General features: G+C 64.3%; 55 protein-coding genes (2 of these 55 running past the window's edge). 32 read left to right on the top strand and 23 right to left on the bottom strand.

What is annotated here, in order from left to right; genetic code table 11:
- From BMI86_RS02715 to BMI86_RS02705, 3 genes are all read right to left on the bottom strand, one after another.
- Positions 1-1,090: the 5' portion of a glycosyltransferase gene (locus BMI86_RS02715; RefSeq protein ID WP_246831658.1), read on the bottom strand. 620 nt of this gene lie to the left of the window's left edge; the window shows 1,090 of its 1,710 coding nt (coding positions 1-1,090); its start codon is at positions 1,088-1,090; its stop codon lies beyond the left edge, outside the window.
- A gap of 101 nt (positions 1,091-1,191) precedes the next feature.
- Positions 1,192-2,244: a UDP-glucuronic acid decarboxylase family protein gene (locus tag BMI86_RS02710; protein WP_078539644.1), complete on the bottom strand. Its 1,053-nt coding sequence runs from the start codon at positions 2,242-2,244 to the stop codon at positions 1,192-1,194.
- Between the two features lie 315 nt (positions 2,245-2,559).
- Complete coding sequence (locus tag BMI86_RS02705) at positions 2,560-2,991, bottom strand: autoinducer binding domain-containing protein (protein ID WP_078539643.1); 432 nt, start codon at positions 2,989-2,991, stop codon at positions 2,560-2,562.
- A gap of 126 nt (positions 2,992-3,117) precedes the next feature.
- Here BMI86_RS02705 and BMI86_RS02700 point away from each other — a divergent pair, with 126 nt between their 5' ends.
- Together BMI86_RS02700 and BMI86_RS02695 are read left to right on the top strand one after the other, a co-directional pair.
- Complete coding sequence (locus BMI86_RS02700) at positions 3,118-3,693, top strand: LuxR C-terminal-related transcriptional regulator (protein WP_158522070.1); 576 nt, start codon at positions 3,118-3,120, stop codon at positions 3,691-3,693.
- Between the two features lie 73 nt (positions 3,694-3,766).
- Positions 3,767-4,432 carry an acyl-homoserine-lactone synthase gene (locus BMI86_RS02695; RefSeq protein WP_078539641.1) on the top strand — a complete coding sequence of 222 codons (666 nt, stop codon included), beginning with the start codon at positions 3,767-3,769 and terminating at the stop codon, positions 4,430-4,432.
- 102 nt (positions 4,433-4,534) lie between these two features.
- On the opposite strand, the gene BMI86_RS02690 is transcribed toward BMI86_RS02695, so the two are convergent.
- The 4 genes from BMI86_RS02690 to BMI86_RS02675 form a co-directional block, all read right to left on the bottom strand.
- The gene (locus BMI86_RS02690; protein ID WP_078539640.1) at positions 4,535-4,966 is read right to left on the bottom strand and encodes a universal stress protein; all 432 of its coding nucleotides are present in this window, start codon (positions 4,964-4,966) and stop codon (positions 4,535-4,537) included.
- Complete coding sequence (locus BMI86_RS02685) at positions 4,963-7,578, bottom strand: TRAP transporter permease (RefSeq protein WP_108722302.1); 2,616 nt, start codon at positions 7,576-7,578, stop codon at positions 4,963-4,965. The genes BMI86_RS02690 and BMI86_RS02685 overlap by 4 nt, the downstream gene beginning before the upstream one ends.
- A 108-nt stretch (positions 7,579-7,686) precedes the next feature.
- Positions 7,687-8,661, bottom strand: a complete 975-nt coding sequence (locus BMI86_RS02680; protein ID WP_078519556.1) for a TAXI family TRAP transporter solute-binding subunit — start codon at positions 8,659-8,661, stop codon at positions 7,687-7,689.
- A gap of 57 nt (positions 8,662-8,718) precedes the next feature.
- A complete protein-coding gene (locus BMI86_RS02675) occupies positions 8,719-9,525 on the bottom strand; it encodes a MurR/RpiR family transcriptional regulator (protein ID WP_246831613.1) in 807 nt (268 codons plus the stop codon).
- A 198-nt stretch (positions 9,526-9,723) separates the two neighbouring features.
- On the opposite strand from BMI86_RS02675, the gene BMI86_RS02670 reads away from it, so the two are divergent.
- Both BMI86_RS02670 and BMI86_RS02665 read left to right on the top strand, forming a co-directional pair.
- A complete protein-coding gene (locus tag BMI86_RS02670) occupies positions 9,724-11,046 on the top strand; it encodes an aspartate aminotransferase family protein (RefSeq protein WP_078539637.1) in 1,323 nt (440 codons plus the stop codon).
- The gene (locus BMI86_RS02665) at positions 11,043-11,795 is read left to right on the top strand and encodes a 3-keto-5-aminohexanoate cleavage protein (protein WP_078539636.1); all 753 of its coding nucleotides are present in this window, start codon (positions 11,043-11,045) and stop codon (positions 11,793-11,795) included. The genes BMI86_RS02670 and BMI86_RS02665 overlap by 4 nt, the downstream gene beginning before the upstream one ends.
- On the opposite strand, the gene BMI86_RS02660 is transcribed toward BMI86_RS02665, so the two are convergent.
- The 5 genes from BMI86_RS02660 to BMI86_RS02640 are packed head-to-tail and all read right to left on the bottom strand — an operon-like array spanning position 11,792 to position 16,510.
- A complete protein-coding gene (locus BMI86_RS02660) occupies positions 11,792-13,216 on the bottom strand; it encodes a dihydrolipoyl dehydrogenase (protein WP_078539635.1) in 1,425 nt (474 codons plus the stop codon). The genes BMI86_RS02665 and BMI86_RS02660 overlap by 4 nt on opposite strands.
- A gap of 34 nt (positions 13,217-13,250) precedes the next feature.
- A complete protein-coding gene (locus BMI86_RS02655; protein WP_078539634.1) occupies positions 13,251-13,994 on the bottom strand; it encodes a glycosyltransferase in 744 nt (247 codons plus the stop codon).
- A complete protein-coding gene (locus BMI86_RS02650) occupies positions 13,991-14,566 on the bottom strand; it encodes a VTT domain-containing protein (RefSeq protein WP_078539633.1) in 576 nt (191 codons plus the stop codon). The genes BMI86_RS02655 and BMI86_RS02650 overlap by 4 nt, the downstream gene beginning before the upstream one ends.
- A gap of 4 nt (positions 14,567-14,570) precedes the next feature.
- Positions 14,571-15,710, bottom strand: coding sequence for a ceramide glucosyltransferase (locus tag BMI86_RS02645; protein ID WP_143594665.1), 1,140 nt, complete (start codon positions 15,708-15,710; stop codon positions 14,571-14,573).
- On the bottom strand, positions 15,707-16,510 hold the full coding sequence (locus BMI86_RS02640; RefSeq protein ID WP_078539632.1) for a UDP-2,3-diacylglucosamine diphosphatase: 804 nt from the start codon (positions 16,508-16,510) through the stop codon (positions 15,707-15,709). Before BMI86_RS02640 ends, BMI86_RS02645 begins: the two co-directional genes overlap by 4 nt.
- 326 nt (positions 16,511-16,836) lie before the next feature.
- Here BMI86_RS02640 and uraH point away from each other — a divergent pair, with 326 nt between their 5' ends.
- On the top strand, positions 16,837-17,193 hold the full coding sequence (gene uraH / locus BMI86_RS02635) for a hydroxyisourate hydrolase (protein WP_078539631.1): 357 nt from the start codon (positions 16,837-16,839) through the stop codon (positions 17,191-17,193).
- Positions 17,194-17,315: 122 nt separating this feature from the next.
- Positions 17,316-18,614, top strand: a complete 1,299-nt coding sequence (locus tag BMI86_RS02630; RefSeq protein WP_078539630.1) for a urate hydroxylase PuuD — start codon at positions 17,316-17,318, stop codon at positions 18,612-18,614.
- A 47-nt stretch (positions 18,615-18,661) separates the two neighbouring features.
- Here the strand turns inward: BMI86_RS02630 and BMI86_RS02625 are convergent, their stop codons facing one another.
- The gene (locus tag BMI86_RS02625) at positions 18,662-21,268 is read right to left on the bottom strand and encodes a methyl-accepting chemotaxis protein (RefSeq protein ID WP_078539629.1); all 2,607 of its coding nucleotides are present in this window, start codon (positions 21,266-21,268) and stop codon (positions 18,662-18,664) included.
- A gap of 222 nt (positions 21,269-21,490) precedes the next feature.
- On the opposite strand from BMI86_RS02625, the gene BMI86_RS02620 reads away from it, so the two are divergent.
- From BMI86_RS02620 to BMI86_RS02600, 5 genes are all read left to right on the top strand, one after another.
- Positions 21,491-22,120 carry an ATP-dependent Clp protease proteolytic subunit gene (locus tag BMI86_RS02620; RefSeq protein WP_078519545.1) on the top strand — a complete coding sequence of 210 codons (630 nt, stop codon included), beginning with the start codon at positions 21,491-21,493 and terminating at the stop codon, positions 22,118-22,120.
- 118 nt (positions 22,121-22,238) lie between these two features.
- Positions 22,239-23,504: an ATP-dependent Clp protease ATP-binding subunit ClpX gene (clpX, locus tag BMI86_RS02615; RefSeq protein ID WP_078539628.1), complete on the top strand. Its 1,266-nt coding sequence runs from the start codon at positions 22,239-22,241 to the stop codon at positions 23,502-23,504.
- A gap of 298 nt (positions 23,505-23,802) precedes the next feature.
- Positions 23,803-24,177: an NADH:ubiquinone oxidoreductase subunit NDUFA12 gene (locus tag BMI86_RS02610; RefSeq protein ID WP_078519542.1), complete on the top strand. Its 375-nt coding sequence runs from the start codon at positions 23,803-23,805 to the stop codon at positions 24,175-24,177.
- A gap of 12 nt (positions 24,178-24,189) precedes the next feature.
- On the top strand, positions 24,190-24,660 hold the full coding sequence (gene mlaD, locus BMI86_RS02605) for an outer membrane lipid asymmetry maintenance protein MlaD (RefSeq protein ID WP_078539627.1): 471 nt from the start codon (positions 24,190-24,192) through the stop codon (positions 24,658-24,660).
- Positions 24,657-25,067: a DUF2155 domain-containing protein gene (locus tag BMI86_RS02600; protein ID WP_078519540.1), complete on the top strand. Its 411-nt coding sequence runs from the start codon at positions 24,657-24,659 to the stop codon at positions 25,065-25,067. Before mlaD ends, BMI86_RS02600 begins: the two co-directional genes overlap by 4 nt.
- Here the strand turns inward: BMI86_RS02600 and aat are convergent.
- Positions 25,031-25,669, bottom strand: coding sequence for a leucyl/phenylalanyl-tRNA--protein transferase (gene aat / locus BMI86_RS02595; protein WP_078539626.1), 639 nt, complete (start codon positions 25,667-25,669; stop codon positions 25,031-25,033). The two genes, BMI86_RS02600 and aat, sit on opposite strands and share 37 nt — an antisense overlap.
- Positions 25,670-25,740: 71 nt before the next feature.
- Here aat and BMI86_RS02590 point away from each other — a divergent pair, with 71 nt between their 5' ends.
- Positions 25,741-26,451 (top strand): class I SAM-dependent methyltransferase, encoded by a 711-nt coding sequence (locus BMI86_RS02590; RefSeq protein ID WP_078539625.1) that lies wholly within the window; start codon positions 25,741-25,743, stop codon positions 26,449-26,451.
- Positions 26,452-26,496: 45 nt separating this feature from the next.
- Here BMI86_RS02590 and accC read toward each other — a convergent pair whose 3' ends face one another.
- Both accC and accB read right to left on the bottom strand, forming a co-directional pair.
- On the bottom strand, positions 26,497-27,840 hold the full coding sequence (gene accC, locus BMI86_RS02585) for an acetyl-CoA carboxylase biotin carboxylase subunit (RefSeq protein WP_078539624.1): 1,344 nt from the start codon (positions 27,838-27,840) through the stop codon (positions 26,497-26,499).
- Between the two features lie 10 nt (positions 27,841-27,850).
- Entirely contained in the window at positions 27,851-28,351 is a 501-nt protein-coding gene (gene accB, locus BMI86_RS02580; protein ID WP_078540411.1) for an acetyl-CoA carboxylase biotin carboxyl carrier protein, read from the bottom strand.
- A gap of 294 nt (positions 28,352-28,645) precedes the next feature.
- Here accB and BMI86_RS02575 point away from each other — a divergent pair, with 294 nt between their 5' ends.
- Together BMI86_RS02575 and preA are read left to right on the top strand one after the other, a co-directional pair.
- Complete coding sequence (locus BMI86_RS02575) at positions 28,646-29,989, top strand: NAD(P)-dependent oxidoreductase (protein WP_078539623.1); 1,344 nt, start codon at positions 28,646-28,648, stop codon at positions 29,987-29,989.
- Between the two features lie 3 nt (positions 29,990-29,992).
- Entirely contained in the window at positions 29,993-31,294 is a 1,302-nt protein-coding gene (gene preA, locus BMI86_RS02570) for an NAD-dependent dihydropyrimidine dehydrogenase subunit PreA (protein ID WP_078539622.1), read from the top strand.
- 10 nt (positions 31,295-31,304) lie between these two features.
- Here the strand turns inward: preA and BMI86_RS02565 are convergent, their stop codons facing one another.
- Both BMI86_RS02565 and BMI86_RS02560 read right to left on the bottom strand, forming a co-directional pair.
- On the bottom strand, positions 31,305-31,946 hold the full coding sequence (locus BMI86_RS02565; RefSeq protein ID WP_143594664.1) for a hypothetical protein: 642 nt from the start codon (positions 31,944-31,946) through the stop codon (positions 31,305-31,307).
- A gap of 113 nt (positions 31,947-32,059) precedes the next feature.
- A complete protein-coding gene (locus BMI86_RS02560) occupies positions 32,060-32,710 on the bottom strand; it encodes a TetR family transcriptional regulator C-terminal domain-containing protein (RefSeq protein ID WP_210402683.1) in 651 nt (216 codons plus the stop codon).
- A 202-nt stretch (positions 32,711-32,912) separates the two neighbouring features.
- On the opposite strand from BMI86_RS02560, the gene BMI86_RS02555 reads away from it, so the two are divergent.
- Entirely contained in the window at positions 32,913-34,238 is a 1,326-nt protein-coding gene (locus BMI86_RS02555) for an aspartate aminotransferase family protein (RefSeq protein ID WP_078539620.1), read from the top strand.
- A gap of 257 nt (positions 34,239-34,495) precedes the next feature.
- Here the strand turns inward: BMI86_RS02555 and BMI86_RS02550 are convergent, their stop codons facing one another.
- Positions 34,496-35,077, bottom strand: a complete 582-nt coding sequence (locus tag BMI86_RS02550) for a VOC family protein (protein WP_078519532.1) — start codon at positions 35,075-35,077, stop codon at positions 34,496-34,498.
- A 173-nt stretch (positions 35,078-35,250) separates the two neighbouring features.
- Between BMI86_RS02550 and BMI86_RS02545 the strand changes: the two genes are divergently transcribed.
- The gene (locus BMI86_RS02545) at positions 35,251-36,102 is read left to right on the top strand and encodes a hypothetical protein (protein WP_078539619.1); all 852 of its coding nucleotides are present in this window, start codon (positions 35,251-35,253) and stop codon (positions 36,100-36,102) included.
- A 4-nt stretch (positions 36,103-36,106) separates the two neighbouring features.
- Here BMI86_RS02545 and BMI86_RS02540 read toward each other — a convergent pair whose 3' ends face one another.
- The gene (locus BMI86_RS02540) at positions 36,107-36,769 is read right to left on the bottom strand and encodes a TetR family transcriptional regulator C-terminal domain-containing protein (RefSeq protein WP_078539618.1); all 663 of its coding nucleotides are present in this window, start codon (positions 36,767-36,769) and stop codon (positions 36,107-36,109) included.
- A 127-nt stretch (positions 36,770-36,896) separates the two neighbouring features.
- On the opposite strand from BMI86_RS02540, the gene BMI86_RS02535 reads away from it, so the two are divergent.
- From BMI86_RS02535 to BMI86_RS02500, 8 genes are all read left to right on the top strand, one after another.
- Positions 36,897-38,147, top strand: a complete 1,251-nt coding sequence (locus BMI86_RS02535; protein ID WP_078519529.1) for a Zn-dependent hydrolase — start codon at positions 36,897-36,899, stop codon at positions 38,145-38,147.
- A gap of 101 nt (positions 38,148-38,248) precedes the next feature.
- Positions 38,249-39,700, top strand: coding sequence for a dihydropyrimidinase (hydA, locus tag BMI86_RS02530; RefSeq protein WP_078539617.1), 1,452 nt, complete (start codon positions 38,249-38,251; stop codon positions 39,698-39,700).
- A gap of 6 nt (positions 39,701-39,706) precedes the next feature.
- Entirely contained in the window at positions 39,707-40,129 is a 423-nt protein-coding gene (locus BMI86_RS02525; RefSeq protein ID WP_078539616.1) for a VOC family protein, read from the top strand.
- Complete coding sequence (locus BMI86_RS02520) at positions 40,126-40,914, top strand: ABC transporter ATP-binding protein (protein WP_078539615.1); 789 nt, start codon at positions 40,126-40,128, stop codon at positions 40,912-40,914. The genes BMI86_RS02525 and BMI86_RS02520 overlap by 4 nt, the downstream gene beginning before the upstream one ends.
- Before the next feature lie 102 nt (positions 40,915-41,016).
- Complete coding sequence (locus BMI86_RS02515; protein WP_078539614.1) at positions 41,017-41,880, top strand: ABC transporter permease; 864 nt, start codon at positions 41,017-41,019, stop codon at positions 41,878-41,880.
- Positions 41,877-42,725 carry an ABC transporter permease gene (locus tag BMI86_RS02510; RefSeq protein WP_078519524.1) on the top strand — a complete coding sequence of 283 codons (849 nt, stop codon included), beginning with the start codon at positions 41,877-41,879 and terminating at the stop codon, positions 42,723-42,725. Before BMI86_RS02515 ends, BMI86_RS02510 begins: the two co-directional genes overlap by 4 nt.
- A gap of 71 nt (positions 42,726-42,796) precedes the next feature.
- Positions 42,797-43,783, top strand: a complete 987-nt coding sequence (locus BMI86_RS02505) for an ABC transporter substrate-binding protein (RefSeq protein WP_078539613.1) — start codon at positions 42,797-42,799, stop codon at positions 43,781-43,783.
- Positions 43,784-43,891: 108 nt separating this feature from the next.
- Positions 43,892-44,356 (top strand): hypothetical protein, encoded by a 465-nt coding sequence (locus tag BMI86_RS02500; protein ID WP_143594663.1) that lies wholly within the window; start codon positions 43,892-43,894, stop codon positions 44,354-44,356.
- A 44-nt stretch (positions 44,357-44,400) separates the two neighbouring features.
- Here BMI86_RS02500 and BMI86_RS02495 read toward each other — a convergent pair whose 3' ends face one another.
- On the bottom strand, positions 44,401-45,549 hold the full coding sequence (locus BMI86_RS02495) for a mechanosensitive ion channel domain-containing protein (RefSeq protein ID WP_078539611.1): 1,149 nt from the start codon (positions 45,547-45,549) through the stop codon (positions 44,401-44,403).
- A gap of 171 nt (positions 45,550-45,720) precedes the next feature.
- Here BMI86_RS02495 and BMI86_RS21160 point away from each other — a divergent pair, with 171 nt between their 5' ends.
- The 6 genes from BMI86_RS21160 (at position 45,721) to BMI86_RS02470 (ending at position 52,148) form a co-directional block, all read left to right on the top strand.
- Positions 45,721-45,888 carry a hypothetical protein gene (locus BMI86_RS21160; RefSeq protein WP_168173769.1) on the top strand — a complete coding sequence of 56 codons (168 nt, stop codon included), beginning with the start codon at positions 45,721-45,723 and terminating at the stop codon, positions 45,886-45,888.
- A gap of 74 nt (positions 45,889-45,962) precedes the next feature.
- Complete coding sequence (locus BMI86_RS02490; RefSeq protein ID WP_078539610.1) at positions 45,963-47,321, top strand: helix-turn-helix transcriptional regulator; 1,359 nt, start codon at positions 45,963-45,965, stop codon at positions 47,319-47,321.
- A gap of 51 nt (positions 47,322-47,372) precedes the next feature.
- Entirely contained in the window at positions 47,373-47,768 is a 396-nt protein-coding gene (locus tag BMI86_RS02485) for a response regulator (protein WP_078539609.1), read from the top strand.
- Positions 47,768-48,106 (top strand): hypothetical protein, encoded by a 339-nt coding sequence (locus BMI86_RS02480; protein ID WP_246831612.1) that lies wholly within the window; start codon positions 47,768-47,770, stop codon positions 48,104-48,106. Before BMI86_RS02485 ends, BMI86_RS02480 begins: the two co-directional genes overlap by 1 nt.
- A gap of 1 nt (position 48,107) precedes the next feature.
- Entirely contained in the window at positions 48,108-50,834 is a 2,727-nt protein-coding gene (locus BMI86_RS02475) for an ATP-binding protein (RefSeq protein ID WP_078539608.1), read from the top strand.
- 81 nt (positions 50,835-50,915) lie between these two features.
- A complete protein-coding gene (locus BMI86_RS02470; protein WP_078539607.1) occupies positions 50,916-52,148 on the top strand; it encodes a FliM/FliN family flagellar motor C-terminal domain-containing protein in 1,233 nt (410 codons plus the stop codon).
- Positions 52,149-52,193: 45 nt separating this feature from the next.
- Here BMI86_RS02470 and BMI86_RS02465 read toward each other — a convergent pair whose 3' ends face one another.
- Together BMI86_RS02465 and BMI86_RS02460 are read right to left on the bottom strand one after the other, a co-directional pair.
- Entirely contained in the window at positions 52,194-52,694 is a 501-nt protein-coding gene (locus BMI86_RS02465) for a DUF6691 family protein (protein WP_078539606.1), read from the bottom strand.
- On the bottom strand, positions 52,694-53,119 hold the full coding sequence (locus BMI86_RS02460; RefSeq protein WP_078519514.1) for a YeeE/YedE thiosulfate transporter family protein: 426 nt from the start codon (positions 53,117-53,119) through the stop codon (positions 52,694-52,696). The genes BMI86_RS02465 and BMI86_RS02460 overlap by 1 nt, the downstream gene beginning before the upstream one ends.
- Before the next feature lie 194 nt (positions 53,120-53,313).
- Between BMI86_RS02460 and BMI86_RS02455 the strand changes: the two genes are divergently transcribed.
- Both BMI86_RS02455 and BMI86_RS02450 read left to right on the top strand, forming a co-directional pair.
- Positions 53,314-53,652, top strand: coding sequence for a TraR/DksA family transcriptional regulator (locus tag BMI86_RS02455; RefSeq protein WP_078539605.1), 339 nt, complete (start codon positions 53,314-53,316; stop codon positions 53,650-53,652).
- Between the two features lie 130 nt (positions 53,653-53,782).
- Positions 53,783-55,609, top strand: the 5' portion of a protein-coding gene (locus BMI86_RS02450) for an enoyl-CoA hydratase-related protein (RefSeq protein WP_078539604.1). It continues 195 nt past the right edge of the window; the window shows 1,827 of its 2,022 coding nt (coding positions 1-1,827); its start codon is at positions 53,783-53,785; its stop codon lies off the right edge, out of view.

The following is a 55,609-nucleotide window of genomic DNA, read 5'->3' as shown; positions in this document are numbered from 1 at the left end:
CGGGCAGCACATGTCCGATAAAGGCGGGATAGGTCACGTCTGCAAAGCGCATGTCGAAGCTGATGGCGATGAGCGGGGCGACATACATCATCGACATCGAGAGCGCGAAGAAGACATACCAGCTTTGGCAGAGCACGAAGAGGAACTTCAGCCGCCACGGCATCTTGCCGACATAGTCCGGCATGTAGCGGAGAAGGAGGCTCAGCAGCGAGCGCGACCACTGGAACTCCTGCGTGATCAGGTCGGTTACAGTCGCCGGGCCATCGCCGATCGCAATCGCATCTATCGCGTGAACGCCGCGCCAGCCCGCCGCGTTCATCAGGAGCGTGGTCGAGTGATCTTCCGCGAGTTCGGGACCTAGACCGCCAGCTTCCTTCAGCGCGGAGGTGCGCACAGCGTAATGAGAGCCGATGCACATCGGCGCGAATACTGCAGTGTAGCCCGCTTGAAAAACTCCGTGGAAGGCTGCTTCGAAATAGAGCCTCGTGCGCGCGGCCCAGCTTTCCTTGGCATTGGACGCACAGATCGACGGCGCACTGACATACCCCACCGCCTCATCGGCGAAGGGGCGCAACATTTCGCGCAGGTATCCCGGTTGCGGGACGTGATCGGCGTCCAGCTGGCTTACGATGTCATAATCGCGATAGCCCCAGTGGTCGTAGAAATAGGCGAGGTTGCCTTCCTTGCAGCGGGTCCGCCGCGGCCATTCCTGCCGGTGGTAGTCCGCGATGCCGTGGCGGCTGGAGATCTTCACCCCGTGAATCTTGCACCATGCGCGCGTCTCGGGCGAGGGCGCTTCGTCGGCGAGCCACGTGTCATGCGGATAGTCCTGCGCGAGCATCGCCTCCAATGTCCGACGAACGACCGAAAAGGGTTCGGATGGAGTTTTCGTTGTGATCATCGCGACGCGCCACCGACCCGGCTCCGGAAGGGGCGACGAGGGGCGGACCGCCTGCAGGAAGATCACGAAGAAGTAGATCTGCATTGCCAGAAGCCAGATCAGCACGCCCGTGAGTATCAGGTAAGGAACCGTCGCAAGGATATGCGACGGTGTCAGCCACCAGCTCCAGAAATAGACCGTCGCGAGCATCCACAGCGCAAACAGCACCCGATAGCGCAGTGCCTGCCTCGGTGTGAGGATGGGCGCGAGGTGTCCGGCCTCGATCGCAGCGCGTATGTCGGGGCGCTGGATCATTCGGCGGCCGTTGCGGTTATCGGGGCGGTTGCGGTTTCAACGCCCGCTATCTCCGCCCGGAAATAGGCGATGGTCGGCACGAGACCGCTGCGCAGCGCGATCTCCGGACGCCAGCCCAGCCGGGTCTCGGCGCGGGTGATGTCGGGACAGCGCTGCATCGGATCGTCGAGCGGCAGATCCGAGACGACGAGCGGCGCGCGGCTTTCGCACATGTCGCGCACGATATGGGCCAGCTCGGCGACGGTATATTCGCCCGGATTGCCCAGATTCACCGGATCGTGCCCAACCGTCTCGCTTTCCATCAGCGCGACCAGCCCGCTGATCAGATCATCGACATAGCACAGCGAGCGCGTCTGCGTGCCACCACCGTAGAGTTGGAGCGGCGCGCCACGGATCGCCCGCGTGACGAAATTCGAGATCACGCGTCCATCCTCGGGGTCCATACGGGGCCCGTAGGTGTTGAAAATCCGCGCGATGCGGGTGTCGATGCCGCGAATGGCCTGAAGGTCGTGGAACAGCGTCTCCGCCGCGCGTTTGCCTTCGTCGTAGCAGGCGCGGGGCCCGGTGGTGTTCACCCGGCCGCGATAGTCTTCGCGCTGGGGCGAGATGTCCGGGTCGCCATAGACCTCGGAGGTCGAGGCTTGCAGGATGCGTGCGCCGGTCCGCTCGGCCAGGCTGAGAAGGTTCATCGACCCCGCGACGCAGGTCTGGAACGTGTGCAGCGGATCCAGCTGATATTTCGGCGGCGAGGCCGCGCAGGCGAGATTGTAGATCCGGTCGATCTCGCCATGCATCTGCAGCGGCGCGATGACGTCATGCCTGAGGAAGGTGAAATCGGGATGTCCCATGAGATGGGCGATGTTCTTTGTCCGCCCGGTCAGCAGGTTGTCGATGCAGATCACCGAGTGACCGGCCTCGATCAGCCGGTCGCACAGATGCGACCCCAGAAACCCGGCCCCTCCGGCAACCAGACAGCGCAACTGCCCTTTATGCCGGCGCGGCGGCGCCCAAGAGATATCTTGCGTCTCGAAACGTGGCAGATGCGTCATGTTCTCCCCCCACAGAAGAACGGCAACGACTGCCCAGTCCGGTTTGAGGTCAACTTAATCGCTCTGGGCCGGACCAGGCCCGTCGATCCCGATTACAGATATTTCAAAAGCGTAGGGGGCGATTTTCGGGCCGATCAAGCGAAAGCAAAGCATTTCGACCGAAATTCGGAAGGCCGAAAAAAATCGACCTTCCGATAGATGAAGTTTGCACGCTAAGGTTGAGTGCGGCGCTGCCGGTTCGACTTGTCGTCTTCGCGCCTATCCCTTGATTCGACTTGGACAATCGAGCCGAGAGAAGGGCTAAAGCGCCTTTTCTCAGAGGTCCGACAGGCCCGCCGTCAGGTTGTGCAGGCGCCGGGTCTTCTCAAGCAGGTCTTGCGCTTCGTCCTCGGAGAAGGGGGCGCTGGATCGGGTGAACCCCGAAATCGAGCGCGAGCCGTTCTCCAGCACTGCGCAGGTCAGGCCATTATAAAGTCCGTGGGATTTCGCACCCTTCAGAACCCCCTTGGGGTCATCGAGATCGTCCCACCGCACGATACCCACATGCTGCAAGCCCCACAGGACGACAGGGTCGTCCATCATCATGCCCTTTTCGCTATATTCGTCGATCCACGGCTCGGGATATGTGCGATAAAGGATGTTCGGGCGGGTGAAGCGGATATGCAGGGCAAATGCGAAACCGGTGTCGCAGGTTTGCCCGAGGTCCTCTAGCAGGCTGGCGATTTCCTTGCGGTTTGCTGTTTCCATCACGGGAATTCGTCTTTAGGTTGTTGGTACAAGGCTGCAGCGACGCGTGCGACGGTAGGCTGCGACCGCAGTGAGTGCAAGTGAATTGACCATCAGAATATGGAACTGAGGGATTGCGAAAAGCGATTGAATGAAATCGCCCCGGCCGGGTTTTACCTCGCGCTCAGGGTTGGATATGCATTTCCCGAAGCCGAACTCAACCGTTTGAACAGCGACTGGGTCGACATGTACACCCAGCATGGACTGGTCGTGCAGGACCCTTCGATGCACTGGGTCTACCACAATGTCGGGTATGTGCGCTGGGTCGACCTGAAGGATGATCCCCGAGACGTCGTCGGCATGGCTCGACGGATGGGGCTGACCTACGCCGCCACGATCTCTTACAACACGCCAAGCGATGCCGGGCGCCGCAGCCACGCGGTCCTGTTCCGGTCGGATCGCGATTTCACCGATGCCGAACTTCATGAAGCTTTCGATATGCTCAAGGCCTTGCATGTCGACGCCTCGCAACGCTCGCTCACGGATGCCGAACTCGAGGCGATCCGCTTCCGCGCCGACGGGCTCTTGATCAAACAGATCGCCGCGGAACTCGCAATTTCCGAAAGCGGCGTTAAAGCGCGGCTGTCTTCTGCGAGCCGAAAACTGGGGGCGCGAAATGCGATTGAAATGCTCGCAATCGCGACTTCAAGGCGACTGATCTAGGTATATACAACCTAAAAGAGTGAATTTTTCACAAATACGTGGTTTCGATGGAGCTATCCAGAAGGAGGCTCCAATGCAAAACTGCACTTTCGAATTTTCGCAACTTCACCACTTCGGCACTGCTTTTTACGACTTCCTGCGCCTGCGCAAGGAGGTCTTCGTCGACACGCTCGGTTGGGACGTGCCGCATAACGACGAAGTAGAAATGGATCAATACGATACGCCTCTGGCGCATTACTCGCTCGTGCAGAAGGACGGGCAGGTGGTGGGCGGGGCACGGGTCATGTCCACCGCGGCGATCTGGGGCGGCAACACCTACATGCTGCGCGACGCGCATCTGGGGAAGCTGCCCCATATCCCGCCGGAAATCCTGCCGACCGAAATCGCGAGCGAGAGGGTCTGGGAATGCACGCGGCTCGTGATTTCCGACGCGCTCACCACGCAGGCGGAACGGTCGACCTGTCTGCGGCTCATCGTCGACGGGCTGGTGGAGCGCGCGAAGGAGCGCGGCGCAGAAGAGTTGATCTGCCTCTCCTCGCTCGCCCTGATGCGGGCTCTGCGCCAGCTTGGCTACGATGTGAGCCGGATGGGCCCGACCTATCGCAACGACGAGGATGGGCGCCAATACGCGGCGCTGCGGATGCCTGCGGAATATTCCACGCAGCGGCGTCGTGAAATGGCCGAAGCCTGTGTGATCGCAGCTCAGTCGGCCCCGCGCCAGTTGCATACTGCCGCCTGATCTAGGGCAGCCTGTTCCGGGGCCGCCTGATCCGGGCTCCGATAGAAAAAGGGCGCGCCCATCGTCCGGGCGCGCCCTTAGCTTTCGGCGTCGGTCGCGTGCTTAGCGCACGACGAAGACGCAGCAATTCGAGTGTCGCACGACCCGCGCGGCGTTCGGGCCGAGCAGGTAATCGCTGAGATCGGGGCGATGCGCCCCGAGCACGATCATGTCCGCGCCGTCCTTTTCGGCCAGCGACAGGATCTCGTGATAGGCGGTGCCGACGCCCACGATGTGGCGCACCTTCGCGTTCAGCTCGGGGCCGACCACCTCGGCGACGAAGTCATGCAGCAGCTCGCGCGCATGCTCCTTCGCCTTCGCGGTGTGATCGTCCGAGAAGAAGGCCCCGACCACCGCCGAGCCGTAATCGGGCACCACGGTGATCACGTCGAGCTGGGCGTCTTCCATCTTGGCCAGCCGCGCCGCCCATTCGAGCACTTTGCGCTCTGTCTTGGGGCGGTTCATGTCGATCGCGCAGAGAATGGTATTGGTCATGCCGGTTCTCCTTCAGCAAAGGCCGCGTCGTCGTCTTCCTTGCGCCGATTTTGCAGGAAAGCGATGAGCGCGAGAAGGGCGAAGGCGGGGATGAACATCAGCTCTTTGGGAAGCTGATCGTTCGGCACCTTCACGTTGGACAGGGTGACGGGATTGTCACCATAGAAGTCGAAGCCCTGCAGTTTGGTCTGCAGCTCCGTGCCGAACATCGGCTCGTCCGCGACCATCTTGCCGTCCGTCTCGGTGAAGCTCAGGCCGAGCTTGTCGAGCCGGTCCTGACCCGTCGCGCCCTCGGGCACCTTGACCAGCACCGTCATGTCCTTCGGATCGCCCGTCGTATAATCGGGCCCCGAGAAGACCAGCCGCAACTCGCGACCGACCGGCGCCTTGTCGAGACGCTGCGTGATATTGGCAGGCGGCACCTCGTTATAGGGCGGCTCGATCATGTTCATGAAATAGCCGGGACGGAACAGGGTGAACGCGATCAGAAGCAGCGCCACCGTCTCCCAGATCTTCGAACGGGTGATGAACCAGCCCATCGTGCCTGCGGTGAAGACGAGGATGCCGATCGTAGCCACGATGAAGACGAAGATCGCCTGATACCAGGTCACGTCGATCAGCAGCAGGTCGGTGTTGAAGATGAACACGAAGGGCAGGGCGACCGTGCGCAGCGAATAGAAGAAGGCGGTGAAGCCCGTCTTGATCGCATCGCCGCCAGAGACCGCCGCCGCCGCGAAACTCGCCAGCCCCACCGGTGGTGTCACATCCGCCATGATCCCGAAGTAGAACACGAACAGGTGCACCGCGATCAGCGGCACCACGAGGCCCGACTGCGCGCCCAGATGGACGACCACGCCCACCATCAGCGAGCTGACGACGATGTAGTTCGCGGTGGTCGGCAGGCCCATCCCGAGGATCAGCGACAGGATCGCCACGAAGATCAGCATCAGGATCAGGTTGCCACCCGAGAGGAACTCGACGAAATCGGCCATCACCTGACCGATCCCGGTCAGCGAGACGGTGCCCACGATGATCCCGGCGGTGGCCGTGGCCAGACCGATTCCGATCATGTTGCGCGCGCCGTCGATCATGCCGCCGATCAGGTCGAGAACGCCTTCACGGAAGCGGCTCATGGGCGCGCTTTCGCCGCGGAACATCGCCTTGAGCGGTTTCTGCGTGAGCAGGATGAAGAACAGCAGGAACGAGGCCCAGAAGGCCGACAGGCCCGGCGATTTGCGCTCGATCATCAGGAAATAGACCAGCACGACGATCGGCAGCAGGTAGTAGAGGCCCGCCTTGTAGATGTCCTTGATCTCGGGGAGCTTCACGATCTCCGAATTCGGATCGTCCGGCTCCAGGTCGGGGGCTTTCGCAGCGACCCAGACGAGCCCGAGATAGACCACGACGACGAGCAGGGCGAGAACCCAGGCCGCGCCCTCGGGCACCATCGAGGTGATGAGGCGCACCGGGAATTGGGTGGCGTAGCACAGGGCCGCGAAGCCCGCGAAGAAGGCGAACATGCCAAAGGCCGTACGCCAGACCGAGACCACGCGGTCGCCGATCGTCGGCATCCGGTTCTTCACCGCCTCCAGGTGCACGATGTAGAACAGTGCGATGTAGGAGATGATCGCCGGGATGAAGGCGTGTTTGATGACCTCCAGATAGGAGATGCCGACATATTCCACCATCAGGAAGGCGGCAGCGCCCATCACCGGGGGCATGATCTGGCCGTTGACCGAAGAGGCCACCTCGACCGAGCCCGCCTTTTCAGCCGAGAAGCCCACGCGCTTCATCAGCGGAATGGTGAAGGTGCCGGTGGTGACCACGTTTGCAATCGACGAGCCCGAGATCAGGCCGGTCGCGGCAGAGCCCACGACGGCGGCTTTTGCCGGGCCACCGCGCAGGTGACCGAGCGCGCCGAAAGCCATCTGGATGAAGTAATTGCCCGCGCCGGCTTTCTCGAGAAGCGCGCCGAACAGCACGAAGAGGAAGACGAACTTGGTCGAGACGCCAAGCGCGATGCCGAACACCCCCTCGGAGGTGATCCACATATGCGACATGGCCTTGCGCAGGCTCGCGCCGGCCCAGCGGATCTGTTCGGGGAAGAACTCCGAAGAGCCGAAGAAGACGTAGCACAGGAACACGATCGCCAGCAGGACCATGATGGGCCCGAGCGTGCGATAGGCTGCGATGAAGAGGAAGATGATGCCGAGGACGGAGATATAGGCGTCCTGCATATCCGCGAGCCCGCCATTGTCGACGATCTTCTGGTAGAAGAAATAGCCGTACATCGAGAGCAGCGCACCGCCGACCGCGAGGATCCAGTCATACCACGGCACATGGTCCTTGGGTGAGGATTTGAACAGCGGATAGGCCATCGCCGAGAGGAAGATGGCATAGGCCAGATGGATCTGGCGGGCGTTGTTGATCAGGTCGCCCGGCAGCACATACGGCCCGATGGGCGAGGCCAGAAGCACCTGAAAGATCGACCAGCTCAGCGCCACCACGGCGACCATGAGCCCGACCCATCCCTTGGGGCTGCGCGCCCCGCTGTCAGAAGCTTGGACGAGCTCCTGTAATTCCTGTTCGTTCAAGGCGCGATTTTCCGCCATCGTTCCCCCTAGCGGCCCACAGGGCCGTCCGCCTGTTCCGGCATGATCTTAAAGCTGAAACTAAAAAAGGCGGGCACGCAAGCGCGCCCGCCCAGTTATACGCAGGGCTTATTTGATCCAGCCCTGCTCCTTATAGTACTTCAGAGCGCCCGGATGGATCGGAGCCGAGATGCCTTTGGTGACCATCTCTTCCGGCGTCAGATGCGCGAAAGCCGGGTGCAGCTTCTTGAACTCGTCGAAGTTGTCGAAGACCGACTTCACCAGAGCGTAGACGACATCATCGGGCTCATCGGCCGAGGTCACTAGTGTCGCGCGCACACCGAAGGTCTGCGTGTCGTCGGGGTTGCCGCGATACATGCCGCCCGGAATGGTGGCTTTCGCGTAGTAGGGGTTGTCGGCGACCAGCTTGTCGACCGCGTCACCCGTGACGTTCACGAGGGTCGCGTCGCACGAGGTGGTGGCTTCCTGGATCGAACCCGAGGGGTGACCCACGGTGTAGACCATCGCGTCGATCTGGTTGTCGCAGAGAGCTTTCGACTGCTCGGCTGCCTTCAGCTCGGTTGCGAGCGCGAAGTCCGAGGTTTTCCAGCCCATCGCGTCCATCAGCACTTCCATCGTGCCGCGCTGACCCGAACCGGGGTTGCCGATGTTCACGCGCTTGCCCTTGAGGTCAGCGAAGTTCTTGATGCCGCTATCGGCACGCGCGACGACGGTGAAGGGCTCGGGGTGGATCGAGAACACCGCGCGCAGCTTCTCGAACGGACCCTGATCGGAGAACTTCGAGTCGCCCTTGTAGGCGTGGTACTGCCAGTCCGACTGGGCGATGCCGAAGTCCAGCTCGCCCGAACGGATGGTGTTGATGTTGTAGACCGAACCGCCGGTGGATTCGACCGAGCAACGCACGCCGGTTTCCTTGTGGCTCTTGTTCATCAGGCGGCAGATCGCGCCACCGGTCGGGTAGTAAACGCCGGTCACACCGCCGGTCCCGATGGTGATGAAGGTCTCGTCGGCTGCGTTCGCCGCGGGCGCGAACAGCGCACCGGCGACGGCCGCGATGGCCCCGAGTTTGAAGAACTTTTTCATTGAGTAACTCCCGTTGGTCGTTTTTGGGTCTCGGTTCAGAAATACGGCCCGCGTCGGTCAGCGCGCATAGACTTCGTCGAGAAGCCTGTTGCGCCGTTCGACCTCGGCGATCCGTTCGGTTGCGCGGGGTCCCGCGCGCTTCGCCACCAGCGCCAGAATTGCTTCGAGCAAGAACAGCGTGGCAACGTAACTCGTGTAGAAATGCGGGCTGTCGGTGGGCACGATGAAGGTCTCATCGGCCGCGTGCAGCGCCGGACAGCTGCGGCTGTCGGTAATCAGCGCGACATAGGCGCCCTGTTCATGGGCATGAATCGCGCTGCGGATGGTGGAGCGCGCGAAGGGCGGCTTGGTGATCACCAGAACCGCGTCGCGCTCATCGAGCCCGGCGAGCGTGGCGCCCAGCGACGAACCCGCCCGTGCGCCCAGCTCCCAGTTATCGCCGAGGAAATTCGCGATATAGGCGGTGTATTCCGCGATCCCCGTCGAGCCGAGCGCGCCCAGCAGCACAACCCGGCGTGCAGCGGCAAGCTTGTCGGCCACGGCCTCGAGCCGTCCCGGCTCGATCGCGGCGGTCAGGGCTGCGATATTGTCCTGCGTGGCTGCGGCATAGCGGTTGAGGAAGCTGCTCTGCGGATCGACGGCGTCCTTCTGCAGCCGATCGGCGCGGTCCGCGAAGGGGGACACACGGCGACCGATCTGGTCGCGCATGGTCTCGCGCAGCTCTTCGAAATTCTCGTATTCGAGCGCATGAGCGAGGCGGGTGAAGGTCGCGGGCGCAAGGTTCGATTCGCTCGCCAGCGTGCGCAGCGAACGGGTGGCGATGCTCACCGGGTTGTCTGCGATATAGTCTCCCGCCTCACGCAAGCGCGTGGAAAGGTTGCTATATTGCGCAGCCAATCGCTGTTCGAAACTGCCGGACAATGCTCCTCCCCAGGTTCCATCACCAGTTATCGCGTTGAGGTGACCGTTTCAATTGTTTCATATATTGTCAATGCGCAAAACATATGTTTCATGGGGTAATCAGCGATCCTCACGCATTCTTGTCCCGAAGGAGGGACCGATATGAGTCACGTATTCCCCCGCCACACGAAGTCCAATCCGCCCTTGGCGGTAAAGGGCGACGGTATCTACATCCTCGATGCCAACGGGAAGCGATATCTCGATGGGTCCGGGGGCGCGGCGGTGTCCTGCCTCGGTCACTCTGACGCCGACGTGACTGCCGCGATCAAGGCTCAGATCGACAATATCGCCTTCGCGCACACGAGTTTCTTCACCTCAGAACCCGCCGAACGGCTGGCCGATCGCCTCATCGCTCACGCACCGGGGAGCCTCGAGCGCGTCTATTTCACGTCCGGGGGATCGGAGGCTGTGGAGAGCGCGCTCAAGATGGCGCGGCAGTATTTCGTCGAGAAGGGCGAGCCGAGCCGGTCGCATTTCATCGCGCGCCGCCAGTCCTATCACGGCAACACGCTGGGCGCGCTGGCCGCTGGCGGCAATGCGTGGCGCCGGGAGAAGTTCAACCCGCTGCTGATCGACGTGAGCCACATCGCACCCGTGCATGAATACCGCTGGCGTGAGGAAGGCGAGACCGCCGAGGAATACGGTCTGCGCGTCGCAAACGAGCTGGAGGCCGAGATTCAGCGCCTCGGAGCCGAGAACGTCATCGGCTTCATCGCCGAGCCGGTCGTCGGCGCCACGATGGGCGCGGTGCCCCCGGTAAAGGGCTATTTCAAGCGTATCCGCGAAATCTGCGATCAATACGGCATCCTGCTGATCCTCGACGAGGTGATGTGCGGGATGGGCCGGACCGGCACGCTGTTCGCCTGCGAGCAGGACGGGATCGCGCCCGATATCGTCACCATCGCGAAGGGGCTCGGTGCGGGCTACCAGCCCATCGGGGCGGCGCTCTGCACCTCCGAGATTTACGACGCCTTCGTCAACGGCTCGGGCTTCTTCCAGCACGGCCACACCTATATCGGCCACCCGACCGCGACCGCCGCGGGCGATGCGGTGGTGAAAAAACTGACCGAGGGCGGCCTGGTCGCGCGGGCGGCGCAGCAGGGCGAAGTGCTCGACGCGGCGCTGCGCGAGGCATTCGGCCAGCATCCGCATATCGGCGACATCCGCGGGCGCGGCATGTTCCGCGGGCTGGAGATCGTGGCCGACCGTGCTACGAAAGAGCCGATGGACCCGGCCAAGGCCATCAACAAGAAGCTCAAGGCGGCGGCCTTCGAGGCCGGGCTCGTCTGCTACCCGATGGGCGGCACGATCGACGGCCAGCGCGGCGACCACATCCTGCTCGCGCCGCCCTTCATCATCACCGACGACCAGATCGGGGAATTGGTGGACAAGCTCGGCACCGCGATCCGCGAGGTTCTCGGGTGAGCCTGCCGCATATCATGGTCGCGCCGAACGGGGCGACCAAGACGAAGACCGACCACCCGGCGCTGCCGATCACCTTGGACGAGATTGCGCAGACCGCGCTGGCCTGCCGCGACGTCGGGGCAGGGGCGCTGCATCTGCACCTGCGCGACGATGCGGGCGGGCATCTTCTCGATAGTGGTGCCTATGCCGAGGCGCTGGCCCATCTGCGCCCGCTTCTGGGCGAGATGGGGATCCAAATCACCACAGAGGCTGCGGGGCGCTACGAACCGGGGCATCAGCGCTATGTCGCTTTGAACTCGGGCGCGCAGATGGTCTCGGTCTCGGCGCGCGAGATGCTGCGCGACCATGAATTGCTGGCGATGAAATTCTATGAGGAGGCCGCCGAGCGGGGGATCGCGGTGCAGCATATCCTCTACTCCCGCGAGGATGCCGAGGCGCTGGCGCGCATCCTGCCCGACCGCCTGCTGCGCGCTCCAGGGCTGCAACTGATCTTCGTGATGGGCCGCTATGTCGCGGGGCAGGTCTCGACGCCGGCTATGCTCGATCCGTTCCTCGACTGGATGCAGGCCGAGGCGATCACCCCCGACTGGGCGATTTGCGCCTTCGGCTCGGGCGAGACCGACTGCCTGCGCAATGCGCTCGCCAAGGGCGGCAAGGCGCGGGTCGGGTTCGAGAACTCGCTGGTGATGGCGGACGGGACCACCGCGCCCGACAATGCCGCGCGCGTGGCCGAGATCGCAGCCCTTTAGTCGAGTGCCGGATGCCCTTTCTCGGGGCAATCGGAGAGGTCCGACCGGTCTTCCTCGGGAAGCTGCTTGGAAATTTCGCGCAGGGCGCTGCGCAGACCTTCCTCCATCACGGGGTGATAGAAGGGCATCGCCAGCATGTCGAAAGCGCTCATGCCCGATTGGGTCGCGAGGCCGAAGAGATGCGCGAAATGCTCGCCCTCGGGCAGCGCCATCTCGCAGCCCAGCAGCTTGCCGGTTTCAGGCTCGGCATAGACGCGGATCATTCCATAGGCTTCCTCGGCCAGCCGGGCGCGCGATTGCGTCGCGAAATCCGCGCTTCCGATCAGGATGTCCTGCCCGTCGAGATCCTTGAAGCTCTGCCCCACGCGCACCGCATTGGGCGCGCTGAAGGCGATCGCCATCGAGGTCCGGCGGCGATAGCAGCGCGGGGTGTCGGCCACCGCGTTGCGCCCCGCGATATGCCCCTCGTCGGCGGCTTCGTGCAGGATCGGGCGGATCGCATTCGCGTCGCCCGCGAGGAACACCCGCAGATCGCCGATCTGGGTGGTGGAGGCGTCGACCTCGGGCATCCCGTGATCGTCGAGCGGCACGCCCAGCGTCTCCAGCCCGAGCCCCGCGATATTGGGGCGGCGGCCCATCGCGGCGAGCACGGCATCGGCCTCGAATTCCGCGCCGCCTGCGCCTTTCACGATCAGGCTGCCCGCATTGCCTTCGGAAATCTCCGCCGGGGCGCCCAGATGCAGCGGCAACTCCGCCGCGATCGCGTCGCGCAGGAGTGCCGCGACCTCGGGGTCGGTCATGCCAGCGACGCTTTCCAACGCATCGAAGCCCGCGACCTCGATCCCCATCCGGGCCATCGCCTGTGCCAGCTCCACCCCGATCGCGCCCATGCCGATCACCGCGATCCGCTTGGGCAGATCGTCGAGGGTGAACAGCGTGTCGGTGGTCAGGATGCGCTCGCCGAAGGTCTTCCACGGCCCCGGCAGCACCGGCGACGAGCCCGTCGCGAGGATGATCGCATCGGCGGTCACTTCGCCATGGCCCGCGATCTCGATCCGGTTCGGGCCGAGGAGCGTCGCACGGCCCGAGATCGCTTTGTCGCCAAGGGCTTTGGGCACCGCGCGCGGCGATTTCGTGAACCCGTCGCGCATCCGTTTCATCCGCGCCATCACGGCGGGCACATCGATGCGCAGCGCCTCGGCGCCGGAAATCCCGAAGGCCTCGAAATCGTGGCGGCGGTGGAAGGCGTTGGCGGCTTCGATCAGCGCCTTGGAGGGCATGCAGCCGCTTTCGGCGCAGGTCGTGCCCCAATGGCCGTCGTTGACGATCAGGAAGTCATCGGTCGCATGGCGCACTTCGCGCAGGGCAGACAGCCCGGCCGAGCCAGAGCCGATGATAACGACGCGCGCGTGCTGTGACATGAAACCTCCGCTGATCTGTCGTGAACCGAACCGTTCAGCGAGGTATACGTTCCAACCACTTGCGCGGTAAAGCCCGCGCCTCGCCGCGAACCCGCAGACTGCGCATCGCCACGATCTGGCCGAGCGCGCGATGCGGCGCGATTGTGCGGAAGATATCGCGGATCATGCGTGCGTCGGCGGCGACGCCCGCGCGCCAATTGCCCAGCTTCGCGGATTTCATCGGACTGTCGACGCCGGGCCAGGAGACGACGGCGATCCGGGCGCGCTCTGCGATCCACAGCCGGTTCATGAAGACTTCCAGCCCGAAGCGGGGCAGGGCGTTGAGGGCCTCCAGCCGTTCGCCCAGCATCTCGCGCGGGATCACCCGCTCGCCCGAGATGTAATCGAGCCCGATCACCCGCCAGATGCGCGGCGCGTTGCGGCGCAGGCTGATCGTGACATCGGCCTCCCCGCTCGCCACCGGCGCGATCAGCGCGCCCAGATCGGCATGGGTCAGCCCCAGCAGATCGCTGTCGAGCAGCAGCAGGTGGCTGCCCGCGGCCTCCGCGATCCCGGCGGCCACGGCTGCGGTTTTCCCGCCGTTCTGCGTCTGGCGCAGCACCCGCAGATGCGGATGGGCGTCGCGATACCCTTCGGCGATCTCGGCGGTGCCATCGCTCGAGCCGTCGTCGATCACGATCACCTCGGCGATCTGGCGATGGTCCAGCACACGCTCCAGCACCGCCGCGATCCGCGGGGCCTCGTTATAGGCGGGCAGAATGCAGGTGATCGTCGTCATGTGTGCGACCTCTTGCGGCGAAAGAACCAGATCGTGCCGCCAAGAATGATCACGACCAGCAGGATAAGCGAGCCTTTCGAAAGCCAGCTGTCGATCTTCCCGATATGCGAGCCGAGCCAATAGCCGAGCGCCACGAAGGCCAGCGATTTCGGGATTGTCGCGATCAGGTTGGTCAGCATGAAGACCCAGACATTCATCCGCGCGACCCCGGCCGCGACCAGCACTGGCGCGCCCGCCGAATGGGTCAGCTTGCCGAAGACCAGCGTCTTGATCCCTTTGTTCTGGAAGTGCCGCGCTGCACTCACGAGCCGCGCGCGGCTCAGGCCCAGCTTATCGCGCCACTTCTTGGGCATCCGGTTCAGCCCCCATCGGCCAAGCGCATAGAGCCCCAGATCGCCGACGAGATCGGCAAGGATCACGATGATCGCCACCGACCAGACCGAGAACATGTTCTGGCTGGCGAGCCACGCCGCGATCACCGTCACGATCGGCCCTTCGAGCACCGCAATCGGCGCCAGCACGGCGAGGCCGTGTTTCGCCATCAATACGGAGATCGTCTCAAGGCCGATCATCAGGTTACTCCGTGACAGGGGCGTCGCTGCGGGCGACGTCCCGGTGGGTCATGTCATTGCCGCGCCAGGTGAAATCGCGCCCGAACCATGTCATCAGCCACAGCGCGGGCAGCATCGCGTCGCGGATCGCAAAACCCGCAATGTCGCGCGCCGAGGCGGGCCAGCCCGCGATCCGGGCGAGCAGCACTTCCGCACCGTACCACAGCGCCACCAGAAGCGGCAGGGCGATCCACGGCATCGCGCCCAGAGCGGCGAGGACGAGCGCGGCGAGGAAGGGCAGGAACGGGCCTTGCGCGATTTCGGCAGCGAAAATCATCACGAACCCGTCGCGGCGCACCTTGGACCAGCGCAGCTGGCGCTCCCAGACCTCCCGGGCCGCGCGCGTCCCGATCGGTTGTGCAAAGAGGTGCCGCGTCAGCCGGACCTTCAGGCCCTGACGGCGCACCAGTTTGGTCGAGGCCACGTCCTCGGCCATGTTGCGCCCGAGCGCCGCGAAACCGCCGCCCGCCATCAGGATATCGCGCCGCCAGAACAGCGATTTGCCTTGCGCGAACCCCATCCCGATCATGTCGGCCGCCACCTGCCAGCGCGCCTGATTGGTGTTGAGGAAAGCGGCCTCCACCGCGCCCCACAGATTGCCCGGGCGCTCGGCCACCGGCGGGGCGGATACGAGCCCGGTGCCGGGCCGCCACTCCGCCACTAGCCGCTGCAGGTAGTCGCGCGGCAGCAGCAGATTGCTGTCGGCCATCGCGAGCCACTCAGCCTCGGTCGCCGACAACCCCTTGTGCAGATTGTTCAGCTTCGGATTGCCCGACACCGCGTCGAGCCCGGTCAGAAGCCGCGCGCGCACCTGCGGGTTCTCTTCGATCAGGCGACGCACCAGCGCGCAGGCCGGATCGCGCTCGGAGGGCGCGCAGAAGATCACCTCGTAATTCGGATAGTCGAGGTTGAAGGAAGACCCGAGCGTCTCCGCGTCGAAGGGATCGATCCCGCAGACCGGGCGCATCAGCGCGATGAAAGGCAGCTCGTCGGGCACCGGCTTCGGCGGGCGGGACTCGCGCCATGCGGTCATCGCAGCGCTGAGAAGATGCGCCGTGAGGGTGAGGCCCAGAAGGGCGGCAAGGGACAGCAGAACGATCGTCATGCGCGAACCTTTGCGACGGCGGGGCGGGTGCCGGTCTCTGTGACCGCTGCGGGCTCCGCGCCCCATTGAAGAAGTTGCAATGCGCCGGAACTATCCTCGGCCAAGGCGGTCAGGCTGTCCACCCAGTCGCCGCAATTGGCGTAGGTCATCCCGTCGACATCGCGCAACGCGGGCTTGTGCGAGTGGCCGCAGATGATCCCGTCGACCCCGGCCTCGGAGGCAAGCGCGATCAGACGATGCTCGTAACCCGAGCCGCGTGCGATCAGATGATTGATCCCCTCGATCGCGAGCTGGATCAAGGTGCGCTCGGTCTCGGAGACGTCGCGGCGGCGGCGCAGCCAGGCATCGATGCCGCGGAACAGCGCGTCCATCCGGCTCCCGAAACGGGTCATCGCGTGCCAGCGCAGGATGCGCGCATCGCATTGATCGCCATGCACGATGAGGTAGCGCTGCCCATCCGCGCCGACATGCAGCGCCGTCTCGGTCAGCTCGAAGCTGAGGAAATTCATCCCCGGCGAGCGCAAAGCCGCGTCGTGGTTGCCGGGCAGATAGACGATGCGAGTTCCGGCCTCGGCATGGGCTTCGAGGGTCTCGATGATCTCGGCGTGAATGTCGCCCCATTGCACGGGCCCGCCATGCCAGAGATCGAGGATGTCGCCGACGAGGTAGATCGCGTCGGCCTGAACGCTTTGAAGGAAGTCGAGGATCGGGCCAGGGCTGCACCCGCGCGAACCGAGGTGGAAATCCGACAGGAAAAGGCTGCGGTAGCGTTGTTTGTTGTGATGGCGCGATCGGCTCATGTCACATCTCCGGTGGATCTGCAGGGAGGGGCAGGCACCCGGCGCCTGCGCGGAGAAGCGGAGCGGAAACAGTCGGGAAAATCACAGGCTGTATGTTGTTGCCCATAGGGTCCTTCCGCTCGTTGCTGCGCTGCCCATCGCCTTTCGACGTGACATGGATGTGACGGCTACGTGAACCTGTAGTGTCACCTAGAGGCAGCTGTGCGGTGATCAACCATAAGCATGTGAAATACTAAGCAACTTCCGGTGAGCGCACGATATCTTGCGGTTTGTTTCACCCGAAAGCATAGTGATCGCGGTCTCGACGATTGGCGAAGGAGAACGCGATGGCAGGATATCTGACCACCCATGTGCTCGACACGGCACGAGGATGCCCGGCGGAAGGGCTCAAGATCACGCTCTTCGCGCTCGACGGGGTCGACCGTGAGGTGCTGGCCGAAATGGTGACGAATGCCGATGGGCGCACCGACTCGCCGATCCTGCCGGTGGAGCGGTTTCGCACCGGTCAGTTCGAACTGATCTTCTCCGCGGGCGACTATCTGCGGGCGAGCGGGCAGGGGGCGCCAGAGCCGCTTTTCCTCGATGAAATCCCGATCCGGTTCGGCATGAATGACGCCGAGGCGCATTACCATGTGCCGCTTCTGCTCTCGCCCTACGGCTACTCCACGTATCGCGGCAGCTGAGCGCGGGGCCTCCATCTGCTTGCGTTTTGAGCAACCGGACAAAATTCGGGCGGTTCCGCCGCGCCATCGCTTGCGCTCGGGCGTGGCTTGGGAAACTCTGAGCGCAAAACGAGGGATGACGGATGGATTACACGTTTTTTCTGGAATGGGTGCAGTTCGCGGTGCGCTGGCTGCACGTGATCACCGCGATCGCGTGGATCGGGTCTTCCTTCTATTTCATCGCGCTTGATCTGGGGCTGGTGCCCGAACCCGGTGCCCCCAAGGGGGTGCATGGCGCGGCGTGGCAGGTCCATGGCGGCGGCTTTTACCATATTCAGAAATACCTCGTTGCACCTTCGCAGATGCCCGACCGGCTGACATGGTTCAAATGGGAAAGCTACATGACGTGGCTTTCGGGCTTTGCGATGATGGTGGTGCTGTATTGGACGCAGGCGCAGTTCTACCTGATCGATCCGCGGGTGATGGAGTTGCCCGTGTGGGGGGCGATCCTGATTTCGATCGGCTCGCTCGCGCTGGGTTGGCTCCTCTACGACCTGATCTGCAAATCGCGTTTCGGCGAGAACAACACGCGGCTGATGCTGGGGCTCTACGTCATTCTCGTCGCGATGGCCTGGGGCTACACGCAGGTCTTCTCAGGCCGCGCGGCGCTGCTGCATCTGGGCGCCTTCACCGCGACGATCATGACCGCGAACGTCTTCCTGATCATCATTCCGAACCAGAAGATCGTGGTCGCCGATCTCATGGCGGGGCGCACGCCCGACCCGAAATACGGCAAGATCGCCAAGCAGCGCTCGACCCATAACAACTACCTGACGCTGCCGGTTATCTTCCTGATGCTGTCGAACCATTATCCGCTAGCCTTCGCGAGCGCGTATAACTGGCTGATCGCCTCTCTGGTGTTCCTGATGGGCGTGACGATCCGGCATTTCTTCAACACTCATCACGCCCATAAGGGCAAGCCGTGGTGGACCTGGGGCGCGACCGCGGCGCTGTTCGTCGCGATCGTCTGGCTGTCCTCGATCCCGAAGGCGGATGCCGGCGAGGACATGGAGGACAGCGCCATGTTGACGCCCTTCGAGCAGCGCTTCGCGGCGGCGCCCGGCTTCGACGAGGTGAGCGGCATCGTCATGGGGCGCTGTTCCATGTGCCATGCGAGCGAGCCCGGCTATGAAGGGATCGGACATGCGCCCAAGAATATCAAGCTGGAGACTCCCCGCGAAATTGCCGCCGCCGCACGGCAGATCTATGTGCAAGCCGGGCTGACCGATGCGATGCCCCCCGCGAATTTGAGCTACATGGAGCCGCAGGAGCGCGCCGCCATCCGGGCTTGGTTCCGGGCGGGCGAAGCCGGGACGCAAGGAGCAGGCGAGACGGATCGGGCGGAGGCCGCGATTGCGGTGCCTCATCCCAACGCGTCCTGATTGCCGTGCAGTGCAGTGCCAAGGCATTCAGTTAACTCCTTCTTCGCTTAGAAATCCTCCCAATCGTCATCTGTTGGCGGTGGCGGCACCGCCAGCGCGGTGTTGCCCGACACGCTGACCTGGTGAGAAGATTTGGGGCGGACAGATTGCCGCGGCGCAGATGCTGTGGGTCCGGATGTTTCGGGGGAAGCTGCCGCCACAGTCGCTTCCTCTGCAGGCGATGTACTATCTGCTCCCTCATTCGGAGCGGCCTCGCCAAGTTTGAATTGCCCCATTGCCGCGCCGAGTTCCATCGCCTCGCGTTCGAGGACCTGGCTTGCGGCGAGCGCCTCTTCGAACATGGCGGCGTTGTGCTGGGTGACCTGATCGAGCTGGGTCACGGCGGAGTTGATTTCCGTCAGGCCGGCGCTTTGCTCCTGCGTCGCATTTGCGCTGTCCGCGACATAGGCGAGCAGATCGGAGACGGAGGACTGGATGCCGCCAAGCGCATCGCCCGCTTGGCCTACAAGGCCGACGCCGCGCTTCACCTGCGCCGAGGAGTTCGCGATCAGTTCGGCGATTTCGCGCGCGGCATCCGAGGAGCGTTGCGCGAGTGCGCGGACCTCCGAGGCGACGACGGCGAAGCCGCGCCCGGCCTCGCCAGCGCGGGCGGCCTCCACCCCGGCATTGAGGGCGAGCAGGTTGGTCTGGAAGGCGATCTCGTCGATGACGCTGGTGATCCGACTGATCTGCTCCGAGCTTTGCTCGATTTCCGACATGGCCTGCACGGCTTCTGACACGACATGGCCGCTTTGTTCGGCGCTGCGCCGGGCGGTCTCGACGAGGTCGTTGGCGCGACCGGCGGCGTGGGCGGCGGCCTCTACCGAGGCGGTAATCTCGTTGAGCGCTGCGGCGGTCTCTTCCAGCGTCGCTGCCTGCCGTTCGGTGCGTCGCGCCATGTCGTCGGAGCTGGACGAGATCTGCCGCGCCTCGGTGCGGATCGATCCGGCATTGTCGAGCACCTTGCGCATCGCGCCCCGCAAATCACCGATCGCGCTGTTGAAATCGCTGCGCAAAGCCTTGTAGTCGCCTTCGAATTCGGTGGTGATCTCGGCCATGAGATCCCCGGCTGAGAGCCCGGCCAAGGCCGATTTTAGTGTCTCCACGATGTTCTGCTGGGCGGCCATCATCGCGCTGCGCTCGGCCCGCCGGGCTTCGGCTTCCAGATGTTGTTGCGTTCGGTCGCTCGCAAGAACGCTGAACATGACCATCTTGCCGTCCGTATCGAGGATCGGATTGACCGAGCCTTCGAGCCAGGCCTGACGGCCATCGGCGCAGCGCAGCACGAGCATGCCCGCAAAGGGCTGGGGGTCGCGCTGGAGGATTTCGCAGACTGGCTGCCCTTCGAAGGTGATCTGACCGGCGACGGACATTCCCTCCATCTTTGCGCGGGGCGCACCAAAAACCTCGGCAAATGCGTCGTTGACCGTGTCGATCGTCACGTCAGGGCGCAGATCGACTCGTAGCAGGTTGGCGTCGATCGCGGAAATCAGAGAGGCGTTTCGCTGTTCTTCGGTGATGTTGCGCCATTGCGAGACATGGCCGATCTTCTCCCCCGCATCGTCGATGACGGGACTGACGAGGGCGAGAATCGATCCGGCACGCATCCGTCCTTCGAGCGTGAGCGTGTCGCGTGCGCCATCGTCGAGGGCGGCGGCCGTTGTCGTGCCCGCCGGCAAGATGAGATCCGCGCGCGTTCCCAAGAGCTTGTCGGGATCGAAATCCGGGTTGTGGACGCGAATTTCCGCAGCGAAGGGGCGCAGCAATTCCGCGGCCGCCTCATTGGCAAAGGTGATGACGTGGTCGTTGTTGGTAAGAATGATCGCGACCGTGGCGCTTTCGAGCGCGGCGCTATGCATCCGTGCGGCACGGTTATGCGATTCGGCGGTCGCGAGTTCGGACTGGAAGGTCCCCAGAGTGCGGGCGATCGCACCGATTTCGTCGCGGCGACCGGTAGCCGGGATGTCCGTATCGAGTTGTCCCCCGGCCACGGAGCGCATCGCCTCCGTCACGCGGGTGAGGGGGCGGGTGATCAGCCAGCGCGCGCCCAGCATCACACCGCCGAGAATGCCCGCGAAAATCAAAGCGGTGAAAGCGAGGTTGCGCACCATGTCCTTTTGCGCGCGAGCGATGGCGGGGGCCGGACTCCAGCGCAGGGCAATCGCGGCGATCGGCGGATCCTCCGGGGAAATGCGCAGCGGAATCGCCTCGCTCAGCCCATCTGCCGAGACCGCCCTGTCGTTGGCCTCAAGCGCGCTTTGCGCCAGAGCGATAAGCGCGGGATCGGGCGCGCCCGCCTCGGTCATAACGGTGCCGCGTCTGTTGAGCGCGATTGCGGATTGGCCAGCGCCGTCCGAGCCCGCGAGCACGTTCTCTAGCTCATGCGTCGCATCCGCAACCCGCCCCGTGATCAGCGCATCCGTCACCGAATCGCCGAGCATCGGCAGGATCTGGTCGAGATGTGCCCGCGCCGCCTCATTGGCGCGACGATGGTTCGAATTGATCGTGAGCAGCGTCATCAGCGTCGCGAACACGAACCCCGCCGCCGCGATCAGGATCAGCAATTTGAGCATCACGGTGTGCCAGGCGCTTGCACCAGCCTCGGATTTGGACATGTCCGCCTCATTTTTCCACACGGGCGCATTCCCGCAAAATCGCCGACACGCTACGTCCAGACCCTTTCCATGCGATTAACACGCACCCGCCGACGGCCAATATTTGCGCCGCGGCAGCCCTTCGCGCGGGGTCAGCGCCCTTGAAGGTCCCCGATGCGGTCACTAAGACTTCTGTAAAGATCACACGCTATGAACAGCGTCGAACGACCAGGAAGGGCCGAGATGAAAGATCCCCACGAGTTTTACATGAACACGCTGGTGCCGATGGTGGTCGAGCAGACCTCGCGCGGCGAGCGTGCCTACGACATCTACTCGCGCCTGCTGAAAGAGCGCATCATCTTCCTGTCGGGGCCGGTCCATGACGGCATGTCGACCCTGATCTGCGCGCAGCTTCTCTTCCTCGAGGCCGAGAACCCGAAGAAAGAGATCGCGATGTATATCAACTCGCCGGGCGGCGTGGTGACCTCGGGTCTCTCGATCTACGACACGATGCAATACATCAAGCCGAAGGTCTCGACCCTGGTGATCGGGCAGGCGGCGTCGATGGGCTCGCTGCTGCTGACCGCGGGCGAAAAGGGAATGCGCTTCTCGCTGCCCAACAGCCGCGTCATGGTGCACCAGCCCTCGGGGGGCTATCAGGGTCAGGCGACCGACATCATGATCCACGCCCGCGAGACCGAGAAACTCAAGCGTCGCTTGAACGAAATCTACGTCAAGCACACCGGCAACGACTACGACACGATCGAGGCCGGTCTCGAGCGCGACAACTTCATGTCCGCCGAAGAAGCGAAGTCCTGGGGTCTGATCGACGAGATCCTCGAGAGCCGCGTCAGCGACGACGGAGAAAAGTGATCCTCCCGCTTAACTTCGGGGCGATTTTGACATTGAGGTGACGGTTGGCCTGTCCTAGTCTTGATGGGACAGGCCAATTCACGAAGCCCGGGGGCAGCCCGGGCAGCAGAGGTAAGAGATGGCGAACTCGAACGGCTCCGACAGCAAGAACACGCTCTACTGCTCGTTCTGCGGCAAAAGCCAGCATGAGGTCCGCAAGCTGATCGCGGGCCCGACCGTGTTCATTTGTGACGAATGCGTCGAGCTGTGCATGGACATCATCCGCGAGGAGACGAAATCGGCCGGGCTGAAATCCACCGATGGCGTGCCGACCCCGCGCGATATCTGCCAGGTGCTCGACGACTACGTGATCGGTCAGGAACATGCCAAGCGCGTGCTCTCGGTTGCGGTGCACAACCACTACAAGCGCCTCAATCACGGCACGAAGACCGACATCGAACTGGCGAAGTCGAACATCCTGCTGATCGGCCCGACGGGCTGCGGCAAGACGCTTCTCGCCCAGACGCTGGCGCGCATCCTCGATGTGCCCTTCACGATGGCGGATGCGACCACGCTGACCGAAGCCGGTTACGTGGGTGAGGATGTGGAGAACATCATTCTCAAGCTGCTTCAGGCTTCGGAATACAACGTCGAGCGGGCGCAGCGCGGCATCGTCTATATCGACGAGGTCGACAAGATCACCCGCAAGTCGGACAACCCGTCCATAACGCGCGACGTGTCGGGCGAGGGTGTGCAGCAGGCGCTTCTGAAGATCATGGAGGGCACCGTGGCCTCCGTGCCGCCGCAGGGCGGGCGCAAGCATCCGCAGCAGGAATTCCTGCAGGTCGACACGACGAACATCCTGTTCATCTGTGGCGGCGCCTTTGCGGGGCTCGACCGGATCATCGCGCAGCGCGGCAAGGGCTCGGCGATGGGCTTCGGCGCGGATGTGAAAGACAGCGAAGACCGCAACATTGGCGAGCTGTTCAAGGATCTCGAACCCGAGGATCTGCTGAAATTCGGCCTGATCCCGGAATTCGTCGGCCGTCTGCCCGTCATCGCGACGCTCACCGACCTCGATGCCGAGGCGCTGGTGACCATCCTGACAGAGCCAAAGAACGCGCTGGTAAAGCAGTATCAGCGTCTCTTCGAGATCGAGGGCGTGTCGCTGACCTTCACCGACGATGCGCTGACCGCCATTGCGAAGAAAGCGATTGAGCGGAAGACCGGCGCACGTGGCCTGCGTTCGATCATGGAAGACATCCTGCTCGACACGATGTTCGAACTACCGGGCATGGAAGAGGTCGAAGAGGTCGTGGTCAACGAAGAGGCCGTGACCCAGAGCGACGCCAAGCCGCTGCTGATCTATGCTGAAGCCAAGAAAGAAGGCAAATCGGCGAGCTGATCGCGGTCCTGCCAAGAATTAGACAAGGGGCGAGCTTCGGTTCGCCCTTTTGTTTTTGCCAAGTGGGGCTCCTGTAGGCCGCGCAACGTTGCTACGGAGAGGCTTCGCTCCACTTTCCATAGGCAGGCGTGAGGCCTCACATAGCGTGGCGCAGCTGACCACCCGGGAGCCGATTTCTCAACCGTCTGGTGCTTGAGGTACCAAATTCCGCCTCGCAGACGCCCTGATCCCCGCACGGGCACTGGACCTCGACGCCCCAGCGGATATAACAGGCGGGACGCATTGCGGAGGTTGCCCCATGAAGTTTCTGCTTCGAATTCTCACCTGGTGGAACGGCTCGACCGTCGGCACGCAGCTTTTCACCGCGCGTAAGGGCGTGAAAGTTGGCGAGGACGAGCAAGGCAACATCTATTACCGCACCAAGGACGCCAAGCGCCGCTGGGTGATCTATAATGGCGAAAGCGAAGCGAGCCGTATCCCGCCGGACTGGCATGGCTGGATGCACTTCACCTATGACGAGCCGCCGACCGACAAGCCGCTGGCCCACAAGCCTTGGGAAAAGCCGCATGAGGCAAACCACACCGGCACCGAAGCGGCCTATGTGCCGCCGGGGTCGATTCGCCTCGCGCATCCGGTCGAGCGCCGCGATTACGAGGCTTGGCAGCCCGAGTAAGGCCACCCCGCTATGAGCGAAAACCGCACCGAGATCATCACCGGCGCGATCGTGCTGGTCGTGGCCCTGGGCTTTCTGGTCTGGGCAGGGCGCGGCATGGACATTGGCGCCGATGGCGGTTCTTATCCGCTGCATGCCTCCTTCCGGTCGATCGGGGGCGTTGTGCCCGGCACCGATGTGCGACTTGCGGGCGTGAAGGTCGGGACGGTGACGGATGTCGCGCTCAACCCGAAAACCTTCTTCGCCGATACCACGATTTCGGTGAAAAACGGCGTCGCGCTGCCTGAGGATACGGTGATTGCCGTGACGCAAGACGGGCTCTTGGGCTCGAATTATATCGACTTGATCCCGGGCGGGGCGATCGACGACCTGAAGCCCGGCGATGAAATTCTCGACACGCAAAGCGCGGTCTCGATGCTGAACCTGATGCTGAAATTCGCAGGTGGCGGCGGTGGCGACGGCGCAGGGGAGGGGGCGCAATGATCCGCGCTTTGGTTTTGATCGCGGCGCTCGTTCCGGGGCTCGCTGCGGCGCAGGACTTCACGCAAACGACGCCGGACGACCAGATCCCGCAGGATGAGCCCGCGAAAGGGCTGGCCGACGGTACAGGCGCGATGCTGCGCGGGCTCGACAAGGTGTCGGGCATCGCCTCGGACATCAATTTGAATGTCGGGCAGAGCGTCAAATACGGGTTCATCAAGGTGACGCTGCGCGAATGCCGTTACCCGGCCGACGATCCGTCCTCGGATGCCTATGCCTATGTGACGGTGACCGAAGAGGACAAGCCGCAGCCTGATTTCTCAGGCTGGATGATCGCTTCCAGCCCCGCGCTCTCGGCGCTCGATCATCCGCGTTACGACGTCTGGGTCATACGCTGCAAAAGCGACTGAGGCGCAGGGATCAGGCCTGAGGTGAAGTCGCATTCCCGCGTCAGCGCCTGCGCCAGACGCGCGCGATATTCGATCCGGGTCACTTCGATCGCGCCCATCGAGGCCAGATGCGGCGTGATGTATTGCGTATCGAGCAAGGTGAACCCGGTCTGGCGCAGCCGGTCCACCAGATAGGTCAGCGCCACTTTCGAGGCATTGGGACGGCGCGAGAACATGCTTTCGCCGAAGAACGCGCCGCCCAATGTGATCCCGAAAATACCGCCCGCGAGCGCACCGTCCTGCCAGACCTCCAGACTATGCGCGAAGCCCGCCGCATGGAGCTGATCGTAGAGCGTGAAGAGCGGGCCGTTTATCCACGTCTCGTCACGATCTGCGCAGCCTTCGACCACACCCCGAAATGCCGCGTTTGTTGTGATACTGTAATCGCCGCGCCGGATTACCTTCGCGAGAGAGCGCGAAATGTGGAATTTGTCCAAGGGCACGATCCCGCGCAGAGCCGGGTCGAACCAATGCAATTGCGGATTGTCGCGGCTTTCGGCCATCGGAAAGATGCCCTGCGCATAGCCCGCTAAAAGTAGTTCCGCGCTCAACCTGTCCGTCATTATCTTGCCCGGTTTTCTCGTTACGCCTAGGCTCGCCAACAAGATGAACCAGAGCGGGGCCGAGCGCAAATATGGGTTTCTACGATTTCCTCCCCGAGATCGACCGATACGCCGAAGATCCCGGCACGGTGGAGCGGATGAACCTGCGCCACAAGATGATCATCAAGCCGCTGGCGCAGGAGATCGCGGGCAAGCGTGTGCTCGATCTGGCGGCTCATGATGGCCGCTGGGCCTATGCCTTCGCGGCGGCAGGCGCCTCGGAAGTGGTGGGAATCGAAGGGCGGCAGGAACTGATCGACCGCTTCGACCAATTCCCCCGCGCCCATCTGCGCGAGAAGGTGAAGCTGATCTGCGACGACATCTTCGACGGGATGCAGAAGCTGATCGACGCGGGCGAGCGTTTCGACGTCGTGGGCGTTCTCGGTATCCTCTACCACGTGATGGACCATTTCCGGCTGTTCCAGCTGGTGCGCCAGCTCGGGCCGGAACTGGTGATCGTGGACAGCGAATTCGCGCAGCGCCCCGGCCCGGTGATCCTGTTGATGCGCGAGCGCACCGACAACGAACTGAACTCGATTCCGCAGATCGAGGGCCAGGAAAAGGCGTTGATCGGAATCCCGTCTTTCCCGGCGATGAGTGCGATGGCCGACGTGCTCGATTACGACTGCCACTGGCTGGACTGGGACCAGATCCGGCAGGGGCAACGCAGCCATATTGGCGACTACTATCGCCCGAAGGACAAAGAGAAAAAGCGCGGCACCTGCCTGCTGACCCCGAAATGAAAAACGCCCCCGAAACCGGGGGCGTTTTCGCAAATTTCGAACCGATCAGAGGTTCTTTTCGAGCCATTTCTCGAGCCAGTGGATCGAGTAGTTGCCGCTCTGGATGTCGGGCTCTTGCAGGAGCGCGTTGAACAGCGGCACGGTGGTATCCACCCCGTCCACGATCAGCTCGCCAAGCGCACGATGCAGACGCTGCAACGCCTCGTGGCGGTCGCGACCATGCACGATCAGCTTGCCGATCAGGCTGTCGTAATAGGGCGGGATCGAATAGCCGTCATAGAGCGCGCTATCCATCCGCACGCCAAGCCCGCCGGGCGCGTGGTAATGGGTGATCCGACCGGGGCACGGCGCGAAGTTCGGCAGTTTCTCTGCATTGATCCGCACTTCGATCGCGTGACCGCGGATCGAGAGCGTGTCCTGATCGAATTCCATCGGCTCGCCGGCGGCGACCTTGATCTGCTGGCGCACCAGATCGACACCGAAGATCGCCTCGGTCACCGGGTGCTCGACCTGAAGACGGGTGTTCATCTCGATGAAATAGAACTCGCCATCCTCGTAGAGGAACTCGATCGTGCCCGCGCCGGAATAGCCCATCTCACCGATCGCGTTGGCGCAGATGCTGCCGATACGGGCGCGCTCTTCGGTGGTGATCGAGGGGCCGGGGGCCTCTTCGAGCACCTTCTGGTGGCGGCGCTGGAGCGAGCAGTCGCGCTCGCCCAGATGGACGCCGCGGCCTTTGCCGTCGCCGAAGACCTGCACCTCGATATGGCGCGGCTTCTGCAGATATTTCTCAATATAGACTTCGTCATTGCCGAAGGCGGCTTTCGCCTCGGAGCGTGCGGTGCGGAACGCGACCTCGAGCTCTTCTTCGGATTTCGCGACCTTCATCCCGCGACCGCCGCCGCCAGCGGTGGCCTTGATGATGACGGGGTAGCCCATGTCACCGGCGATCTGCTTCGCAGCCTCGGTGTCGGGCACGCCACCCGCAGAGCCCGGAACGACCGGAATGCCAAGGTTCTTCGCGGTTTCCTTCGCGGTGATCTTGTCGCCCATGATGCGGATATGGGCGGCCGACGGGCCGATGAAGGTGATGCCGTGATCTTCGAGCACCTGCACGAAGGCGGCATTCTCGGACAGGAACCCGTAGCCCGGGTGAATCGCCTGCGCGCCCGTGATCTCGCAGGCCGCGACGATAGCGGGCACCGAGAGGTAGGATTGCGTCGAGGAATTCGGGCCGATGCAGACCGACTCATCGGCCATGCGCACATGCATCGCGTCCGAATCCGCCGTCGAATGGACCGCGACCGAGGCGATCCCCATCTCGCGGCAGGCACGGATCACGCGCAGCGCGATCTCGCCCCGGTTGGCGATCAGGATCTTGTCGAACATACCGGCCCCCTTATTCGACGATCATCAGGGTCGAACCGTATTCGACCGGCTGACCGTCATCGACGAGGATGCGCTTGACCGTGCCCGATTTCGGGGCGGGGATGTGGTTCATTGTTTTCATCGCTTCGACGATCATCAGCGTCTGGCCTTCCTTGACCTGATCGCCGACCTTCACGAAGGCCGATGCGCCCGGCTCGGGCGAGAGATAGGCGGTGCCCACCATGGGCGAGGCCACGGCGCCGGGGTGATCGGCGGGGTCTTCGACGGGGGCGGCTTGCTCGGAGGCTGCGGATTGCGCCGCCGGGGCCGCTGCGGGCGCCGGAGCGGGGGCAGCTGCGGGCGCAGGCGCGGCTGCCTGCACAATATTGGTCTGTTTCGACACCCGCACTTTCAGGCTGTCATCTTGCGCGTAATCGCGCGTCACGGCGATTTCCGTCAGCTCGTTCGAATTGAGCAGTTCGGCAAGGGCCTGAATGAAGGCCACGTCGTTGTCACGGGTATTTTTGGTCATGCGGTCCTCGAAGGGTGCTTTGAAATGGAGCCCATTCTGCGGGGCTCTTTGGTGCTGGAGGCGGTTATACGCGAGGTAACGCGCGGTGAAAAGCCGCATCGACCGTCCTCGTGTCAGGGTTTCGCGATCTCGTGATTGCCCGATAATTGAGCAAGGGTGGGGTAGGGGGCGCTGAACTACCGGGCAATCGGGCGGGAATTGGCGACCCGCCGCGCTGCGGCATATTTTACCACTTGATAAAATTCAATCCTGTGCGAGCGTAGGGAATAAGAAAAACTGACAGGGAGCCCGCAAGTGTCCAATAGCCAGCTCACCGAAGGGATCGCGCCAGCACGGCTCGACCCGGAAAGCTACTGCACCAATTTCGCCGATCACGCGCCGCCGCTGGGGACGCAAGAAGCCCGCATCGCGGCCGATCGCTGCTATTTCTGCTATGATGCGCCATGCATGGAAGCGTGCCCGACCGCGATCGATATTCCGCTCTTCATCCGGCAAATCTCGACCGGAACGCCGGAAGCCGCAGCGAAGACGATCTTCGATCAGAACATCATGGGCGGCATGTGCGCCCGTGTCTGTCCGACCGAGAACCTCTGCGAAGGCTCCTGTGTCCGCATGGATTCGGAAGGCGAGCCGGTCGAGATCGGCGCGCTGCAGCGTTTTGCGACAGATACGCTGATGGCCAAGCAAAGCCACCCCTACACCCGCGCCGAGCGCACGGGCAAATCGGTGGCGGTCGTTGGGGCCGGGCCTGCGGGTCTCGCCTGTGCGCACCGTCTCGCGATGAAGGGCCACGAGGTCACCGTTTACGACGCGCGCTCGAAGCCGGGCGGGCTCAACGAATACGGTATCGCCAGCTACAAGACGCCGGGCGGATTCGCGCAGGCGGAAGTCGACTGGCTGATGCAGATCGGTGGCATCACTATCGTCGAGAATTGGCAACTTGGCCGCGTCGGGGATGGCGATCTGGCCGAGCTGCTGGGCGATTACGACGCGGTCTTCCTCGGGATGGGGCTGTCGGGCGTGAACGCGCTGCGCCTCGATGGCGAAGACAAGGATGGCATCCGCCCCGCGACCGAGTTCATCGCGGAGCTGCGTCAGGCCTCCGATCTGGCCGAGCTGCCGATCGGGCGCGACGTGGTCGTGATCGGCGGCGGCATGACGGCGGTCGATGCCGCAGTGCAGTCGAAGCTGCTGGGCGCGCTCAACGTGACGCTCGTTTATCGCCGCTCGCGCAGCGAAATGCCCGCCAGCACGGTCGAGCAGGAGCACGCGCTGACCCATGGCGTGAACATCATCGAGAACGCCGCCCCCATCGCCATTCATGGCAACGGCGCGGTGCGTCAGGTCGAGTTCGCCTACACGAAGAAAGGCCCCGACGGTCTGGAGATGACCGAGGCGACCTTCAAACTGTCCGCCGATCAGGTCTTCAAGGCGATCGGTCAGACGCTGGGCGATATGCCTCCGAAGGTCGAAGTCGCGGGCGGCAAGATCAAGGTGGACGGCGCAGGCCGCACCTCGGTCGAACGGGTCTGGGCGGGGGGCGATTGCACCCATGCCGGCGAAGACCTGACCGTGACCGCGGTCGCGCAGGGGCGCGATGCGGCTGAAGAAATCCACCAATTCCTGATGGAGGGCTAAGAGATGGCCGATCTGACTTCTGAATTCATCGGTATCAAATCCCCCAACCCGTTTTGGCTCGCCTCCGCGCCGCCGACGGATAAGGAATACAATGTCCGCCGCGCGTTTGAAGCCGGCTGGGGTGGGGTCGTGTGGAAGACGCTGGGCTCGGAAGGTCCGCCCGTCGTCAACGTCAACGGCCCGCGGTATGGCGCGATCTACGGCGCGGATCGCCGTCTGCTCGGTCTCAACAATATCGAGCTGATCACCGACCGTCCGCTGCAGACCAACCTGCGCGAGATCAAGGCGGTCAAGCAGGACTACCCGGACCGCGCTATCATCGTCTCGCTGATGGTGCCCTGTGACGAGGAGAGCTGGAAGGCGATCCTGCCGCTGGTCGAGGAAACCGGTGCCGACGGGATCGAGCTGAACTTCGGCTGCCCGCACGGTATGGCCGAGCGTGGCATGGGCTCTGCGGTGGGGCAGGTGCCCGAATATATCGAGATGGTCACCCGCTGGTGTAAGCAATATTGCAGCCTGCCGGTGATCGTGAAGCTCACGCCCAACATCACCGACATCCGCCGCCCGGCGGAGGCTGCCAAGCGTGGCGGGGCCGATGCGGTGTCGCTGATCAACACGATCAACTCGATCACCTCGGTCGATCTGGACGATTTCGCGCCGGAGCCGACGATCGACGGCAAAGGCACCCATGGCGGCTATTGCGGTCCGGCGGTGAAGCCGATCGCGCTGAACATGGTGGCCGAGATCGCGCGCAATCCCGACACGGCCGGTCTGCCGATCTCCGGCATCGGTGGCGTGACCACCTGGCGCGATGCGGCAGAGTTCATGGCGCTCGGGGCTGGCAATGTGCAGGTCTGCACGGCGGCGATGACCTATGGCTTCAAGGTCGTGCAGGAAATGATCTCGGGGCTGAGCGATTACATGGATCGCAAGGGCTTCATCTCGACCTCCGAACTGGTGGGGCGCGCGGTGCCGAACGTGACCGATTGGCAGTATCTGAACCTCAACTACGTCACCAAGGCCGAGATCAATCAGGACGATTGCATCAAATGCGGTCGCTGCTACGCGGCTTGCGAGGATACCTCGCACCAGGCAATCGCGGTGACCGAAGACCGCGTCTACTCGGTCAAGGACGAGGAATGCGTGGCCTGTAACCTCTGCGTCGAAGTCTGCCCGGTCGAGTGCATCACGATGCGCAAGATGGACAAGGGCGAGGTGGATCCGCGCACCGGCGAGACGGTCGGCGACTACGCCAACTGGACGAGCCATCCCAACAACCCCTCGGCTGCGACGGCAGCCGAGTAAGGGCAGGGGCCTAGCGGGTCACGTCGAGGTTCGGCGCGACCTGCGGGGCAACCTGAGACCATCCCTCCTGCGACGCGCCGCTCCGATGATCGGAGGGCGCGTCGTTTTTATCTTCCGTCTGCGGCGCAGGCTCGGCACGCGCCTCCTTGGCGGTGTCGGGCGCTTTGACCTCCGCGCGCTCCTCCGTCGATGTGCCGGTGGTCTGGATCGTGTCGGCGGGCTTCACCGGCTCCGGGGCCGGGGCATCCGAGGTCTCCACGAGGTCCGGCGCAGCCCAGAGCGCAGCGGCCTGAGCCTCGAGCGGCGTGACCTCGAATGTCGGGATCGGGCCGGTCAAGGCATCTGGGTCGGGACGTGCATCCCCATCGCGTTTGCCGAGTGAACGGGACGGTTGGCTTGCATCCTCCGTGCCCCGATCCTGCCCTTCCTCCTTCAGCGCGCTGGCGCCGCGTGCCGCGCGCGCTTCCAAGGCACGCACTTGCTGCGCGCGATCCTGCGACGTTTGGGTGTCTACATTCGCGCCGAGGCCGCCGTTGGTATTGGCCGCATTCGCCGCCGCCTCCACCGTGCTGGCAGGCGCTGTCTTCGGGGCCGCCACCGTCAACAGAGGCGACCACCCGACCTGAGGCATCAACCCCGAAATCCGGTCCATCCCGAGCTCCATATTCCTGCGCCCCCACGCATCCTCAGACTGTGCCGGGGGCGTTACCGGACCGTTAAGATCAGGCAGAAACTTCGGGGGATAGTTACGGAAGGTCTAACAGCTCAGGGCGCGAGCAGCCGCGAGAACAGCATATCGAGGAACGGCGCCGCCCCTTCGATCGGGTCTTTGCCCGGGCCGAGAACCGCGCGCACCTGCGTGTCGAAATCGGCGTAATGCTGGGTCAGCGCCCAGATCGAGAAAATCAGGTGATGCGGATCGACCGGGGCAAGACGCCCCTCGGCGATCCAGCCCTCGATCACCTTGGCTTTCTCGTCCACCAAGGTCTTGAGATCAGTGGACAACCCCGCGCCCATCCGGGGGGCGCCCTGCAAGACCTCGTTGGCAAACAGGCGGCTTTCGCGCGGCATCTCGCGGCTCATTTCGAGCTTGCGGCGCATGTAGCGCATGATTTCCTCGCGCGGCTCGCCCGCAGGATCAATCGCGCGCAGCGGCGCGAGCCAGATATCGAGAAGCCCAGCAAGAAGCGCCTCGTGGATCGCCTCTTTAGAGGGGAAGTAATAGAGCACGTTCGGCTTGCTCAGCCCGGCTTCCGCAGCGATCTGGTCGAGCGTCGCGCCGCGGAACCCATGCGCAGAGAATACGTCCAGCGCCGCCTCGAGAATCTTGCCGCGATTGACCTTCTGTATCCGGGTCAGCGGGCGCTTGCCGTCATCGTCGCTGGTGAAGTCGCGCGGGTCGAGGTCGTCTGCCAAATATTCGTCTCCCAGTTCGTGTTTTATGTTAACCGAAGCGTTACTGCGGGATCAATCGCTACGGGGCGCCAGAATGCGCTTTTGGCGCGCATTGAAGGCCGCTTGACTGGTTCCTAAGCTGTGCTAGCGTGAGTCTGACCATTCGGTCAAACTAGACATCCCGGCCGCGTCTCGACCCGGCCTTCCGACCGGAGTTTTCCCTATGGCGCTCGACCGCAAATCACCCAACGATCTCAACGCTTTCTGGATGCCCTTCACGGCGAACCGCCAGTTCAAGAAGAACCCGCGCATGTTCGTGGGCGCGAAAGATATGCATTACACCACCTCGGACGGACGTCAGGTGCTCGACGGCACGGCTGGCCTGTGGTGCTGCAACGCGGGCCATTGCCGCCCAAAGATAACCGAGGCGATCCAGAAACAGGCGGCCGAGCTTGATTACGCACCCGCCTTCCAGATGGGCCACCCGATCGCGTTCGAGCTTGCCAACCGCATCCTCGACATCGCGCCCGACGAGATGGCGCATGTTTTCTACACCAATTCGGGCTCTGAATCGGTCGAGACCGCGCTCAAGCTCGCCATAGCCTATCACCGTGCGCGCGGCGACGGGGCTCGCACTCGCCTGATCGGGCGCGAGCGCGGCTACCACGGCGTGAACTTCGGCGGCATCTCGGTCGGCGGCATCGTCACCAACCGCAAGACCTTCGGTCCGCTCGTGCCGGGCGTCGATCACCTGCCGCACACCCATCTGCCCGAGGAAAACCGCTGGTCGAAGGGCCTGCCCGAGCACGGCGCGCATCTGGCCGACGATCTCGAACGCATCATCGCGCTGCATGGCGCCGAGACCATCGCCGCCGTCATCGTGGAGCCCGTCGCGGGGTCGACTGGGGTGCTGCTGCCGCCGAAAGGCTACCTGCAGAAGCTGCGCGACATCACCCGCAAGCACGGCATCCTGCTGATCTTCGACGAGGTGATCACCGGTTTCGGACGCACGGGCGCGGCCTTCGCCGCCGAGAAATACGGTGTCGTGCCGGATATGATGACCACCGCAAAGGGCCTCACCAACGGCGTGATCCCGATGGGTGCGGTGCTGGCGACGGCCGAGGTTCACGACGCCTTCATGAACGGCCCCGAGCATATGATCGAGCTGTTCCACGGCTACACCTATTCGGGCAACCCGATCGCCGCTGCCGCCGGGATCGCGACGATCGAGACCTATCGCGAAGAGGGCCTGTTCGAGCGGGCCGCCGAGCTCGCCCCCTATTGGGAAGAGGCGCTGCATTCGCTCAAGGGCGTGCGCAACGTGATCGACATCCGCAACGAGGGGCTGATCGGCGCGGTCGAGCTGGAGCCGATCGCGGGCGAACCCACGAAGCGCGCCTTCTCGGCCTTCCTGAAGGCCTATGAGAAAGGCATCCTGATCCGGACCACCGGCGACATCATCGCGATGAGCCCGCCGCTGATCATCTCGAAAGAGCAGATCGACGAGCTGGTCGGCACGCTCAAAGAGGTGCTCGAAGAGGTCGAGTGATCGGGCTCAAGCCGAGATGACAAGACGGCCGCGCAGGGTTGCGCGGCCGTTTTTTTGTTGCGGCGTGGTGCTTGAGGGCGCGGGGCGACCAGCCCCGGGCCGCGCCCGACCTCCCCCCCGGGAGGGCGCATTGGCGATGTCGTCGCGGGCATATCTGTCTTGCGGGCTTGCGAGATTAAGTGCCTGGCCACAGGTGACGCGACGCGCCCACCCGAGGTCGGGCGCGGCCCTCGCGGCGCCGCCCCAATATGGGGGCCTCAATACGGGTTCTTCGCCCCGCGATCCTCGCTCAGCGATTGCTGCGAGCGCTCCACGATCATCTCGATCGCATCTGCCAGATGCTCCTCGCCGATCGCCTTGTCGCCGCGCGCGACCCGGATGCGATGCGCCTCGATCATCACCTCGGCATGGGACGATCCGCGCGGTGGCTCGAACTTGTAGGTGGCCAGCTCGATCAGCAGCCCCAGCGGATCCTTGAAATAGATCGAATCCATGAAGCCGCGATCCTTCACGCCGGAATGCGCGATCCCACGTGCATCGAGCCGCGCCACGACCTGCCGATGCGTCGCCATCGAGACGTTGAAGGCGAGGTGGTGCACGCAGCCCGGATCGGTGGGCGTGCGGTCATGGACGGGCTTGCGGCTCTCATTGGTGAAAACGGTGATCAGCCGCCCGTCGCCCGGGTCGAAATAGAGATGCCCCTCGTCGGCATTGTCCAGATTGGGTTGGTCGAAGATGAACGGCATCCCGAGCAGCCCTTCCCAGAAATCGATCGAGCTCTGCCGGTCCGCCCCGGTCAGCGTGATGTGATGGACGCCCTGCACCTGCATCTTGCGCATGTCTTTCTCCCTATCTCTCTTGCGACCAAGTTAACTCATGCTGTGCGCAGGTCTAGAAACAGGATCTGTGCAGTGCCGCGCGAAACCCCGCCGAGCACCGTTTCGCCAGATTGCGCGACCTTGTGGCGGCGGGGGCGGGGACTATGTTGCGCAGGGATGCCCGGAGACTCGCAATGCTGCGCCTGACCTTTGTCCTTGCCCTGATCTGCCCGCTGCCTGCCATGGCAGAACTGGTGCCGTGCGAGACCTCCATTCGCGGCAAGACCTATTCCTACGTGTATGATGCGGAGAACGCGGCGCTGAAGGAAAGCCGGTCGCTGCGCGAGAAGCTGTTTGGCGAGAAAGGGGAGGTGACCTGCCCGGCGCTGGTCACTCTGCGCGCGCTGACACCCGAGATGGATGACGAAAGCCGCGCCCCGTTTTGCCTACAATGGGAAAAGGAGGCCGAGACCTATCTGGGCTACGACCGGGGCGAGCGCGACGCCTACGGGCTCTGCCGCAAACCGTCGAAAAGCATCTGCGAGCGCATCAAGGGCACCGCGAAGGCCGCTGGCGATCTGCGCGACGATGCGGAAAGCGCCGTGGGCGATGCGGCGAGCAAGGTTCTGGGCAAGAAAATCGGCGGCATGATCGTCTCGGATCAGGCCGGAAACCTGCAAAAGAAGCTGCGCGATGCGGGGCTTGGCGTGCTGGCGGGGGCCTCGACGCCTGCGCTCGCTGCCACGGCGGTGGTCGTGGGCGGCGCGATCTACGTGTGTTCGGATACCGGCGCGGAGGCGGTCGGTCTGGAGGCCGATCCGGTCGAGCCGACCTCGGACGGGAAAGAGCTTCTGGGAGCGAAACTGCCCGAGACGCATCTGCCTGCGGGCGTGGCCGGGGCACCGATGCGCCCGGTCGAGACCGAGACGCTGCCCGACGCGCCCGAGGCATCGGAGGCGGCTTCGCAAGCCCCGGCGGCGGATGCAAAATCGGATGTCGCCCCCGTCGGCGCGCCGAATATCACCGTCGACCCGGCGACGAACTGAGCAATCAGGCGACTCCGATCCCGCGCAGGACGATGCTTTTCACGCAGGTCTTCGCCTCCTCCCACTGAGCGTCGCTCAGCGGCGCGCCGCCGTTCAGCGTCTCGATCTGATGCGAGAAATCGGCGTAGTGCTGGGTGGTGGCCCAGAGCATGTAGAGCAGGTGATGCGGGTCGACCTCGGCCATTTTGCCTTCCGCAATCCAGCGCCGGATGATCACCGCGCGGCCTTCGGTCCAGTCGCGCAGCGTCGTCTCCAGATAATCCTGAATCACCGGCGCGCCATGCATCACCTCTGACGCCCAGACCTTCGAGCCGTTCGGGTGATTGCGCGAAATCTCCATCTTGGCGTCGATATAGGCCCCGATCCCCTCAGCCGGTCCGCTTGCTTCGTCGAACACATCCGCCGCTTCCAGCCAGATGTTAAAGATACGCTCCACGACCCGGCGATAGAGCGACTCTTTCGTGTCGAAATAGTAATGCAGATTGGCTTTCGGGAGCCCGGCCACATCCGCGATCAGCTGCATCGTGGCGCCGCCGAATCCGGCCTCCGCGAAGACCCTCTCGGCGGCTTTCAGGATCGCCTCTTCGGTGGCGCGCCGGGCCTCGGCGCGGCTTCCCCGGCTGGCTTGCCCATTTTTTGTGCGCTTGCCGCTCTCATTATCTTTCATTCAAAATACGTCCTGATTTTTGTTGACCGAATGGTCAGACCGTGGCCCACTCAACCTGACCATACGGTCAGAAAAAGATTCGTCGCAAGAGGGGATAACCCCCACGCAGCCGACAGGGAGTTATGAAATGTCAGCACCCGGAGAAAACCTCCGCATCAATCCCGATCGCCTTTGGGACAGTCTCATGGAGATGGCCAAGATCGGTCCCGGCGTCGCCGGGGGCAATAATCGCCAGACCCTCACCGATGCGGATGCCGAAGGCCGCGCGCTATTCCAGAAATGGTGCGAAGATGCCGGCATGACGATGGGCGTCGACACGATGGGCAACATGTTCGCGACCCGCGCGGGCGAAGACCCCGATGCGCTGCCGGTCTATATGGGCAGCCACCTCGACACGCAGCCCACGGGCGGCAAATACGACGGTGTCCTCGGTGTGCTCGGCGCGCTGGAGGCGGTGCGCTCGATGAACGATCTCGGGATCAAGACCAAGCACCCGATCGTCGTGACCAATTGGACCAACGAAGAGGGCACGCGCTTCGCCCCGGCGATGCTGGCCTCGGGCGTGTTCGCGGGCATCCACACGCAGGACTGGGCCTACGATCGCGAAGATGCGGAAGGCAAGAAGTTCGGCGACGAGCTGAAGCGTGTCGGCTGGGTCGGCGACGAAGAGGTCGGTGCGCGCAAGATGCACGCGATGTTCGAGTTGCATATCGAGCAGGGCCCGATCCTCGAAGCCGAAGGCAAGGATATCGGCGTCGTCACGCATGGGCAGGGCCTCAGCTGGACCCAAGTGACGATCACCGGCAAGGATGCGCATACCGGCTCCACCCCGATGCCGATGCGCAAGAATGCGGGCCTCGGCATGGCGCGCGTGCTGGAACTGGTCGACGAGATCGCCTGGTCGCACAAGCCCCATGCGGTGGGCGCGGCTGGCCATATCGACATCTACCCGAATTCGCGTAACGTGATCCCCGGCAAAGCCGTGTTCACCGTCGATTTCCGCTCCCCCGATCTGAGCGTGATCGAGGATATGGAAAAGCGACTGCGCGAGGGAGCGAAGAAGATCTGCGACGAGATGGGCCTTGAGGTGGAGTTCGAGAAGACCGGCGGGTTCGACCCGGTCACCTTCGATCCGACCTGCGTGAGCGCCGTGCGCAGCGCCGCCGAGCGGCTGGGCTATTCGCATCGCGACATCATCTCGGGCGCGGGCCACGATGCCTGCTGGATCAACGCGGTCGCGCCGACGGCAATGGTGATGTGCCCCTGCGTCGACGGGCTGAGCCATAACGAGGCCGAGGATATCTCCAAGGACTGGGCAGGCGCGGGCGCCGATGTGCTGTTCCACGCCGTGCTGGAATCCGCGGAAATCGTAAGCTGAGACGGGCGGAAGAGGGGGCGCTGCCCCCTCGGCGCTAAGCGCCTCACCCCCGGGATATTTGAACCAAATCGAAGGCGGAAGACCTTCGTGGGAGGTAAACAATGACCAAAGTCATCAAGAACGGAACCATCGTCACCGCCGATCTGACCTACAAGGCGGATGTGCTGATCGACAGCGGCAAGATCATCGAGATCGGCCCGAACCTGAAAGGCGACGAAGAGATCGACGCGACCGGCTGCTATGTGATGCCGGGCGGGATCGATCCGCACACCCATCTCGAGATGCCCTTCATGGGCACCTATTCCAGCGACGATTTCGAGAGCGGCACCCGCGCGGCGCTGGCGGGCGGCACCACGATGGTCGTCGATTTCGCGCTGCCCGCGCCGGGCGAGGGGCTTCTGGAAGCGCTCAAGCGCTGGGACAACAAATCGACCCGCGCGCATTGCGACTACTCTTTCCACATGGCGATCACCTGGTGGAGCGAGCAGGTCTTCAACGAAATGAAGCAAGTGACTGAGCGCGGCATCAACACCTTCAAGCACTTCATGGCCTATAAGGGCGCGCTGATGGTGAACGATGACGAGCTCTATTCGAGCTTCAAGCGCTGCGCCGAGCTGGGCGCGATCCCGCTGGTCCATGCCGAGAACGGCGACGTCGTGGCAGAGCTGTCCGCGAAGCTGCTGGCAGATGGCAATAATGGCCCCGAGGGGCACGCCTATTCGCGCCCGCCGCAGGTCGAGGGCGAGGCCACCAACCGCGCGATCATGATCGCCGATATGGCAGGCGTGCCGCTCTACGTCGTGCACACCTCCTGCGAAGAGAGCCACGAAGCGATCCGCCGCGCCAAGATGCAGGGCAAGCGCGTCTGGGGCGAGCCGCTGATCCAGCACCTGACGCTCGATGAGAGCGAGTATTTCGACAAGGATTGGGACCACGCCGCACGTCGCGTGATGTCGCCGCCCTTCCGCAACAAGCAGCATCAGGACAGCCTCTGGGCCGGTCTCGCCTCGGGCTCTCTCTCGGTCGTCGCGACCGATCACTGCGCCTTCTCGACCGAACAGAAGCGCTATGGCGTGGGCGATTTCACCAAGATCCCGAACGGCACCGGCGGTCTGGAAGACCGGATGCCGATGCTCTGGACCTATGGGGTCGAGACCGGCCGGATCACGATGAACGAATTTGTGGCGGTGACCTCGACCAACATCGCGAAGATCCTCAACGTCTATCCGAAGAAGGGCGCGGTTCTGGTCGGCGCGGATGCCGATCTCGTGGTCTGGGATCCGGAAGCGACCAAGACGATCTCGGCCAAGACCCAGCAATCTGCCATCGATTACAACGTGTTCGAGGGCAAAGAGGTCAAGGGTCTGCCGCGCTATACGCTCAGCCGCGGTGTCGTCGCCTGGGCCGATGGCAAGATCCAGACGCCCGAGGGCCACGGCGAATTCGTCGCCCGCGATCCGGGCATGCCGGTGACCAAGGCTCTGTCCACCTGGAAAGAGCTCACCGCGCCGCGTCCGGTCGAACGCAGCGGTATCCCGGCGACCGGGGTATAAGGCGCAATGGCGGCCCCGGTCAGTTCCGGCGTTTTGGAGGCTGCGGTCTATGTCGAGGATCTCGACGCGACCGAAGCCTTCTACGGCGGGCTGCTGGGGCTCGAGCGGCTAACCCGTCGCGACGGGCGGCATGTCTTTTTCCGCTGTGGCGACAGCGTGATCCTGACCTTCATCGCTCAGGCCACGCAGCAGCCACCCGACCCGGAGGCGGCGCTGCCGGTTCCACCGCATGGCGCGGTCGGACCGGGGCATGTATGCCTCGCGGCGGACGCGGATCAACTCAACGAATGGGAACGACATTTGAGGGACAATAACGTGGAGATTGAGGCCGACTTCTATTGGCCGAACGGGGCGCGGTCGATCTACCTGCGCGACCCGGCGGGCAACAGCGTCGAGATTGCGGATAAAACCCTGTGGAGGCGCGGATGACGGCAGCACCGGTAATTCAGGCCCGCGGGCTCGAGCTGACCTTCGAGACCAATGACGGGCCGGTTCACGCGCTGAAAGATATCGACCTCGATATCGAGAAGGGCGAATTCGTCAGCTTCATCGGCCCCTCGGGCTGCGGCAAGACGACCTTCCTGCGGTGCATCGCGGCACTGGAGACGCCCACGGGCGGCTCGCTGACCGTGAACGGGATCTCGCCGGAGGAAGCCCGCAAGGCGCGCAGCTACGGCTACGTGTTTCAGGCGGCGGGTCTTTACCCTTGGCGCACGATTGCGGGAAATGTGAAACTTCCGCTGGAAATCATGGGCTATTCCAAGGCGCAGCAGCAAGAGCGTGTTGAAAAAGTGCTCTCGCTGGTCGACCTCGAAGGCTTCGGGAAGAAGTTTCCGTGGCAGCTTTCGGGCGGCATGCAGCAGCGCGCCTCGATCGCGCGGGCGCTGGCCTTCGACGCCGAGATCCTGCTGATGGACGAACCTTTCGGCGCGCTCGACGAGATCGTGCGCGACAAGCTCAACGAAGAGCTTCTCAAGCTCTGGTCGGCCACCAACAAGACGATCGGCTTCGTGACGCACTCGATCCCGGAAGCGGTCTATCTGTCGACCAAGATCGTGGTGATGTCGCCCCGTCCGGGCCGCATCCACGAGGTGATCGAGAGCACGCTGCCGAAAGGGCCGCGTCCGCTCGACATCCGCGACAGTGAGGAATTCCTGCAGATCGCGCATCGGGTGCGCGAGGGGCTTCGGGCGGGGCATGCCTATGATGAATGACGCGATGACCCCTACCGCGAGCAGGGGGCTGTCCGCCCCCCTCTGGCTGCGCCATTCACCCCCCGAGGATATTTCGGCCAAGCCGAAGGGGAGGGCGGTCTCATGAAGATGATTGCACCCGTTCTGACGGTTTTGGCCGCGATCCTGCTGCTTTGGTACGCAGCCACCGTCTGGATGAACTCGCAATGGACCTACGATCAGGCCGCACGCGCCGGTGAAGAGGTCACGTTCTCCGAGCTTGTCACCGACACGCTGACCCAGAAACGCCCCGTGCTACCCGCCCCGCATCAGGTCGCTGTCGGGCTTTGGGAAGGTGTGGCCGGGCAGAAGATCACCTCCAAGCGCAGTCTTGTCTTCCACGGCTGGATCACGCTCTCGGCGACGCTTGCGGGCTTCGCGCTGGGCACCGGCCTTGGTATCCTGCTGGCGGTGGGGATCACCCATAGCCGGGCGATGGATCTGAGCGTGATGCCCTGGGCAATCGCGAGCCAGACGATCCCGATCCTCGCCATCGCGCCGATGGTGATCGTGGTTCTCGCGAGCCTCGGCGTCACGGGGCTGCTGCCCAAGGCGATCATCGCCGCTTACCTGAGCTTCTTCCCCGTGCTCGTCGGCATGGTGAAGGGGCTGCGCGCGCCCGATCACATGCAGCTCGATCTGCTGAAGACCTATAATGCGAGCCAGGGCGCGACCTTCTGGAAGCTGCGGCTGCCGTCGTCGATGCCGTATCTCTTCGCCTCGCTGAAAGTGGGCGTGGCCGCGAGCCTCGTCGGTACCATTGTGGCCGAACTGCCGGCGGGCGCGACCCGCGGGCTTGGCGCGCGGCTTCTGTCGGGCAGCTATTACGGGCAGACGGTGCAGATCTGGTCCGCGCTGTTCGCAGCGGCAGCGCTCGCGGCGATCCTCGTGGTGGTGGTCGGCATCATCGAACAAATCACCCTCAAGCGAATGGGGATGGTGCAATGAGCTGGCTTATTTTCGCAATCGTCTTCTGGCTGGCGGCCTGGGCCCTCAATACCTGGCTTGCGCGGCATCATGGCTCGGAGCGTTGGGCGCGTTTCCTGATCCCGGCCTTGTTCGGCATCACCCTCCTGCTTCTGTGGGAAGGTCTGGTGCGCGGGCTGAATATCAGCCCGGTGATCCTGCCCGCCCCGAGCCAGATTGCGGCGAGCCTGATGGCCTCGACCGATGTGCTGCGCGAGGATTTCGTGCAGACGATCCTGAAAGGCGCGCTTTCGGGCTATATCATCGGCTGCGGCGCGGCGGTGGTGGTGGCGATCCTGATCGACCGCTCGCCCTTCCTGCAACGCGGGCTGCTGCCGATCGGGAACTTCGTCGCGGCCCTGCCGATCGTCGGGATCGCGCCGATCCTCGTGATGTGGTTCGGCTTCGACTGGCAGTCGAAAGCGGCGGTCGTCGTGGTCATGGTCTTCTTCCCCGTTCTCGTGAACATGGTGGCGGGTCTGGCGGCCACGAATGCGCTTCAGCGCGACCTGATGGCGACCTATTCCGCAAGCTATTGGCAGGGGCTTTTCAAGATGCGCCTGCCAGCGGCGATGCCGTTTCTCTTCAATGGATTGAAGATCGCGACGACACTGGCTTTGATCGGTGCGATCGTTGCCGAATTTTTCGGCAGCCCGACGAAAGGAATGGGCTTTCGCATCTCGACCGCGGTGGGGCAGCTTGATCTGCCGCTCGTGTGGTCGGAAATTACCGTTGCGGCCCTCGCGGGCTCGGGCTTCTATGGGCTTGTCGCCCTGATCGAGAAGCTGGTGACTTTCTGGCACCCGTCGCAACGGGCCCGGACGTAAGGGCAAGGAAGAGCCTGAGAAAAACCTAAAATCCCGGGCGTAAAGATCCGGGGCCAACAGTGGAGTGAAAGATGAAGAAACTGATCGCAGGGGTGGCCGCAAGCCTCACCATGGCGGGGGCCGCTTGGGCCAACGAGGACGTGACGCTGCAGCTGAAATGGGTCACGCAGGCCCAGTTCGCGGGCTACTATGTCGCGCTCGACAAGGGCTTCTACGAGGATGCGGGCCTCGACGTGACCATCAAGCCGGGCGGCCCCGATATCGGGCCCGAGCAGGTGATCGCAGGCGGTGGCGCCGATGTCATCGTTGACTGGATGCCGGCGGCGCTGGCGGCCCGCGAGAAAGGGCTTCCGCTCGTGAACATCGCTCAGCCCTTCAAGAAGTCGGGCATGATGCTGACCTGCCTCAAGGAAAGCGGCATCAAGACCCCCGAGGACTTCCCCGGCCATACGCTGGGCGTGTGGTTCTTCGGCAATGAATACCCGTTCCTGAGCTGGATGAACCATCTCGGCATCTCGACCGAAGGCGGCGACGATGGTGTGACCGTGCTCAAGCAGGGCTTCAACGTCGATCCGCTGCTGCAAAAGCAGGCGGCCTGTATCTCGACCATGACCTATAACGAGTATCTGCAGGTGCTCGAAGCGGGCATTCAGCCCGACCAGCTGGTGACCTTCAAATACGAAGACGAAGGCGTCGCGACGCTCGAGGACGGTCTTTACGTGCTCGAAGAGAACCTCAAGGACCAGGCCTTCGTCGACAAGATGGCGAAGTTCGTGAAAGCCTCGATGGAAGGCTGGAAATACGCCGAGGAGCATCCCGACGAGGCCGCACAGATCATTCTCGACAATGACGAGACCGGTGCGCAGACGATGGAGCACCAAGTCGGCATGATGAAAGAAGTCTCCAAGCTGACCGCTGGCTCGAACGGCACACTCGACCCCGCCGATTACGAGCGCACGGTCGACGTTCTGATGTCGGGCGGTTCGGACCCGGTCATCACCAAGAAGCCGGAAGGCGCTTGGACCCATGATGTGACCGACAAGGCTGGCCTCGAATAAGAGAGACATTCTCGCGAAACACGAAGCCCTCCGGTGCGCCGGGGGGCTTTTTCATATTCGGGGTTTCTTAAGGGGAATCGGGTTTGCTGAGCGCCAGGAGGCACTCGCATGGCCGATCGATCAATGACCGCGCAGCGTGCGCGCGCCCGCGCACGGGCTCGCAGGCGTCAGCAGCGCACGCACCCGGCCCTGACCGCGTTCTACGCGGTCGTCGTGATCAGCGTCGCGGGCGGGCTGTTCTACCTCGCATGGAAAAGCCAGTTCGCGGCTCCGCCGAGCTACCTTTTCGACACGCCCACCCAGCCGATCGAGGCCGCCTATTGCCTCGCCGTGGTCCGTGCGCTCTCGGGCGGCGGAAGCGGGGGATATATCGGGCAGGCGCAGGATTTCTGGCTGAAGCGCCTGCTGACATTCAGCGGCGATGTTGCGGGCAATATCGCGAAGGGCGAAGATGCGCTCGGGCACCATCTGATCGGCAGACCTGTGCCCGATCGCCAATGGCTCGTGGATGCGATGGATAAGTGCTCCAACCGCGCGGTGAATTACGGGGCGCATTTCGGGGCCTTCGATTAGCGGCGAACCGCGGCGGCCTGTTGGAGTGTGCCTGCAACGAGCCCTTAGCGGGAGGGCGCGTCAGTTGACGAAGCTTCGCCAGAGGGCGTGCCGAGGAATGCCGCCTCCGCCGGCGACAGATCGGCCCGCGTGCGGGGCAATGCGTGGGGCATTTCGGCCTGAATCCACGCCACCAGCTCCTCGCGAATATGGCAGCGCAGATCGTAGGTGCGCGGACCGTTGCGCGCGGAGGCGAGGATACGCACCTCCATCACCCGCTCGCGGAAATCGGTCACCTGCAACGCGAAGACCTTACCGTCCCAGAGCGGATCGGCGCGGGTGACCTCTTCGGCCTTCGCGCGGATCGCGGCGACGTCGGCCGTGTGGTCGAGATAGATCATGACGGTGCCGATCAGATCGGCGCTTTCGCGGGTCCAGTTCTGGAAAGGTTGCTCGATGAAATAGCTCAAGGGTACCACGAGCCGCCGCCAATCCCAGATGCGGATGACAACGTAAGTCGATGTGATTTCTTCGACATTTCCCCATTCGCCCTCGACGATCAGTGCATCGTCGATGCGGATCGGCTGTGTCAGGGCAAGCTGGATGCCCGCAAAGAGGTTCTTGAGCACCGGCTGCAGTGCAAGACCAACCACGATGCCGGCGGCCCCACCCGCCGCCAGAAGCGACACGCCATATTGGCGCACGGCGGGAAAGGTCATCAGGGCGGCTGCGACCGCGAGGATCACGATCATCACTTTCGCCACACGCATCAGGATGCGGGTCTGGGTGACGTGCTTGCGCGCCAGCAGGTTGTCTTCCGCGTCGAGCTTGAAGCGCCGTAGATGGATCGTCGTCCAGATGTAAAGCGCGGTATATGCGATCCAGGCGAGGCACAGGATCAGCGCGACCAACAGAATATGGGTGATTGCACCGGTGACTGCGGCGCTGGCTGGCGCTAGCCCGTTCGCAAAGCCAAGCGCCGCGATCAGCAGGATCAACCGCATCGGTTGCGCCCCCCGCGCGACAAGCGAGCGCCAGAACAGATCGCGATCGGCCACCGCACGGTTGAGCGCCGTGAACAACACCCTAAACAGCAGCAGCGCGATCAGCGCCGCCATAACATAGGCGATCAGCGCCACCGCCCAGTCCGGCAGGAATTTCTGCGCCGTATCGATGGCACTGGCCAGTTCGGTCTCGATCGTCTCGGGCTCCATCCGGGTCTCCGCGAATTGCCGCGCGCTATGCTGCGCTGCCGCATTGATGATGGCGCATCGAGCGGAGCTGTCAAATCGGGCCGGGAATTGACATCGATCATAGAGCGAACAGGCCGGCAATGTAGATTGACATATGGGGAAATCGTCCCATACCGAGAATTGGAGAGAGCCATGAAAAACCGCTTTTTCGCACCCGCCGCACAGCTTGCCGCGCTCGTCGCGTTGGTCGCGTTTGCAGGCTGTACGCAGCTTGAAAGCGATATCGGGGAATGCGAGCCGGGTGTCGGGGGCATATCGGGCATGGCCACGGTCGCGCCCTCTGGAACGGGATCCTGCTGAGGTCCTGTAAACCGCTGTAAAACTATTTTCTTCTTCTGCACTTGTTTGTAAAAACGGGTGCAGGAGGAGTTTACATGGCCCGTTCCCCGCTGACCGGCACCCGCATCCGCGAGCGGCGCAATGCGCTTGGCTTGAAGCAGGCTGAACTGGCGCGGGCCTCCGGGATTTCGGCAGCCTATCTCAACCTGATCGAACACAACCGCCGCCGGGTCAGCGATGCGTTGATCGAGCGGATCGCGGGTGCGATGGGCGTCGATCCGGTCACGCTGGGCGAGGGGGCGGAAGGGGCGCTGTTCGCCGGGCTGCGCGAAGCGGTCGCGTCGCTGGAACTGGCGGAGACAGGCAGCGGCAATGGCGCAGGCGGTACCAGCCAAGCCGCGCCCGATCTCGACCGGATCGAGGAATTCGTCGGTCGCTTTCCCGCTTGGGCCGCGCTTTTGGTGAACCGTCAGGCGCGGCTGGCCGAGTTGGAGCGCGTGGTCGAGACCTATGCCGAGCGCATGGCGCAGGACCCATTCCTGCTGACCTCGCTGCATGAGGTGCTCTCGGCGGTGACATCGCTGCGCTCCACCGCCGCGATCCTTGTTGAGACCGAGGATATCGAGCCGGAATGGCGTGCGCGGTTTCTCAACACGATCCAGGAGGAAAGCCTGCGCCTGTCGGGAACGGCGGAGGCGCTGGTCGGCTATCTCGACGAGATGGAAACCGCCGAGACCGGCCTGTCCTCGCCGCAAGAACAGCTCGAGGCGTGGCTCGAGGCGCGCGGCTGGCATGTCCCGGAACTGGAGGAGGCGGGCAACGATCCGGAAGCACTGATCGCGGGCGCGCCGGAATTGGCGTCCTCGGCGGCCCGGGAACTGGCGCGCGGCCATTTGCAGCGGCAGGCGGAGGATGCGCGCGCCTTGCCACTCGATCCGGTGCTGGCGGCGCTGGCCGAGCTCGGCCCCGATCCGGGTGCGCTGGCGGCACGCTTTGCCGTGCCGCTCGCGCAGGTGTTGCGGCGGCTCGCGGCGTTGCCAGAGGGCGCGCCGGGCTTGGGGCAGCCGGGATTGGTGATCTGCGACGGCTCGGGCACGCTGACCTTCCGCCGCGCAGCCCCCGGGTTTCTGCTGCCGCGCTTCGCCGCGGCCTGTCCGCTCTGGCCGCTTTATGAGGCGCTTGCACGGCCGATGCAGCCGATCCGGGCGCTGGTCGATATGGCGGGGCGCTTGCCGCAACGCTTCCTGACCTATGCCGTCTCCGAGCCGCGTCCGACGGGGTTCGACGGTCCGGTGCTGATGCGGGCCACCATGCTGATCCTGCCGGCGCCCGCACAGAGCGCTGATGCGCCAGCGCGTCCGATCGGTGCGTCGTGCCGGATCTGCCCGCGTGGCGAGTGTCCGGGGCGGCGCGAGCCCTCGATCGTCGCGGATGCGTCGGCGGGGAGGGCGTGAGGGTTTGACAGGGCGCGACACGGTGGCGATAGTCGAGTGAGGGGGATGGCTATGGCGCAAAGACAGGTGCTGTTGATCGAGGATGAGCCGCATATCGCGGAAGCGATCCGGTTCATCCTGACGCGTGCGGGCTGGACGGTGTCGGTGCTCGAAGACGGCGCGCGCGCAATGGCGCGCATCATCGGCGATCCGCCCGATGCAATCATCCTCGATCTGATGCTGCCGGGGCGCTCCGGTCTCGAAATCCTTGCCGATATGCGCGCGGATGCCGCGCTGCGCGATTTGCCCGTTCTGATGCTCAGCGCGCGCGGGCAGGGGCGCGACCGCGATGCCGCGACCCGCGCCGGTGCGACGGCCTTCCTCGCCAAGCCATTTGCCAATGGCGATGTGCTCGACCAGCTCGAAGCGATCACTGGCGGGGGCGCAGCGCGCCGGGAGCCCGCCTGATGCCGCAGACGGGCCAGCCGCTCTTTCTTGCCCGCCGTTCCTATCGCCGCCGCCGCCTGATGGATGCGGCGCGGCTTTTGCCGATTGTCGGGCTGGTGCTGATCATGATGCCGGGTCTGTGGCACCCGGCGCAGACCCCTGTGCCCGACACCGGGCGTGGCGGGCTCTACCTTTTCGCGGTCTGGATCGTACTGATCGTCGCGGCTTTCGCCATTTCCCGCGGGCTTGGCCCGGTGCTCAACGCAGAGGACGTGCCCGAAGGCAATGGCGAGGCCGAGGGCCCAACCGCCGCCGCAACCGCCAGCCGCGCGTCGGACGCGCCGCCGCCGGAGGGCTGAGATGCCCTTCAACAATCTCGTCGCGGTCTGCCTGACCTATGTGATCGTGCTCTTCTCGGTGGCGTTCGTGGCCGAACGCCGCGCGCAGCGCCGCCGCCTGCGCTTCCTGCGCTCGCCGGTGATCTACACGCTCTCGCTGTCGATCTACTGCACCGCCTGGACCTTCTACGGCGCGGTCGGCTACGCGGCGCGCTCGGGGCTGGAATTCCTGACGATCTACCTTGGCCCGACGCTGGTCTTCGTCGGCTGGTGGTGGGTGCTGCGCAAGCTGGTGCGGATCGGGCGCACCCATCGGGTAACCTCGATCGCGGATCTGATTTCCAGCCGCTACGGCAAGTCGAACACGCTGGGCGTCATCGTCACGCTGATGTCGGTCGCCGCCGCCACGCCCTACATCGCGCTGCAACTGCAATCTGTGACGCTAAGCTTCGGCGTCTTCGCCGCGGGCACGCCCGAGGGCTGGGCGCTGCCCGACCAAGGGGCGACGGCGCTGTGGATCGCGGGCGGGCTTGCGATTTTCACCATCCTCTTCGGCACCCGAAACCTCGATGCGAACGAGCGGCACCACGGGGTCGTCACCGCGATTGCGTTGGAGGCCGTGGTGAAACTGGTCGCGCTGGTTGCGGTGGGCGTCTTCGTCGTATGGGGGCTGGGCGGCGGGCCGATGGATATGCTCTCGCGGATCGACGCCTCGAAGATCGCGGAATGGGATCTCAATCCTGGACGTTTCGCGGGGCTGACCTTCGTCTCGGCGGCCGCGATCCTGACCTTGCCGCGGATGTTTCAGGTGCTCGTCGTGGAGAATGTCGACGAGCGGCACCTCGCGACCGCAAGCTGGGCTTTCCCGGCCTATCTGATGCTGATGAGCCTCTTCGTCGTGCCGATTGCGGTGATGGGGCTGGAGCGGATGCCCGAGGGCGCGAACCCCGATCTGTTCGTGCTCACGCTGCCGCTGTCCGAGGGGCAGGGGAAGCTGGCGCTGCTGGCCTTCTTGGGCGGGTTTTCCTCGGCCACGTCGATGGTGATCGTCGCCGCCATCGCACTGGCCACGATGGTGTCGAACCATATCGTGACGCCGCTCTGGCTGGCGCTGCGCCGACAGGGCCCGCGCGCGCAGGGCGATGTGCGCGGGCTGGTTCTGGCCTCGCGCCGGGTCTCGATCATCGCGGTGCTGGCGATGGGCTATGCCTATTACCGGATGTCGGGCGGCTCCGAGGCGCTGGCGGCGATCGGTCTGATCGCCTTCGTGGGCGCGGCGCAGGTGCTGCCCGCGCTGATCGGCGGCATTTTCTGGCGCGGCGCGACCCATGTGGGCGCGGCGGCGGGGCTGGTGATCGGCTTCGCGCTTTGGGCCTATACGCTGTTCCTACCCTCGGTGGGCGATGCCGGGCTGATACCGCAGATCGTTCTGGATCACGGGCTGTTCGGGTTCGAATGGCTGCGCCCGCACGCGCTGTTCGGGATCGCGGGGCTCGACCCGCTGCTGCATGCGCTGTTCTGGTCGCTGCTGTTCAACACGCTGGCCTTTCTGGTCTTCTCGATGCTGTCCTTTCCCGGCCCGATGGAGCGGCTGCAGGGCGTGGCCTTCGTCAATATCTACGATCAAAGTCCCGCCGCGCGCTCTTGGGTGCAAGGCGGCGCCGAGGCCGAGGACCTGCTGTCGATGTCGCAGCGGATTCTGGGCGCCGAGCCTGCGCAACATTTCTTTCAGGCGCAGGCGGCGGGGCAGGGCAAGGCCGGGTTCCTCCCCGACACCACGCCCGATTTCCTCGCGCGGCTGGAGCGCAAGCTGGCGGGCTCGGTCGGGGCCTCGACGGCGCATGCGATGATCGCGCAGCTCACCGGGGGCACCTCGGTGTCGATGCAGGACCTGATCGCCGTGGCGGGCGAGACGGCGGAGGCCAAGGAATACACCGCGCGCCTCGAGGCGAAATCCGAGGAGCTCGCGCGGGTGGCGCGGGCGCTGCGCGAGGCCAATGACAAGCTGCAGGATCTGTCGGTGCAGAAGGACAGCTTCCTCAGCCAGATCAGCCACGAGCTGCGCACGCCCATGACCTCGATCCGCGCCTTCTCGGAAATCCTGATGGAGCCCGATCTGCCGGACTCGATGCGCGCGCAATATGCCGAAATCATCCATGAGGAAGCGCGCCGCCTGACGCGTCTGCTCGACGATCTGCTCGACCTTTCCGTGCTGGAGAACCGCCGCGCACAGCTCAATGTCTCGGTCGCCAATCTGCACGACCTGATCAACCGCGCGGTGCAATCGGCCTCCTCGACTCAGCCCGAGCGCGCCTTCCGCATCGAACGCGATTTCCCGACCGAGCATATGCCGATCTTCACCGATGCCGATCGGCTGGTGCAGGTGATGATCAACCTGATCTCGAACGCGCGGAAATATTGCGATGCCGAGAAGGCGGTGCTGCGGATCGAGGTGAAGCGCCGCGGAAAGCGCGTGCAGATCGACTTCATCGACAACGGCGCGGGCATTCCGAAGAAGAGCCAGAAGCTGATCTTCGAGAAATTCGCCCGTTTGACCGATCAAAGCCGCGCCGGCAGTGCGGGCCTCGGCCTCGCGATCTGCCGCGAAATCATGACCAATCTCGGCGGTACGATCGACTACGTGCCGGGGCAGGGCGGGGCCGCGTTCCGCATCACCCTGCCGCTGAGACGCAGCGATCAGCGCGCGCCCTCCGATCAGCCGCCCGAGAGCGCGGCCCTTTCGCGCTAAGCCGCGAAACGCGAGGCATTTTCAACGTTTTGTAAACCTCGATCTGCCAAAGCTGGGCGATGAGACCCCGAAGGCGGGTGGATGGAGACCATGGTTCACGAGCGCGAGACATCGGTGCTGCGGCGTAAGACCGAGGCGGCGAAGGCGGGTGCGGGCGCGGCCCCGATCACGCCTGCACGCGCGATTACGCTCGCGCTGTCGAAGGTCGCGCAGGATATGCTCGAACTGCCGCTGCAGGTCGCCTCGATCGAGGAGGCGACGCGGTCTCTCGCCGATCTGCCCGAAATGCTTGAAGATCTGTCGCTGCTTGCGGTGATCGAAGGGCCGGGGGAGGCGCTTGGCGTCCTCGCATTGCCGCCCGCCACCTTGGCCACGCTGATCGAGATGCAGACGATGGGACGGTTCGGCAAGACCATGCCTGCCCCCCGCAAACCCACCCGGATCGATTCCGCCATCGCCGCCGATTTCGTCGATGCGGTGCTGGCCGAGATCGAGGAGGGTTTGATCAGCGACCCGGCGATTTCTTGGGCCGGAGGCTTCCGCTTCGCTTCGCATCTCGACGATCCCCGGCCGCTGGGTCTACTGCTGGAAGATGTCAGCTACCGCGTCTGGACGGCGCAGCTTGGCTTCGGCACTGGGGGCGAACGCAGCGGCGGCTTCCTTTGGGCGGTTCCGCGCGAAGGGCGGGGCGGGGCGATGCGCCGCGCGGCCCCGACGGCGGGCGAAAATCCGGAGGGCGGTTCGGGGCCCAAGGCGGAAAACTTTACGCCCGAAGATCCCGCGCGCGACTGGTCCGACACGTTCGAACGCTCCATTCTGGCGGCCTCCGCGCAGCTCGAAGCGGTCCTGCACCGCGTTACGCTGCCGCTGTCTACCGTGCTGACACTGCGCCCCGGCACAGAGATCCCGATTCCGGAAGACGCGTTGGAGAAGATCACACTGGAGGCGCAGGGACGGCGCAAACTCTCGCTCGCGCGTTTGGGCCAAAGCCACGGGCTACGCGCGCTGCGCCTGTGCGAGGAAGACGAGGCGGCGAATGGTGCTGGCCGTGGGGCGGACAGTTTCGATGCCGGGGCGTCGCCCTATGCGCAGGGCCCGACGCCCGACGAGGTGCCGGGCCTGTCCGGCCTCGGCGACCCGCTCGATCCGGCCTATGATCCGGGGGATGGCCTCGATGCCGCCCACGCGCCCGAGCCGCGCGGGTTGGACGGGCTTGAGCCCGACATGGATTTTGGCGAGCCACTCGATCTTGATGCGCTCTCCTCGACGGAAGACGACGCGCTGCCGCCGCTCAAGATCCAATCGGGCATGTGATCGCACCCCCGCCATGGGGGCGCGAATGCAGGTTGCGGCGGCGGGTTATGCGCCGCGCGTCGCCGAGGTTGCGGGCGTCTCTTTGGTCCCGTTCTCGCAGGGCGGCACTTCCAGCGTGCTGCGATCCAACAGGCTCAGCCACGCCTTTGCCCGCGGTGCGAGCGCCATCCCGACCCCCATCGCGATCAGGAACAGCCAGCCTTCCCAGCCATTGAAGGACAGCGAGCCCATCGCGGGGCCGGGGCACAGCCCCGCAAGGCCCCAACCCGCGCCGAACAGGAGCGAGCCGAGCACGAGATTGCGGTCCACGAGCCGCGGAAACGGCCCCGGCATCGGCGAGCCCAGCATCGAGGTTTCGCGGCGTTTCGCGAAGATCCAGACGAAGAACATCACGCTCACCGCGCCGCCCATCACGAAGGCCAGCGTCGGGTCCCAATCGCCGAACACGTCGAGCCAGCCCTGCACCTTTTTCGTGTCGACCATGCCCGCCACGAGAAGCCCCGCGCCGAACAGCCCTCCCGAGAGGAATGCGAAGAAATTGCGCATCAGATCACTCCCAGAAAATGCCGGAAGATCACGAGGACCAGCGCACCGCCGAGCAGGTAGAAGGCGGTGGCGACGATCCCGCGCAGCGAAAATCGCGAGATGCCGCAGACGCCGTGGCCCGAGGTGCAGCCATTCGCGATCCGCGTGCCCAGGCCCACCATCAGGCCTGCGGCTACGATCACCCAGACGGAACTGGTCATATGGGTGTCGACTGTTGTGTAAAGCGGCACGAGAAGCGGTGGCACCGCGATCAGCCCGCCGAGGAAGGCCACGCGCTCGGACACGGTCTCGCGGCCCGAGCCGTCGACCAGCCCGCCGATAATGCCGCTTGCGCCCATGATCCGGCCATTGACCAGCAGAAACAGGCCCGCGCCCGCGCCAATCATCAGGCCTCCCACGAGGCCCCAAATCCAATCTTGATGCATGAGCTCTCCCTGTGCTCAATTGCGGATCGAACGGGCTCTCCCGGACCCGTCAGAGTTGTAATGCTAGACCTCACGCCCGTGACGGTGCAAGCAATTTGATATCTGCATATGTGCGTGAGTGCGACCGGTTGATTTGCGTCAAGGCGGATAAATGCTTGCCTGTTTAGGTGGTTGTATCGATCAAGGAGGACAGGATGAAGTCGATTGAAACGCGCAAGAGCGAACTCGAAACCCGCCGGGCGCAACTCTCGGAACGGATGGCGCAGGTCGAATCCGAGCTTGAGAGCCACGAAGAAAAAGATTGGGACGACGCCGCGATCGAGCATGAGAGCGACGAGGTTCTCGAAGACCTCGGCCAGTCGGCGCAGTCCGAGATCCGCGCGATCGACGCCGCCCTGGCCCGGATCGAGGCGGGCGAATACGGCTATTGCGTCACCTGCGGCGAGCGCATCGACGAGGCGCGGCTCGATCTGCTGCCCGCAACGCCGTTTTGCCGGGCACACGCACCGGGCGCGAAGGCGACCCGCCAGTAACCCTGAGCCTATCGTTTCAAAGGGGCAGGGGCAGTCAATTGCCCTGCGCGCCTCCCCCGGGGATGCGCGATTTCCCTTTTGTTTTGAACCTGCTTCGCTTTAAACTTCGCGCGGCGGTGGATCGCACGGAATGCCCCGCCACAAGTGGGGGACGATGGCGAACCGGGTGAAATTTCGCACACAGGACGGGCTTGCTTGGCTGACGCTCGCGGCGCTTGACGATCAGGGCGCGCGGGCCGGTATCACGGCCCAGATGCGCCGCGCGATCGGCGGCGTGCTCGACCGGGTCGAAGGCGACAAGAGTCTGCGCGGTCTGGTCCTGCAGGGCGGGGCTTCGGGCTGGCCCTGCGCACCCGACCCGCTGGACGATTTCGACGCGATCATGCCGCGCCCGGCGAAGGGCGAAGAGGTGCCGAGCCTGTCGGAGCTTTGCCGACGACTCGGGGCTCTCGATCTGCCGGTGCTTGCGCGGCTCTCCGGGCGGATCGCGGGCGGCTCGATGGCGCTGGCGCAGGCCGCCGATCTGCGCATCGCCGATCCCGATACCTGTTTCGCGGCACCGGAATTCGCGCTTAGCGGCTTCGTCGGTGCAGGCGGCCTCGTGCGGCTCGCGCGGCGGATCGGCGGTGCGCGGGCGCTTGCGATCGTGGCCGCCGGTGAGGAGGTCGAGGCCGAGCCCGCCCGGGCGCAGGGCCAATGCGATCTTGTGCTGGGCGCGACCGATCGCAGCCAGATTGCCGCCGCTCTCGATATGCTGATCGCCGAGGGTGTACCGCGCACCGATACCGCGCTCGACGATCCCGCAACCTATCTCAACGATCTCGCGCCGCTGCGGGCACAGCTGGGAAAGGGCGCGCTTGCGCCGGTCGGCGCGCGCCTGTTCGAAGTGGTCGAAGGCGCGCTGTTGCTGCCGCTCGACGAGGCGCTCGATGTCGAGGCGGTGGCCTTGCAGGAACTGCTCGAGGCGCCGCTGTCGCGGGCATTGCGCCATTCCGCGCGGGTCACGCGTCGCGCCGCCCATCTGCCCGGCGAGGGCACGCCTACCGCGCCCGCGCCGCTGCGCATCGGCCTTTGGGATCAGCCCGCCGCGATGGCTGGGGGGCTGCTGGCCGCCGGGCACGAGGTCGTCTTCGGCGCTAGCGATCCCGCCGCGATCGAGACGGCTTTTGCCGATATCGCGCGCAAACAGGAGATCGCGGTGCAATCCGGCGCCCTGTCGCCCGACATTCGCGAGGCCGATTGGGCGCGGCTCGGTGCGGCGATGACCCGCGAGGGGCTGTCAGGCTCGGATGCGCTGATCGCCTCGGGCAAAGGGAATTTCCCAGCCGCGCCGCTGAGCGCGCGCAACGCCGAGGATCTGGCTGACGGCGCGAAGGACTTCGGGCTGCGCTGCACCGGCGATCTGTGTGAACTCGTGCCGCCCGAGGGCGCGCTGCCTGCCGATCTCTACGCGATGGCGGGGCTCCTGCGGCAGGGCGGGGCGCAGGTTCTGCGCGGCGGTCCCGGCGCGGGCGGCATCGCCGATCATCTCCGCGTCGCCTATATCGCCGCGGCAGAGCGTTCGGTGCTGGCCGGGGCCTCGGTCGCGCAGGTCGATGCGGCGATCCGCGAGGCAGGCGGCACGCGCCCACCGCTGGAACTGGCCGACCGGTTGGGCGTCGACGCCGTGCTGGAGGATTTCGTGCGGCTGCATCGCCCGTTCGGCCCGCTTCTCAGCCTGCTCGCGCTCGATGCCGCTGCGACCGGCGCGCGGCGACAGGGCTTTTACGATTGGTCCGAGGGCACGCCGCGCCCGGTCCCCGATCAGGCCGAGGCGCTCACGGCTTTGCGCGATGAGGCCGGGATCATGCCGCGCCGTCTGTCCAATGCGCGCATCCGCGCCCGGATTCTGGCCGAGCTTGCCAATTGCGGCGCGGGGCTCTTGCAGCACGCGCAGGCGCATCGGGCGGGGGATATC

Source organism: Thioclava sp. DLFJ5-1 (assembly GCF_002020115.1).
Taxonomy (GTDB): domain Bacteria; phylum Pseudomonadota; class Alphaproteobacteria; order Rhodobacterales; family Rhodobacteraceae; genus Thioclava; species Thioclava sediminum.
Note: the sequence above shows the minus strand (reverse complement) of the source record. Positions and strands in the feature narration are given on the sequence as shown.

Bases quoted from the DNA above. Each gene is read 5' to 3' on its own strand.
- BMI86_RS02710 (WP_078539644.1), bottom strand. From the start codon at position 2,244: ATGACGCATCTGCCACGTTTCGAGACGCAAGATATCTCTTGGGCGCCG.
- BMI86_RS02705 (WP_078539643.1), bottom strand. From the start codon at position 2,991: ATGGAAACAGCAAACCGCAAGGAAATCGCCAGCCTGCTAGAGGACCTC.
- BMI86_RS02695 (WP_078539641.1), top strand. From the start codon at position 3,767: ATGCAAAACTGCACTTTCGAATTTTCGCAACTTCACCACTTCGGCACT.
- BMI86_RS02690 (WP_078539640.1), bottom strand. From the start codon at position 4,966: ATGACCAATACCATTCTCTGCGCGATCGACATGAACCGCCCCAAGACA.
- BMI86_RS02685 (WP_108722302.1), bottom strand. From the start codon at position 7,578: ATGGCGGAAAATCGCGCCTTGAACGAACAGGAATTACAGGAGCTCGTC.
- BMI86_RS02680 (WP_078519556.1), bottom strand. From the start codon at position 8,661: ATGAAAAAGTTCTTCAAACTCGGGGCCATCGCGGCCGTCGCCGGTGCG.
- BMI86_RS02670 (WP_078539637.1), top strand. From the start codon at position 9,724: ATGAGTCACGTATTCCCCCGCCACACGAAGTCCAATCCGCCCTTGGCG.
- BMI86_RS02660 (WP_078539635.1), bottom strand. From the start codon at position 13,216: ATGTCACAGCACGCGCGCGTCGTTATCATCGGCTCTGGCTCGGCCGGG.
- BMI86_RS02655 (WP_078539634.1), bottom strand. From the start codon at position 13,994: ATGACGACGATCACCTGCATTCTGCCCGCCTATAACGAGGCCCCGCGG.
- BMI86_RS02650 (WP_078539633.1), bottom strand. From the start codon at position 14,566: ATGATCGGCCTTGAGACGATCTCCGTATTGATGGCGAAACACGGCCTC.
- BMI86_RS02645 (WP_143594665.1), bottom strand. From the start codon at position 15,710: ATGACGATCGTTCTGCTGTCCCTTGCCGCCCTTCTGGGCCTCACCCTC.
- BMI86_RS02640 (WP_078539632.1), bottom strand. From the start codon at position 16,510: ATGAGCCGATCGCGCCATCACAACAAACAACGCTACCGCAGCCTTTTC.
- uraH (WP_078539631.1), top strand. From the start codon at position 16,837: ATGGCAGGATATCTGACCACCCATGTGCTCGACACGGCACGAGGATGC.
- BMI86_RS02630 (WP_078539630.1), top strand. From the start codon at position 17,316: ATGGATTACACGTTTTTTCTGGAATGGGTGCAGTTCGCGGTGCGCTGG.
- BMI86_RS02625 (WP_078539629.1), bottom strand. From the start codon at position 21,268: ATGTCCAAATCCGAGGCTGGTGCAAGCGCCTGGCACACCGTGATGCTC.
- BMI86_RS02620 (WP_078519545.1), top strand. From the start codon at position 21,491: ATGAAAGATCCCCACGAGTTTTACATGAACACGCTGGTGCCGATGGTG.
- clpX (WP_078539628.1), top strand. From the start codon at position 22,239: ATGGCGAACTCGAACGGCTCCGACAGCAAGAACACGCTCTACTGCTCG.
- BMI86_RS02610 (WP_078519542.1), top strand. From the start codon at position 23,803: ATGAAGTTTCTGCTTCGAATTCTCACCTGGTGGAACGGCTCGACCGTC.
- mlaD (WP_078539627.1), top strand. From the start codon at position 24,190: ATGAGCGAAAACCGCACCGAGATCATCACCGGCGCGATCGTGCTGGTC.
- BMI86_RS02600 (WP_078519540.1), top strand. From the start codon at position 24,657: ATGATCCGCGCTTTGGTTTTGATCGCGGCGCTCGTTCCGGGGCTCGCT.
- aat (WP_078539626.1), bottom strand. From the start codon at position 25,669: ATGACGGACAGGTTGAGCGCGGAACTACTTTTAGCGGGCTATGCGCAG.
- BMI86_RS02590 (WP_078539625.1), top strand. From the start codon at position 25,741: ATGGGTTTCTACGATTTCCTCCCCGAGATCGACCGATACGCCGAAGAT.
- accC (WP_078539624.1), bottom strand. From the start codon at position 27,840: ATGTTCGACAAGATCCTGATCGCCAACCGGGGCGAGATCGCGCTGCGC.
- accB (WP_078540411.1), bottom strand. From the start codon at position 28,351: ATGACCAAAAATACCCGTGACAACGACGTGGCCTTCATTCAGGCCCTT.
- preA (WP_078539622.1), top strand. From the start codon at position 29,993: ATGGCCGATCTGACTTCTGAATTCATCGGTATCAAATCCCCCAACCCG.
- BMI86_RS02565 (WP_143594664.1), bottom strand. From the start codon at position 31,946: ATGGACCGGATTTCGGGGTTGATGCCTCAGGTCGGGTGGTCGCCTCTG.
- BMI86_RS02555 (WP_078539620.1), top strand. From the start codon at position 32,913: ATGGCGCTCGACCGCAAATCACCCAACGATCTCAACGCTTTCTGGATG.
- BMI86_RS02550 (WP_078519532.1), bottom strand. From the start codon at position 35,077: ATGCGCAAGATGCAGGTGCAGGGCGTCCATCACATCACGCTGACCGGG.
- BMI86_RS02545 (WP_078539619.1), top strand. From the start codon at position 35,251: ATGCTGCGCCTGACCTTTGTCCTTGCCCTGATCTGCCCGCTGCCTGCC.
- BMI86_RS02540 (WP_078539618.1), bottom strand. From the start codon at position 36,769: ATGAAAGATAATGAGAGCGGCAAGCGCACAAAAAATGGGCAAGCCAGC.
- BMI86_RS02535 (WP_078519529.1), top strand. From the start codon at position 36,897: ATGTCAGCACCCGGAGAAAACCTCCGCATCAATCCCGATCGCCTTTGG.
- hydA (WP_078539617.1), top strand. From the start codon at position 38,249: ATGACCAAAGTCATCAAGAACGGAACCATCGTCACCGCCGATCTGACC.
- BMI86_RS02525 (WP_078539616.1), top strand. From the start codon at position 39,707: ATGGCGGCCCCGGTCAGTTCCGGCGTTTTGGAGGCTGCGGTCTATGTC.
- BMI86_RS02520 (WP_078539615.1), top strand. From the start codon at position 40,126: ATGACGGCAGCACCGGTAATTCAGGCCCGCGGGCTCGAGCTGACCTTC.
- BMI86_RS02515 (WP_078539614.1), top strand. From the start codon at position 41,017: ATGAAGATGATTGCACCCGTTCTGACGGTTTTGGCCGCGATCCTGCTG.
- BMI86_RS02510 (WP_078519524.1), top strand. From the start codon at position 41,877: ATGAGCTGGCTTATTTTCGCAATCGTCTTCTGGCTGGCGGCCTGGGCC.
- BMI86_RS02505 (WP_078539613.1), top strand. From the start codon at position 42,797: ATGAAGAAACTGATCGCAGGGGTGGCCGCAAGCCTCACCATGGCGGGG.
- BMI86_RS02500 (WP_143594663.1), top strand. From the start codon at position 43,892: ATGGCCGATCGATCAATGACCGCGCAGCGTGCGCGCGCCCGCGCACGG.
- BMI86_RS02495 (WP_078539611.1), bottom strand. From the start codon at position 45,549: ATGGAGCCCGAGACGATCGAGACCGAACTGGCCAGTGCCATCGATACG.
- BMI86_RS21160 (WP_168173769.1), top strand. From the start codon at position 45,721: ATGAAAAACCGCTTTTTCGCACCCGCCGCACAGCTTGCCGCGCTCGTC.
- BMI86_RS02490 (WP_078539610.1), top strand. From the start codon at position 45,963: ATGGCCCGTTCCCCGCTGACCGGCACCCGCATCCGCGAGCGGCGCAAT.
- BMI86_RS02485 (WP_078539609.1), top strand. From the start codon at position 47,373: ATGGCGCAAAGACAGGTGCTGTTGATCGAGGATGAGCCGCATATCGCG.
- BMI86_RS02480 (WP_246831612.1), top strand. From the start codon at position 47,768: ATGCCGCAGACGGGCCAGCCGCTCTTTCTTGCCCGCCGTTCCTATCGC.
- BMI86_RS02475 (WP_078539608.1), top strand. From the start codon at position 48,108: ATGCCCTTCAACAATCTCGTCGCGGTCTGCCTGACCTATGTGATCGTG.
- BMI86_RS02470 (WP_078539607.1), top strand. From the start codon at position 50,916: ATGGAGACCATGGTTCACGAGCGCGAGACATCGGTGCTGCGGCGTAAG.
- BMI86_RS02465 (WP_078539606.1), bottom strand. From the start codon at position 52,694: ATGCGCAATTTCTTCGCATTCCTCTCGGGAGGGCTGTTCGGCGCGGGG.
- BMI86_RS02460 (WP_078519514.1), bottom strand. From the start codon at position 53,119: ATGCATCAAGATTGGATTTGGGGCCTCGTGGGAGGCCTGATGATTGGC.
- BMI86_RS02455 (WP_078539605.1), top strand. From the start codon at position 53,314: ATGAAGTCGATTGAAACGCGCAAGAGCGAACTCGAAACCCGCCGGGCG.